Genomic DNA, 57671 nt, shown 5'->3' with positions numbered 1-57671 from the left:
AAATCGCGTTTACCGTCGCCGACGCCTATCAGGGCAGGGGGATCGGCAGCTTTCTGATCGGCGCGCTGTCCGTCGCCGCCCGCGTCGGCGGCGTCGAGAGGTTCTCCGCGCGCATGCTGTCGGACAATCTGCCGATGCGCACCATCATGGACCGCCACGGAGCGATCTGGCAGCGCGAGGACATCGGGGTCATCACCACGGTCATCGACGTGCCCGGCCCGCGAGATCTGGGTTTCGGGCGTGAGATGGCCGAGCAGATCAGGCAGGTGGCCCGCCAGGTGATTGAGGCCGTGAGCTGAGGGCCATGCGGCCGTTGTGGATTGGCGTGACGGCGACGGCGCTGGCGGCTGCATGTGCGCAATCGCCGGCGCCGGTGACCGCGCCGACCCATACCTCGCCGTCGGCTCATCCCACGACCGTCAACCCGGCCAACATCAAAAGAATCAGCCGTGAGCTGCCGCCGGATTACGAGGTGACCAGGGACATTCCCGTGACGGCGTCACCGCGACTGATTTTCGGCCTCGGCGCCGATGCGACCGCCCAGCCCGCACCATGCGCGACCCTCGCCGACCCCGGCGATGGTCGCGACCAGTCCGCGCAGGGCGTCTCCGGGTCGGGGGAGGGCGGCATTGTCGACGCCGTCGTGGTGGCCGTGCGGCCGGGGCCGGTGGTGCCGGGAAGCGACCTGGTAGCCGGCTGTGGCCAGTGGACGATGTCGGTCGGACACACCACCGCCGGCATCCGGCTCATCGACGCGCCGCGGATCGACGGCGCGCAAACCCTCGGAATGGTGGCCGATGTCCGCACATCCGTGGAGTCCGGCACCGAAATCGATTCGCGCACCCATATTTTCGTCGCCTACCTGGGCGACTACTACGCGTTCACCACGCTGACCACCGACCCCGGGTCCATGCTTCCGCCGTTGCCACCGCGGTTCGCCGCCGATCTGCTGGTCAAAACGGTGTCGACGTTACGGGGCTGAGCAACCGCGTTGGGTAGGGTGGCCACGATGTCGAAGGTGGTGCTGGCGCTGGCAGCGGTGTGCCTGCTCGTCGGTTGTTCACCGGGCGCCTCCCAGTCGCCGAAGGCCGACATTGCCAAGGTCATCGACGTGAAGTCCAGCTTCGGACCGGGGTTCACGGTCAACGACGTCCCGCCGAGGGCTATCGATCCACAGTTCTTCGCGGCCCGCAAGCTGCCCGACGGCCTGAGTTTCGATCCGGCGAACTGCGCGAAAGCGGCCCTGGGCCCACAGATGCCGTCCGGTGTGCAGGGCAATATGGCGGCCGTCACCGCCGAGGGCAACGGGAACCGGTTCGTGGTGATCGCGGTGGAGACCTCACAGCAGCTGCCGTTCAACGACCCGGGTAAAGAATGCGGCCGGATCGCCTTCTCCGGCGCACAGGTGCGAGGCGGCATCGAGGTGGTTGCCGCGCCGCACATCGACGGCGCCCAGACGCTGGGCGTGCATCGCGTGCTGCAGGCCCTGGTCGACGGGTCGACCCGCACCGGCGAACTTTACGACTACTCTGCGCAGTTCGGCTACTACCAGGTCAACGTGATCGCCAACCCGCTGGTGATTCCGAATCAGCCGGTTGCGCCGGTCGATGTCCAGCGTGCCCGCGACCTGCTGGTCAAGGCGGTGGCCGCGATCCGGGGTTGACAGCGGCCGCTAGCGCACGTCGCGGGGCCGGAACTGGATGCTGACCCGCGGACCGGTCGGCGCCGACGTCTTGGGCACCGAATGCTCCCAGGTGCGTTGACACGATCCGCCCATCACCAGCAGGTCGCCGTGCGCCAGCGGGAAGCGCAACGAGGTTCCGCCGCCGCGCGGCCGCAGCGCGAAGACCCGGGTCGCGCCGAGGCTGACGATCGCCACCATGGTGTCCTCGGTGCTGCTGCGGCCGATGGTGTCGCCGTGCCAGGCGACGCTGTCGGAGCCGTCCCGGTAGTAGCACAGCCCGACGGTGGTGAACGGCTCACCCAGTTCACCGCCGTAGATGTCGTTGAGGCGCCGGCGAATCCGCGCGAGTTGCGGATGCGGCGGGTTCTCGACCGTCAGGTCGTGAAAACTCACCAGCCGCGGCACGTCGACCACCCGGTCGTACATCTGGCGCCGTTCGGAGCGCCACGGCACCGTGCTCAGCAGCGCCGCGAGCAGGTCGTCGCCACCGTGGAGCCAGCCCGCGCGGATGTCGATGAAGGCGCCGTTGCCGAGTTGTCTTCGCTCGTTGTGCTCGAACAGTGAGCCCTGAACCGCGAACGCCACGACCGCAAGTTTATCGCACACCAGTTCGAGGAGTGGGTATGAGACGCCTGCCGGCTGTCCACGGCTACGGTTTGATGCTGTGGGCGTCGAGTTGGGATCCAATTCCGAGGTGGGCACGCTACGGGTCGCGATCCTGCACCGCCCCGGCACCGAACTGCGCCGGCTCACCCCGCGTAACAGCGACCAGCTTTTGTTCGACGGGCTGCCCTGGGTGTCGCGCGCGCAGGAGGAGCATGACGAGTTCGCCGAACTGCTGCGCGCGCGGGGGGTGGAAGTGTTGCTGCTGTCGCAGCTGCTGACCGAGGCGCTGGACAGTGGGGCGGCCAGGATGCAGGGTGTCGGTGCCGCGGTTGACGCGCGTCGGCTCGGATTGCCACTGGCGCAACAGCTTTCGGCGTATTTGCGTAGTCTGGACCCGGTCCGGCTGGCGCATGTGTTGACCGCCGGGATGACGTTCAACGAGCTGCCGTCCGATATCCGTACCGACGTGTCGCTGGTGGTCCGCATGCACCATGGCGGCGATTTCGTCATCGACCCATTACCGAACCTGGTGTTCACCCGCGACTCGTCGATCTGGATCGGTCCGCGGGTGGTCATCCCGTCGCTGGCGTTGCGGGCGCGGGTTCGTGAGGCATCGTTGACCGACATCATCTATGCCCATCACCCGCGGTTCACCGGGGTGCGGCGGGCCTACGAATCACGCACCGCTCCCGTCGAGGGTGGCGACGTGCTGTTGCTGGCCCCCGGTGTGGTCGCCGTCGGGGTCGGCGAGCGTACCAGCCCGGCCGGCGCGGAAGCCTTGGCGCGCAGCCTGTTCGACGATGACCTTGCGCACACCGTGCTCGCGGTGCCGATTGCCCAGAAGCGCGCGCAAATGCATCTGGATACCGTGTGCACCATGGTGGACGTCGACACCGTGGTGATGTATGCCGCCGTCGTCGACAACCTGTCGGCGTTCACCATCCAGCGTTCGGCCAATGGCGTGGCGATCAGCGATGCGGCCCCATTTGTGCGGGCTGCTTCCGACGCGATGGGCATCGACAAGCTGCGGGTCATCGACACGGGCCTGGATCCCGTCGTCGCCGAACGCGAACAATGGGACGACGGCAACAACACCTTGGCGCTGGCGCCCGGCGTCGTCGTCGCCTACGAACGCAACGCGCAGACCAACGCCCGGTTGGAGGCGGCCGGTATCGAGGTGCTGACCATCGCGGGCTCGGAGCTGGGCACCGGCCGGGGCGGGCCGCGCTGCATGTCCTGTCCGGCCGCGCGCGACCCGCTGTAGCGCATATGTCGAGATTGCCGCCATGGTCGTGGTCGGGGTGTGGCTCACAGCCGTTGCGGCAATCTCGAGGCTCGGCGAGCCAATGCGTCACGAATGCGCTTGACGATAAGTTCGGCGCTGTCCTCATTGATCACCTTGATCACCTGCCAGCCAAGACCATTGAGCACCTCAGCTCGGTGAATGTCTTTCACATACTGTCTGCGTTCGCGTCGGTGTTGGTCGCCGTCGTATTCGAGGGCCACCATCGGCTCTTCCCAGCCCATGTCGAGGTAGCACACGAGCCGGCCGTCGGTCACTCGGATCTGTGTGGCAGGCTTGGGCAGTCCGGCGTCGACGAGCACGAGTCGCAGCCAGGTTTCTTTCGGCGATTGCGCGCCGCTATCCATCAGCGACAATGCTTTTCGGCAGTCGCGGATATTCCTGGCTCCTCGGTATCGGTCCAACAATGGCGTGACATCGGCCGCCTTGAGGCCGGTCACCGCGGCGAGTGCGTCGAGATGAGCAACGGCCATGCCACGCGGCAAGTGCCGGCCCAGATCGAAGGCCGTACGTGCCGCATTCGTTACGCGCAGGCCGGCCACTTCGACGACGTCGTCGGCGCTGAAGCGTTCCCGGCGAACGATGACGCCCGGCGGTGGATGGTTGAGCGGGCCTAACAACTCGACGGGGGTGAAGTCATCGACCCATCGCGCCCCGTGGAGAGCGGCGGCAGCGCGGCCGGCGATCACGCCCCGGCGCCCCGACCACAACCAAGCCGCGCGGATGTCGTCACGCAACGTCCGAGGCGCGTCCTTCGGGACATAGACGCCGCGCTGGATTCGCCGGTAGTTCCACCGCAATTGGCCTCGGGTGAGTGCGCCGTCCGCTAGCGCTTCGCTTGCGAGAAAGACCTTTGCCACGCGCCGATGATGCGCTCACCGGCTGACATTGTCGGCGAGATTGCCGCCAGGGTGGTGGATGGTGGCCCAACCACAGCCGTAGCGGCAATGTGGGCGCTCACCGGCCGACATTGTCGGCGAGATTGCCGCCAGGGTCGTGGATGGTGGCCCAACCACAGCCGTAGCGGCAATTTCGACGCAATCCGAAGCCCTCACCGCCAGCTGGGCAGCCAGATCTCCATGTTCCAGGTCTGCTGTGAGATCGGCAGACCGGTGAGTATTGGGAACAGCCAGGCGAAGTTGGTCACCACCAGAGCCACATAACAGCTCACCACGATCAGCCCCAGGGTGCGCCGCTCCCGGCCCTGACCGGGTTGGTAGAGGACGTCGCCGAGAATCAACGCGATGGCCATCACCAGAAACGGCGCCATGGTCGCCGCGTAGAAGAAGTACATCTGCCGGTCGATGTCGGCGAACCATGGCAGCCAGCCGGCGCTATAGCCCACCAACACCACCGCATAGCGCCAGTCCCGCCGGACAAACATCCGCCAACCGGTATACAACAGCACCGGCACCGCCAGCCACCACATCGCCGGAGTGCCGACCAGCATCTCTGCTTTGACGCACGACTGGCCACCGCAGCCCGACACGTTTTGTTGGTCGATGGCATACAGCACCGGCCGCAACGACATCGGCCAACTCCACGGCTTGGACTCCCACGGGTGGTGGTTGCCGGCCGAATTCGTCAGCGTCGCGTGGAAGTGGAATGCCTTGGCGGTGTAGTACCACAGCGAGCGAACCGCGTCGGGCAGCGGGAGGACGCTGTCCGGGCCGATCGTCTGACCTACCTGGTGGCGGTCGATCGCGGTCTCGGATGCGAACCAGCCGGCATAGCTGGCCAGGTAGACCGCGAACGGAATAAGCGCCAGCGCGTATCCGGTAGGCAACAGATCCCGCCGCAGCGTCCCCAACCAGGGCCGCGGCACCTGGTACTGGCGGCGTGCCGCCACGTCGAACGCCAACGACATCGTGCCGAAGAACGCGATGAAGTACAGGCCGGACCACTTGGTCGCGAAGGCCAAACCGAGCAGCACCCCGGCGCCGAAGCGCCACCAGCGCACCCCCAGCCGTGGTCCCCACACCGTCTCGGCGACCCGGTTCTGTGTCAGGGCGACGTGCATGCGCTGACGAACCTGATCACGGTCGACGATGAGGGCGCCGAAAGCCGCGACCACGAAGAACGTCAGGAAGCCGTCCAGCAGCGCGGTGCGCGCGGCGACAAAGCTGACCCCGTCACAGATCAGCAGCACGCCGGCGATACCCCCGACCAGGGTCGAGCGGGTGATCCGCCGGACGATCCGGGTCACCAGCGCCACCAGGATGACGCCCAGCACCGCGCCGCTGAACCGCCACCCGAACCCGGTGTAACCGAACAGGGCCTCACCGATCGCGATCATCTGCTTGCCGACCGGAGGATGGACGACCAGGCCGAAGCCGGGATTGTCTTCGACACCGTGGTTGTGCAGCACCTGCCAGGCCTGAGGGGCGTAGTGCTTCTCGTCGAAGATCGGAGTGCCGGCATCGGTCGGCGAGCCGAGGTTCAAAAACCGGGTCACCGCGGCGAGCAGCGTGATCACGGCGGTGACAATCCAGCCGCGCATCCGGTCTACCGGTCCGAAATCGGCGATCGGTACCAGCGGCCCGGGGCTGATGACCGGTGCCGCACGCTCCTCGGCGGACGTTTGTTGGGGCGGGGCGGTCATCAGCTCGATCGTAGGCTGTCCGTCATGAGTTCCGGCCGCCTGTTGCTCGGCGCCACTCCGTTGGGCCAGCCCGCGGATGCGTCGCCACGCCTGATCGACGCGTTGGCCGGAGCCGATGTGGTGGCGGCCGAGGACACCCGCCGGGTGAAAACTTTGGCCAGGGCGCTTGACGTCGAGATCAGCGGGCGGGTGGTGAGCCTGTTCGACCGGGTCGAGGCGTTGCGGGTGACGGCGCTGGTTGACGCGATGCGAGCCGGCGCCACGGTGCTGGTGGTCAGCGACGCGGGATTGCCGGTGATCAACGATCCGGGATATCGACTGGTCGCGGCCTGTATCGATGCCGGGATCACGGTGACCTGCCTGCCCGGGCCGTCGGCGGTGACCACCGCGCTGGTGGTCTCCGGTCTGCCGTCGGACAAGTTCTGCTTCGAAGGGTTCGCCCCGCGCAAGGGCGCGGCGCGGCGGGCGTGGCTGGCCTCGCTGGCCGACGAGCAGCGCACCTGTGTGTTCTTCGAATCCCCACGACGGCTGGCCGCATGTCTGCGCGATGCCGTCGAACAGCTCGGGGGGGCGCGTCCGGCCGCGGTCTGCCGGGAGCTGACCAAGGTGCATGAGGAAGTGGTGCGTGGCTCGCTCGACGAGTTGGCGGACTGGGCGACCGGCGGGGGGCTTGGCGAGATCACCGTGGTACTCGCCGGCGCCGGCGCGACCCCGAGCGCGGACCTGCGGTCGCTGGTGGAGGAGGTCGAGAACCTGGTCGCCGCCGGTATTCGCGTCAAGGATGCCTGCAGCGAGGTGGCCGCGGCGCATCAGGGCGTGCGTTCACGCCAGCTCTACGATGCGGTCCTGCTGGCCCGCCGCGCAACCGACGCGGCACCCTAGAACAACGTTGCGACCGGTAAGGCCCGGTCCGGGTCAGGGTGTGCAGGAACTCCCGATGGGACCGATTGTCGGGGTGCACAACTGCGGGTGCGGGGGAATGGGAGGACCCTGGATGGTCGGCAGCTGTGGCGGCGGAGGCAGCGCCGGCAAACCGCCCGGCAGCGCCGGAGCCGGCAGCGCCGGCAGACCGCCCGGCAGCGCCGGCAGACCGCCAGCGGTCAGTGCGGGCAGCGCCGCGACCAGCATCGCCGGATCAACCGCCGGAAGGCCTCCCGGCAGACCTGCCGCCAGCGCCGGCAGCGCCGCGGCGAGCATCGCCGGATCCACGCCCGGCAGTGCCGGCAGACCGGCCTGCAGCCCGGGCAGAGCGGACGCCAGCTGCGGCAACCCACCGGCCGCCAGGGCCACCACATCGGTGGGCGACACTCCGGGCAGACCGGGCAGTCCGGCGGCCGCCAGCCCCAGCAGATTCGTCGGCGACACTCCCGGAAGACTCGGCAGACTCAGGTTTGGCAGACCGCCCACCCCTGCCAGTGCGATCAGGCCCGCCGGCGACACCCCCGACAGAGCCGGCAGGCCCGGCAGACTCAACGTCGGCAAACTGACGGAGGGTAGCCCCGAGGGAAACAGCATGGAGCCGATGGTGTTGGCGGTCGAGTTGAGTTGCGGCAGGATGCCCGAGGACTGCAAGGCGTTGTAGGCGAGCACCACATATGTGACCGCCAGCGCGCTGGACGTTGTGACGCCGGCGATGGTGCCACCGATCCCCAGGATGCCGTTCACCACCGAGGTGGCCGTGCCGACGGCGGCAGGTCCGTTGGCTAGGTTCGGCACCCCGGGCAGGCCGAGGCCGGGGACTCCGAGGTACGGCGTGCCGATGTAAGGCGTGCCGATGTCAGGCAGGCCGGGGCCCGGCGGAAGCGCCGCGTTGGGCAGGGGAGGGGCGGCCGGCAGCGCGGCCGGACCCAGGTCGGTGACACCAGGCAGTCCAGGGCCCACCGGCGAGGCGACCCCGGGTACCGCGCGGGCGGCCTCCGGCGCGGCTCGCGGCGCCAATACGGGAGTCAGCGCATCTGTCGGTAACTGTGCCGGTGCCGGCGCCGCCTGCGCGGGTTTGCCCGGCTGCGCACTGGTCGCGGGCAACAGCACGGAGGCCAGGCGGTCGCATTGCTGGCCGGCGGTACACGTCCCTTGGTTCGGGGTGCGCATCGGCCCGCTCATCGTCAGCGGCGCAACCGCCAGCGTCCCCCCCACCATGGCCGCGGCCGCAACGCCGACGACACCGACTCTCATGACGGACCCCTCTCGCATTCGACCACGCGAAACACGCGGGTCGCCGATTAGGAGCTTAGGCGCACCAGGCCTGCCATGTGGGCGTTACGCGAAATTCCGCCGCGCCGCACGTCGACACAGTTTGCTGACTAGCCGCCCCGGGTGGCGGTCGCCGGGCCCGCCCCCCCGACGATGGGTGCGGCCTTGTGCAGGCATTCCTGCCACTCGGCGTCGGGGTCGGAGTCCGCGGTGATCCCACCGCCAACGCCCAGGACGGCGTTGCCCGCGGTATCGAATTCGACGGTGCGAATCGCGACATTGAGCTCGGAACCGGCGATCGGTGATGCGAAACCAACTGTGCCGCAATATATTCCGCGACGATGCTGCTCCCACTGTGAAATCAGTTGGCGGGCACGCAGTTTGGGTGTGCCAGTAACCGACGCCGGCGGGAAGGCGGCGTCCAGCAGCGCCGACATCGGCAGGTCGGCCGGAACCTGGGCCGCCACGGTAGACACCAGGTGCCAGACGCCCGGCGCGCGGCGCACCACCAATAGCTCGGGCACGGTGACCGTCCCGGTAATGGCCACTCGGCCAAGGTCGTTGCGGACCAAGTCCACGATCATGATGTTCTCGGCCACTTCTTTGGGTGATGCCCGCAGCGCCGACGGCCAGGCCTCCAGCGGCAGCGTGCCCTTGATCGGGCTGGAGGCCACGACGGTGCCGTGGCGCCGCAAGAAAAGTTCCGGGGATAGCGATGCCACCGCGCCCCACCGGCCGCCGACATATGCTGCCCGGGACGGGGAGGTGCGGGCAGCGTCGACGAAGTCGATGAAGAAATCCAGCGCGGACCCGCTGACGGTCCCGGTGAACTGCGTGCACACGCAGGCCTGGTAGACCTCGCCGGCGGAGATCGCCGCTAGGCAGGCCAGCACCCCGCCGCGATGAGCTTCCCGGTCGGCCGCTGCCCAGTCGATCCGGCAGGCCCCCGACGCGGGCCGGCCGGCCGGCGCCGGTGTCGTGGCCAGGGCGCTGGCCAGCCAGTCCGGCATGGGTGCGCCCGACAGGCTCTCGTACCACCAGTGGCCGTCGCGGTCGCGGCGCAGCACGCAATCGGTCCAGCCGCCGGCGGCTTCGGGGATCCGGCTTCCCCGCCCGTCCGCGCCGGGATCGGGGTAGGACAGGTAGCCGACCCAGCCGCCGCCCACCGCGCCCGAGACGTGCGCCACCGGTTCACCGGGGGCCTCCCGGAGCCGAAACGCGTCGCCGCGGTCCACCGGCTGGACCGACACACTCGGTGCGATCACCGCCAGCGCGCCGAACCACTCACCGGTCAACGCGGCGGGCGGCGCCAAGCCCAGTCGGACGGTGGCGCGAGCGACGGCGCGCAGCACCTGCGGTGCCCCGCCAAGGTCGCCGAGCCGATCGATTCGCACCGTCTTAGCTTGACAGAGTGGCGGATCTTTGCACGCCAGGAGATCCGATCAGCCGCGGCTGATCTCACGCGGACTCGCCAACGCCGTCAACTTCTCGGGATTGCGCATCACATAGAAGTTGGTGATCTTGTCGTCGACGATCTCCAGCGTGATCACGCCCTCCAAGTGTTCACCCAGATAGAAGAGCACCGCTGGCGCGCTGTTGCAGGTCACGACCTTCAGCTGCAACTGCGCTGCCGCCTTGCGCATCAGTCCGGTGATCGCCCTGGCCACCCGCTCGGCGCCGACCACCGGTCGGCGTGCCGCAGACACTTTGCCGCCACTATCGGCCATCCAGGTGGCATCTGGAGCGAGCATCGCCATCAGCGCCTCCACGTCGCCGCTGGTGGCCGTCTCCAGGAACTGTGCGGTGATCTGGGCGTGGAGTTGCGGGTCGACCGGCCGCGCGCCGTGCTGGTTGCGCCGCGCCTGCACGTGTTCGCGGGCGCGGTGGGCGATCTGGCGCACCGCCGGCGCGGACTTGCCCACCGCGTCGGCGATCTCGGCGTAGTCGAATGCGAAGACTTCGCGCAACACGAAGACCGCCCGTTCGTCGGGGCTCAGCGTCTCCAGCAGGACCAGCATCGCCATCGACACCGATTCCGCCAGGACCACGTCGGCAGCCGGGTCCTGCTCGTCGAGCAGCAGCGGCTCGGGCAGCCAGGGCCCCACGTATTCCTCCCGGCGGCGGGCGCCGGCCCGCAAGGCGTTGAGTGCCTGGCGAGTGACCAGCTGAGCCAGGTAGGACTTGGTGTCGCGCACCGTCGCCAGATCGACGGCGGCCCACCGCACATAGCTGTCCTGCAGCACGTCCTCGGACTCGGTTGCTGAGCCAAGGATTTCGTAGGCGATGGTGAACAGCATCGGCCGCAGCAGGGTGAACCGCTGGGCGTGCTCGCCGCCGTCGGACGACGTCGTCACCGGACGGGGACCTGATGCTCGGCCGGCAGCTGCGCGTCCCGCTTGCCGCCTTTGAACCAGAAGTACGAGCCGGGTTTGGCGGCTTCGTGCCGGATGGACCACACCGTGCCCTTGCAGATCGCTTCCTTGATCGCGGCGCCGGTACGGCCCCCCACGACCACGTTGACCGGAGTATCGTCGGAGCGCGAGAGCTGCACGGTGCCGTGGGAGCGGCCCAGGCTGATGCACTGCCCGACGAACGCCTGGCTGAGTTCCGCCGGGGTTTCGCCCGCGATCCTGCTGAGCACGGTATTGGCGGCCTGGGCCCCCAGCGGCCCGGCCGCTTGGCAGCTCATCCGCAGCGGCTGGTCCGACGGTGCGGCGCAGTCGCCGGCAGCGACGATTCGTTCGTCGTCGGCGCTGGTCAGTGTTTCGTCGGTGAGCAGCCGGCCCAGAGCGTCGGTGCGAAGCCCGCTGCGCGCGGCCAGATCCGGCACCTCGAATCCGGCGGTCCACACCGTGGCCGCGCTGGGCAGCACGGTGTGGTCATTGAGCACCACCGCATCCCAGCGCACCTGGCTGACCGCGACCGATTCGAGCACCGCGACGCCCAGTCTGCGCAGCTGCTTGGCCACCGAACGCCGGCCGCGCTTGCTTAGCGACGGCCCCAATGGGCCGCCGCAGACCAGCGTCACCGGGCGGCCCTGCTCGGCAAGCTCCGAGGCGGCTTCGATGCCGGTCAACCCGCCGCCCACCACGACGACAGGAGCGGCGGCGGGCAGGTCGATCAGGGTGCGCTGCAGCCGGGTCGCGCCGTCCAGATCGGCGAGCAAGTATGCGAATTCGGCAGCTCCGGGAACCGCCGGCGTGGCTGCGGTGCTGCCCACGGCATAGATGAGGTAGTCGTAGTCCAGTTGGGCACCTGAAGCCAGCAGCAACCTGCGGTCGGCGGAGTCGATGCAGTCGACGGTGTCGACGATCAGCTCGATGCCCTCGCCCAGCAGCGTGCCGTATTCGACGGTGGCGGTGCCGCTGCCCGCCGCCAACTGGTGCAACCGGATCCGTTCGACGAACATCGGGCGTGAGTTCACCACCGTGATGTCGATGTCGGCGTTGAGGCGCAGGTGGTTGGCGGCCACGGTGCCGGCGTAGCCGCCGCCGACGACGACGACATGAGTCCGTGGGCCGGTCAAGGGTGTCGGCTCAAACATTGGGAGTCTCCTGTTCTTCATTGTGGCGAGATCATCACGGATCGCCGATGACTGCTGCACTGGAGACACCACAGACCGGGCTGCTGTGACAGCCGTGATGGAAATTGTGAGCCGGTTCACTTTCCCCGACGCTTACAGAACCGGATGGCGGGCGCTGAATATTGCGCCCTCGACATGTCGAGGGCGCCGGAATCGAGGTCGGCGCTTGCACATTGGAGCGATGCGTGTGCTGAATTCCGGGCGGCTGAAATGGCGCGCCATGCTAGGCTGTCGCAACGAAAATGGACTGAATTCCCAGGTGAACCCGGTAGACAACCAGGCAGACCAGGGCCCCTCCAATGCGCAGCGGCGAGCATTCGACAGGAGCGACCCCTTAGACCGTCCGTCAACCGAGTAGTCGCCCACATTGGACACGTGCACACATCGGAGGCGATCCCTTGCCGCGCAGCTTGGACCTCGTCGTCACCTCCGTAGCCACTCAGCTGATGGAGGCGACCGCATCCACCGCAACGCAGGTGAGCCAGCGGGTGCTCGCTCAACTGGTCGAACAGTTCGATGTGGACGCCAGCTTTTTGCGGCACCACGACCACGAGATTCGCGCCTCGGTCCTGGTGGCGGAGTGGCCGCCGCGGCGCGACGTTGCGGACCCGGACCCGCAGGCCGTCGTCCACTTCACCAGCGCCGACCCGGTGCTCACCCAGTGCGAGCACGGCCGGAAGCCGGTTGTCATCCGGCCGCACCGCCACAACCGGTTCTTTCCACGCTGGCTGGGCGGCTCCACACCGGCGGCTTCGCCATCGGTGGCTGCGGCTCCGCTGGTCTCGGGGGAGGCGACCACCGGCGTGCTCGGCTTCGTGAAGTTCGGCGCCAGGAAGTGGAGGCGTGAAGAGATCAACACGCTGGAGGCCGTCGCCGCGTTGTTGGCACAGCTGCAAGCGCGGATCGCCGCCGAGGAGAAATTGCGCTACCTGGCTGAGCACGACGATCTGACCGGTCTGCATAACCGCCGCGCGCTGCTGGCGCATCTGTCCGAACGGCTGGCGGCGGGTAACCGCGGGCCCGTCGCCGTGCTGTACCTGGACCTCGACCGACTGAAGTCGATCAACGACTATCTGGGCCACAACGCGGGCGACTGGTTCATCCGCGTCTTTGCCCAGCGCCTTCGCGGGTGCGTCGGAAGTCAAAGCATGATTGCCCGACTGGGCGGCGACGAATTCGTCGTGATCCCCGACCAGGCGATGTCCAAAGGAGCCGCCGAATCGTTCGCCCGCCGGTTATCGGCGATGCTGTGCGAGCGGCTGGCAATCGGTGGACATCAGATCACCCGGACGGTGAGCATCGGTCTGGCCGTGGGCATGCCCGGCCGCGACGACGGCACCGATCTGCTGCGCCGGGCCGACGAGGCGGTGCTGACCGCCAAACGCGCCGGCGGCAACCAGGTGGCGCTGTCCACCGACGACATGTCGCTCAAGAGCGCGTTCCGCAACGACATCGAGTTGCATCTGCAAGGCGATATCGACAGCGATGCGCTGCTGCTGCACTACCTGCCCGAGGTCGACCTGTGGACCGGCGCGGTCGTGGCGGCCGAGGCGCTGGTTCGCTGGCGACACCCGATTTGGGGGTTGCTGCTGCCGGATTCGTTCATCGGGGTGGCCGAGTCCACCAACCTTGCCGGCGAACTCGGCCGATGTGTGATGCGCAGCGCGTGTGCCGAATTCAGCCGGTGGCGCAAGAACGGCGTCGGGCAGAGTGCGGTGTTGCGCATCAATGTTTCGCCGGTCCAGCTGATAACCCGCGGCTTTGTCCGCAGTGTGGCCGACACCATCGAGGAGTTCGGCATCGACGGCGGATCGGTGTGCCTGGAAATCACCGAACGTGCGGTCGTGCACGACATCGAGGCGACGCGAAAGACGTTGTCAGAGCTCAAGGACGTCGGTGTGCAGGTGGCCATCGACGACTTCGGCACCGGTTACGCGGTGTTGTCGCATCTGAAGTCGCTTCCCGTCGACATGCTCAAGATCGATACCGGCTTCGTCCGCGATTTGGGCACCAACGCCGGCGACCTGGCGATCGTCCGCGCCATCATCGGCCTCGCCGAAGCGTTCGGACTCCAAGTGGTCGCCGAGGGTGTCGAAACCCCTGCGGCCGCACTGACTTTGATGCAGCACGGTTGCCACCGGGCGCAGGGATTCCTGTTGTCGCGCCCCGTCCCTGGCAACGCCATGGAGGCGTTGCTGTCCGCTCGCTGGATGCCGATGCCGTTCCTCGCCGACCGCGAGGCACTGACGCTCGGCGCAATCTAGCTCAAATGTGAAAATGGTTCGAGCAATTAGAAAATCATCGATCGTTGCCGCGTGCGCCGTCTTGCTGCCGGGCGGGGTGCTCACCGGATGCGGCGGCCACCAACCCGACAACAGCCCACTGACCGCGATGGTCAGTCCGGCCATACCGTCGACGGTCCAGGAGATACCCAACCCGCTGCGTGGCCAATACGAAGACCTCTTGGAACCGCTTTTCCCGCAACGCGATCCGGCCCAGCAGCGGTATCCGGCGTGGCCGGCGTCCTACGATGCCAGCCTGCGGGTCTCGTGGCGTCAGTTGCAGCCCACCGACCCGGCCACGTTGCCGCCCGACGCCCCCGACGAGCGCAAGTACGACTTCAGCGTGATCGACGACGCGCTGAGCCGGCTGGCCGAACGGCGGATGCGGATGACGCTTCGGGTGTACGCCTACAACTCCTGTTGCAATGCGACGTATCCCAACAACACCAACATCGCGATTCCCGACTGGGAACGCGCCCGGCCGGGCACGAGCACGACCTATCCCGGGCCGGCCAGCGGCGCCGCGGCGGGGGTGCTGCAGGTGGTGCCGAACTTCAACGATCCGACCTATCTCAACGACTTCGTACAGCTACTGGCGGCACTGGGTCGCCGCTACGACGGCGACGAACGACTCAGCGTTTTCGAGTTCTCCGGGTATGGGGATTTCAGCGAAAACCACATCGCCTACCTTCGCGACTCGCTCAACGCCGCGGGTCCAGCGCCCCGGGACAGCGTTGCCGCACTCGGGTATTACAGCCAGTTCCGTGATCAGAACATCACCAAGGCGTCCATCCAGCGCCTGGTCGAGGCGAACGTCAGCGCCTTTCCCCGCACCCAACTGGTGACCAGCGCAGCCAACCCGGAGATCATCCGGGAACTGCTCGCCGACGACGTCACCAAGAAGCTGGCCGCGCCGGTGGGAATCCGCTCGGACTGCCTGGGCGTCTATACGCCCATGCCGGCGTGGGCCGACGGCAGCGCCGCCCACTACGTGCAGACCAACGATCCGGTTGTCGCCGCGCTGCGCAAGCGGCTGTCGACGGCTCTGGTGATCACCGAATGGTGCCAGCTGCCCAGCGGAACCACGCGTCAGGCCTACTACGAGAAGGGTCTGCGCGACATCATGAGATATCACGTCTCGATGACCTCGAGCATCAACTTCCCGGACGACAATGCGACCTCGCCGATGGACCCCAAGCTGTATGTGCTGTGGGCGCAGGCCAATGCGACGGCGGGCTACCGGTACTCGGTGGAGGCCAAGCCCGGGTCACAGGGGCTGAGCAAGGACGGCAAAGTCGCGACGATCTCGGTTGTATGGACCAACTACGGCTCCGCGGCCGCGACCGAGAAATGGGTCCCGGGTTACCGATTGGTCGATTTCACCGGGCAGACCGTTCGCACGTTGCCCGCAACGGTGGATCTGAAGTCGCTGGTCCCGGAGGCGCCCGGGGACCGCACCGCTCAGCAGCCCATACCGGCGTCGGCCTCCGAGGCGGTTCGCGTCGAACTGGCCGGCTTGCCGGCGGGGCATTACACGTTGCGGGCGTCGGTAGATTGGCAACAGCACAAGCCGAACGGTTCGCATGTGGTCAATTACCCTCCGATGCAGTTGGCCCGCGATGGCCGCGACGATTCCGGTTTTTATCCCGTCGCGACGCTCGACATTCCGCGCGACGTTCAGACCGCAACGAACGGTGCGTGAGGCGGCTTAGCCAGGCCAAGTCCGGCCTTGGGCATACCACTCGCATGGAAATATCCATTAAACGTACCGGCAGTATTTCGTCTAGCGGATAGTGCTGCCCCGCGCGAAGCGTCGCAGCGAGAAACCGGGCTGATACCCTCGAAATCGGCGTCAATGCAACCTGAGGCACAGCCGGTAAGCCATCACGAGATGACCATCTGGCTTCCCCGCTCGAGGAGGGCATCGCGAAGGTGACGGCGATCGTCCCGGCCGGTGGTTCCGGTTTCGGAACCGCTCAAGACAGCCTGGAAACAGACGCCACCCATGCGCGGCGCGACCGTCAGCGGCGGCCGGCATGAATTCTTCGGCTCAGACCACGACCGACTCGCCGAGCGGACGAGCGGACACCACGCGCCAGCAGATTCTGCACGCCGCCGCGCATCAGTTCGCGCGGCGCGCGTACCACGATGTCGGACTCGACGACATCCTCGCGGCGGCCCAGCTCACCAAGGGTGCGATGTATTTCCACTTCCGGTCCAAGCACGCGCTGGCGGTCGCCATTATCGAGCAACACACCGCCGCCGGCCGGGTTGCTGTCGAGGAGCTGCTGGCCAGGCAGCTTTCCGGCCTGGAGACGCTGGTCGACTTCGTTTACCTGATCGCCGTCCGCGACATCAGCCAGGACATGGCCAGGGCTGCCCTGCACCTGCTCGACTCGGTTGGTCGTACCGAAGGTCTGCAGGCGAAATTACTGGACGGGTGGATCGAAGCCCTGGCGGCCGTGGTACGGCGCGCGATCCTCGAAGGCGACGTCGCCGAAGGCCGCGACCCGCAAGACGTTGGCCGTCTGATCGTGTCGATGTACCTGGGTTTGCGGCAGGCCAGCGACCTGGACGCACCGGAGCGGTTTCTCGGCGATCTCGAGAAAAGCTGGTTGCTGGTGCTGAGCGGAATAGTGCAGCCGGACAGAATCGACTACTTCACGCAGTTCGTCACCCGGCGGACCGCGCTGGCCATCCGCTCGGCAACAGCCCCGGTGGCGCCGGGTTGACCAAGATCGAAGCCATGGCGGCGGCTGTTAGGCTAGCCGGCTGACCAGGAAAGTAAGCGATGCGGAGGTGCGGAGCCTCGTCGGAGCCGCCGCACTGGCGGAGGTACGGGAGCGATGGCACGCCAGGTCCGATCCGAGGTAACCCGGCGAAAGATCCTCGATGCCGCCGTCGACGTTTTCGGCGACGTCGGGTACGCGTCCGCCGGCTGGGGCACGATCATCGAGCGGACCGGCATGACCAAAGGCGCCCTCTATCACCACTTTGATTCCAAGGAAGCGCTGGCGTCAGCGATCATCGAGGAAGGTTCCGACGCGCTTCTCGGCGCGTTTCGCAACGTTTGCGGGTCGGCGTCGCCCGCGCTGGAGAACATGATTCATGGCACCTTCGCCGTCGCACACCTGCTCAATGCCGACAAGACGGCTCGTGCGGCCGAGCAACTAACCGCTGTCCTTGCCGGATTCAACTCCGCTGCCGCGCAGTTTTTCGGGGCCTGCGCGGGGGAGATGGCCGGCCAGGCCCGGCGGGCGATTGCCGAAGGTGATCTGCGAGACGACGTCGATCCCGAATTGGTCGGTGAGTCGATTGTCGGCGCGACGTTCGGAATGCGGTTGCTCGCCAACGCGTTATCCCGATCCGGCGGCAATGGATACCGAGTCGAGAGCGCCGGACAGCGATTGGGTCAGCTATGGGGACTTCTGCTTCCCGGCATGACCGTTGAGACGTCGCTGCCCTATTTCCGGGAATTCCTTGCTCGCGAGGCGATGCGTAGCCGCCATTGATCGCGGCCGTGCCCGGTGAAGTCCGCCTCCAACGTCGTGGCAGCTCAGCGGACGGTCAGCGCTCTTCTTCCCACAGTTGTTCGGTCAGATCCTGAAAAACCGCGAGGGCAAAATTGTCGTCCGCACGTCGTACGGCCGACCTGCTCATCAGCGCTCGCACCACCGAGCCGTCCTTGTGGGCCAACTCGACGACCATGTTGGCCAGCGCATGCAGGAAGGACAGCGTCGACGATTCCGAGTGCGGGCACTGATGGAAGATCTCATGGAACCGCAGCGACAGCACCTCGTCCGGGTCGCGGCCCACCATCTCGGCGAACGCGGTGTTGGTGAACAAGATGCTGCCGTCGTCTCCAGTGGCGAGCACGGGGACCGGAATCCGCTCCAGAACTACCAGCGCGGGCAACTGCTTCAAGGCGATCATCGGCGATTGACTTGCCTGCCGGTTCCGTCGGCGCTCCACAGCCCTTGATTATTGCCTATGACGGCGAGTTGGCCGGGCGGTTTCCGGTAAGTCGGAGTTCGCTGCGGGTTCGCGACAGGGGCCGCCGCATTTCGTTGCGGGGCACCGGACGACAGGTGGTCGTTGACGACGGCACCGCGGCGGCAACCGCACCGAGCGGCAACGAATTTGCTTGTAGCACAAGGCAATTATGACCTCGTGATGACATGTCCGGTTCCCGACGAGGCGCCCCGGATCAGGGTCTCCGGCGTGCGGCTCGTTCCCGCCTGGACTTTGCTGTAGCGCTCGTTCCGCTCACTCGACTTCGGGCGGCGGCTGGTATCGCGGGAATACCCCCACAGGCGGCGGCAGTTGGGTGCCCGGCGCGAGCCGGGTGCCGACGGCGCTGAACGCCCGCTGGTCCTCGGGTTGGCCGAGCAGGTCCAGCATCTTGGCGGCCGACTCCGGCATGACCGGCTGCACCAGTAGCGCCGCGATGCGTACCACCTCGCACGTGGTGTAGAGCGTAGTGCGAAACCTCGCCTGGTCGGCCTCGGACTCGCTCTTGCGCAGCACCCATGGCTGCTGTGTCGAAAAGTACTTGTTGGCGTCGCCGAGCATCAGCCAGATCGCTTCCAGCGCCAGATGCATTGCCTGACGGTCGAAGTGGGCGCGCACCCGATCCAACAATCCGTCGGCCGTCGCCAGCAATTCGGTGTCGGCATCACAGAACTCCCCGGGTTGGGGCACCACCCCGCCCAGGTTCTTGGCAACCATGGACAACGAGCGCTGGGCCAGGTTGCCGAGCTCGTTGGCCAGATCGGTGTTGATCCGGGTGACGATGGCCTCTTCGCTGTAACTGCCGTCCTGGCCGAACGGCACCTCCCGCAACAGGAAGTAGCGGACCTGATCCACGCCATAGGCCTGGATCAGTGACACCGGGTCGATAACGTTGCCCACCGACTTGCTCATCTTCTCGCCGCGATTGTGTAAGAACCCGTGGGCGAACACCTTTCGCGGTAACTCGATGCCCGCCGACATCAGGAAGGCCGGCCAGTAGACGGCATGGAACCTGATGATGTCCTTGCCGATCATGTGCAGGTCGGCGGGCCAGTAGCGGCGGAACGACTCCGAGCCGGTATCCGGGTAGCCGGCGCCGGTCAGGTAGTTGGTCAACGCGTCCACCCAGACGTACATGACATGGTCGGGATGCTCGGGCACCGGCACGCCCCAGTCGAACGACGTTCGCGACACCGACAGGTCTTTGAGGCCACCGGACACGAAACTGATCACCTCGTTACGTCGGACCTCGGGCGCGATGAAGTCGGGGTGGGCCTGGTAGTGAGCCAGCAGCTTGTCGGCGTAGGCCGACAACCGGAAGAAGTAGGTCTGCTCCTCGGTCCAGGTCACCGGTGTGCCGGTCTCGACCGCGATCCGGGTGCCGTCGACAAGTTGGGTCTCCGACTCGACGAAAAACCGCTCATCGCGCACCGAGTACCAGCCCGAATAGTTGTCCAGGTAGAGATCACCGGCGGCCTCCATCCGGCGCCAGATCTCCTGCGACGCCGCGTAGTGGTCGGGGTCGGTGGTGCGGATGAACCGGTCGAAGGAGATGTTCAGCGCCTCCTGCATGCGCTGGAAGACGTCGGAATTGCGCCGGGCAAGCTGGGCGGTCGGCACGCCCGCGGCCGCGGCGGCCTGCGCCACCTTCAGGCCGTGTTCGTCGGTGCCGGTCAGGAAGCGCACGTCGAAGCCGTCGAGTCGCTTGAACCGGGCGATCGCGTCGGTGGCGATGTATTCATATGCGTGACCCACATGCGGCGCCGCGTTGGGATACGCGATCGCGGTGGTGACGTAATAGGGCTGCCATGGCTTCATTGGGATCCCACCCTATTGGGTGGTCCTATTGTGTGCGCGTGAGCACCACCCGGCCCGCCACACGGCAAGCACCGCCCGCCCCGGAGCCGTTGGCCCCACTGGTCGACGCGCACACCCACCTCGACGCGTGCGGCGCCGGCGACGCTCGAGGCGTCGCCGCCATCGTCGACCGCGCCGCGGCCGTCGGTGTGCGCGCGGTGGTCACCATCGCCGACGATCTGGAATCGGCGCGCTGGGTGACCCGGGCGGCCGAGTGGGATCCACGGGTCTACGCGGCGGTGGCGCTGCACCCCACCCGCACCGACGCGCTCACCGACGCCGCACGAGCCGAAATCGAGGCACTGGTGGCCCATCCGCGTGTCGTGGCGGTCGGCGAGACCGGGGTGGATATGTATTGGCCGGGCCGCCTCGACGGGGGCGCGCAGCCCGGCGTGCAGCGCGAGGCCTTCGCGTGGCATATCGACCTGGCCAAGCGCGCCGGAAAACCGTTGATGATCCACAATCGGCAGGCCGACCGCGAGGTGCTCGACGTGCTGCGGGCCGAGGGCGCGCCGGACACCGTGATCTTTCACTGCTTCTCGTCGGGCAGCGCGATGGCCCGCGAGTGTGTGGCCGCCGGATGGTTGCTGAGTCTTTCCGGAACTGTGACCTTCCGCAACGCCCGGGACCTCCGGGAAGCTGTTCCGCTGATACCGCTGGAGCAGGTTCTGGTGGAAACCGACGCGCCGTTTCTCACCCCGCACCCCTACCGCGGCACAGCGAACGAGCCGTATTGCCTGCCCTACACCGTTCGAGAACTGGCTGAGCTGGTCAATCGCCGTCCCGAGGAAGTGGCCCAGATCACCACGGGCAATGCCGTGCGGGCGTATGAACTGGGTCACACAGCTGGCGGGTGGCCCTAACACCCGGCGTGCCGGAGTTGCTCAGCTTTGATCGGTTCGTTACCGTCTTGTGATCGTACGGGTGGGCCTCTGGGGCCCATTTTGGCGTTTTCAGCTGAATTCGGCTGAAATGTCTGGAACTTGCTGCTGGGTCGTTGCTGAGGTTGTTGGTTAGGTCGGGATAGTCGCACATTGAATCTGCTTACGAAACTTCATCAAACCGAATCACCGATGTTGCGCCTTGTGGTTGGCGCCTTACTGCTGGGACTGGCGTTGGCCGGCGGGTATGCCGTTTCGGCGGCCAAGACGGTGACGCTGACCGTCGATGGAACCGCGATGCGGGTCACCACGATGAAGTCGCGGGTGATCGACGTCGTCCAGGAGAACGGCTTCTCCGTCGACTCACGCGACGACCTGTACCCCGCGGCGGACGTGGTGGTCCACGATTCGGAGAACATCGTGTTGCGTCGCAGTCGCCCGCTGGAGATCTCGCTGGACGGCCACGACGTCAAGAAGGTTTGGACGACGGCATCCACGGTGGACGAAGCGCTGGCCCAACTGGCCATGACAGATACCGCCCCAGCGGCCGCCTCCCGCCGCAGTCGGGTCCCGCTGGCGGGGATGGCGCTGCCGGTCGTCAGCGCCAAGACGGTGGAAATCAACGACGGCGGGGTGGTGCGTACCGTGCACCTGGCGGCGCCCAACGTGGCGGGCCTGCTCGACGCCGCTGGCGTGCCGCTGCAGGGCAGCGACCAGGTGGTGCCCGCCGCGACGACGCCGATTACCGACGGCATGCAGATCCAGGTGACCCGGTACCGCATCGAGCGGGTCACCGAGCGGTTGCCGCTGCTGCCCAATGCGCGTCGCGTCGAAGACCCGGAAATGAACATGAGCCGCAAGGTCGTCGAAGACGCGGGAACTCCCGGTGAGCAGGATGTGACGTTCGCGGTGGCTGAGGTCAACGGCGTGGTCACCGGAAAGCTGCCGATCGCCAACGTCGTGCTGACGCCGGCGCGCGACGCGGTGGTGCGGGTGGGCACCAAGCCGGGCACCGACGTACCTGCGGTGAGCGACGGAGACATCTGGGACGCCATCGCTGGTTGTGAGGCGGGCGGCAACTGGGCGATCAACACCGGCAACGGGTACTACGGTGGGGTGCAATTCGACCAGGGCACCTGGGAGGCCAACGGCGGGCTGCGGTATGCGCCCCGCGCCGATATGGCCACCCGCGAAGAGCAGATCGCAGTCGCCGAGGTGACCCGCCAACGCCAGGGCTGGGGCGCGTGGCCGGTGTGCAGTGGACGAGCGGGGACACGCTGACTATCCGGCTGCTGGGACGCACCGAGATCAGGCGGCTGGCCAAAGAGCTCGAGTTCCGGCCACGAAAATCGCTCGGACAGAATTTCGTGCACGACGCCAACACGGTGCGCCGGGTGGTTGCGGCCTCCGGGATCACCAGGGCTGACCAGGTGCTGGAGGTAGGGCCCGGCCTGGGCTCGCTGACGCTGGCGCTGCTCGACCGTGGGGCCACCGTGACGGCCGTCGAGATCGACCCGGTACTGGCGGCCCGGCTGCCGCAGACCGTCGCCGAGCATTCCCACAGCGAGATCCAGCGCCTGACCGTGCTCAACCGCGACATCCTGGGCCTGCACCCGCAGGATCTGGCCGTCGAGCCGACCGCGGTGGTCGCCAACCTGCCCTACAACGTCGCGGTTCCGGCGTTGTTGCATCTGCTGGCCGAGTTCCCGTCGATCCGGGTAGTGACGGTTATGGTGCAGGCCGAGGTCGCCGAACGGCTTGCCGCCGAGCCGGGCGGCAAAGAGTACGGCGTGCCCAGCGTCAAGATGCGCTTCTACGGACGGGTCCGGCGTTGCGGCATGGTGTCGCCGACGGTCTTCTGGCCCATCCCGCGCGTCTACTCCGGACTGGTCCGCATCGATCGATACGAGACGTCACCGTGGCCGACCGACGGCGCGTTTAGGCAGCAGGTGTTCGAACTAGTGGACATCGCCTTCGCGCAGCGCCGCAAGACGTCCCGCAACGCGTTTGCCCAGTGGGCGGGCTCGGGCAACGAGTCGGCGAATAGGTTGCTTGCGGCCAGCATCGACCCCGCCCGACGCGGTGAGACGCTGTCGATCGCGGATTTCGTGCGTTTGCTGCGGCGCTCTGGGCAGGGGTCCGGTGAGGTGGCGCAGACCAGCGGCACCGCCGGCGAGCAGCAGGTCCCGGCGGGTTGATCATGAGCCGCAGGGCGCCGTTGCGTGTGGTTCGCCGGTTACAGCGATAGTCTGCTGCGGTGGTCAGGGCGTCGGACGGCAACACCGCTGAGTTGTGGGTGCCCACCGGGTCGGTCACCGTACGGGTGCCCGGCAAGGTGAACCTGTACCTTGCCGTGGGTGACCGTCGCGGCGACGGCTACCACGAGCTGACGACGGTGTTTCATGCCGTCTCGCTGGTCGACGAGGTGACGGTTCGCAATGCCGACGTGCTGTCGCTGGAGCTCGTCGGCGAGGGGGCGCACGAGCTGCCCGTCGACGAACGCAATCTCGCCTGGCAGGCGGCCGAGCTGATGGCCGAACATGTGGGCCGGGCACCCGATGTGTCGATTCTCATCGAGAAATCCATCCCGGTGGCCGGGGGGATGGCGGGCGGCAGCGCCGACGCGGCTGCCGTGCTGGTCGCGATGAATGCCCTGTGGGAACTCAGCCTGCCTCGCCGCGACCTGCGACTGCTCGCCGAGCGGTTGGGCAGCGATGTGCCGTTTGCGCTGCACGGCGGCACCGCGCTGGGCACCGGCCGCGGTGAGGAGCTGGCAACGGTGTTGTCCCGCAACACCTTCCACTGGGTGCTGACGTTCGCGCACAGCGGGCTGTCCACGCCGGCGGTATTCACCGAGCTTGATCGGCTCCGCGAGGTGGGCGACCCGCCGCGCCTCGGCGAAGCCGGGCCGGTGCTGGCAGCGCTGGCCGCGGGCGATCCGCAGCAGCTGGCGCCGCTGCTGGGTAACGAAATGCAGGCCGCCGCGGTAAGCCTGGACCCGGCGCTGCGTCGGGCGCTGCGGGCGGGTGTGGAGGCCGGTGCGCTGGCCGGCATCGTGTCGGGTTCGGGTCCGACGTGTGCGTTTCTGTGCGCCTCGGCGGAGTCCGCGATCGATGTGGGCGCGCAGCTGTCGGGGGCGGGTGTGTGCCGTACCGTGCGAGTGGCCACCGGACCGGTGCCGGGCGCCCGGGTGGTTCCGGCTCCGGTAATCCCCGAATAACCGGTGTGACTTGGCTGTGAAATCCGCCTCAAACGCCCTAAGAGTTTGGCAGTTACTTAAGAGATGCTTAAGATAATCGGCGGTGACGGCTAGCGGTAAGCAAGGGAATGCGATTTCGTCGTCCGCCGGGCAACGCGCCGGGCGGTCCGCGAACCGCCTTCGGTCCAGGCAGGCCCGGATACGGGCCAGGCTCTTGCGCGTCGTGCGGTCCGGCGTTGGATCGTCAGCTCATCACCGAACCGAAACCTAACCGCTTCCCAATTGTGTGCGCGCGCCTGTCGCAAAGTGCCGTCCAGCAGGCGGAACATGAAACCCGGACCTTGGGGCCGGAACCGAGGAGGATGCTTTGAGCAGGTTTACCGAGAAGATGTTCCGCAATGCCCGCGAGACCACCAAGGGCATGGTGACCGGTGAACCACACACCCCGGTTCGGCACACCTGGAACGAAGTCCACGAGCGAGCGCGGCGGATAGCCGGCGGCTTGGCGGCCGTCGGCGTCGGCCCCGGCGACGCGGTCGGTGTGCTGGCCGGCGCACCGGTCGAAATCGCCCCGACCGCTCAGGGGCTGTGGATGCGCGGCGCCAGCCTGACCATGCTGCACCAGCCCACCCCACGCACCGACCTCGCGTTGTGGGCCGAGGACACCACCACCGTGGTCGACATGATCGAGGCCAAGGCGGTCATCATCTCCGAGCCCTTCCTGGCCGCCGCTCCGGTGCTGCAGGAACGCGGCATCAGGGTGCTCACGGTCGAGCAACTGCTGGCATCGGACCCGGTAGACCCGATCGAGACCGGCGAGGACGATCTGGCATTGATGCAGTTGACCTCCGGGTCGACAGGATCCCCTAAAGCGGTTCAGATCACCCACCGCAACCTGTTCGCCAATCTCGAGGCGATGTACATCAGCGCCGAGTACAACGCAGACACCGACGTGATGATCAGCTGGTTGCCGTTGTTCCACGACATGGGGATGATCGGCTTCTTGACCGTGCCCATGTACTTCGGCGGTGAGCTGGTCAAAGTCACCCCGATGGACTTCATGCGCGACACCCTGCTGTGGGCCAAGCTGATCGACAAGTACCGGGGCACCATGACAGCTGCCCCGAACTTCGCTTATTCTCTGTTCGCCAAGCGGCTGCGCAAGCAGGCCAAGCCCGGCCAGTTCGACCTGTCCACGTTGCGGTTTGCGCTGTCCGGCGCCGAGCCGGTCGAGCCGGCCGACGTCGAGGACCTGTGCGAAGCCGGCGCCCCGTTCGGGCTCAAACCGCAGGCGATCCTGCCCGCCTACGGGATGGCCGAGATCACGCTCGCGGTGGCGTTCTCCGAGTGCGGCGCCGGTCTGGTGGTCGACGAGGTGGACGCCGACCTGTTGGCCGCGCTGCGCCGCGCGGTGCCGGCCACCAAGGGCAACACCCGTCGGCTGGCCTCGCTGGGCCCGCTGCTGCAGGGGATCGAGGCACGCATCGTCGACGAGGACGGCAACATCCTGCCGCCGCGGGGCGTCGGGGTGATCGAGCTGCGGGGCGAGTCGGTGACACCCGGCTACATCACGATGGGCGGATTCATCCCGGCGCAGGACGCGCAGGGGTGGTATGACACCGGTGACCTCGGCTACCGCATGGAGAACGGACACGTCGTCGTCTGCGGCCGGGTGAAGGACGTCATCATCATGGCTGGCCGCAACATCTACCCGACAGACATTGAGCGGGCCGCCGGCCGGGTCGCCGGGGTGCGTCCGGGTTGTGCGGTGGCAGTGCGGCTCGACGCCGGGCATTCGCGCGAGACTTTCGCGGTGGCGGTGGAGTCCAATGCCTTCGAGGATCCCGCCGAGGTGCGCCGCATCGAGCACCAGGTGGCCCACGAGGTGGTCGCCGAGGTCGACGTGCGTCCGCGTAATGTCGTGGTTCTCGGTCCGGGCACCATCCCCAAGACGCCGTCGGGCAAGCTGCGACGGGCCAACTCCGTCACCCTGGTCACCTAGCGTTTCGATCGCGAGCAGACACAAAATCGCCCAATTCCCCAAGGAAATTGGGCGATTTTGCGTCCCCCCGCAAGCGGGAGGTACATCCAGCTCGCGGATGCGGCGGCCGGGTTGCGTCGACAAACCACCTCCCTGGACAGTCAACCAGTGGTGGAATGGTCTGGCCGATCGATACTGGGCGGCCCGAATGATGTGGTGACCGCTGCGGAGTGCCGCTTGCCGAACAGCAGGCCCCATCCGAAACCGAAGGGAGCAGTACCCATGTTGTTCGCCTCCCGAGCAGCGGTGATGCGAGTTGTCGCCGGCCTTTCCGTCGTTGTTCTCATTGCGGCCGCCTGCGGCAGCACCAAAGATAGTGCTTCGCAATCAACGAATGCGCCGGCAACAACAAGTGCGGCAAGCCAGCCGCGGACCGTTTCGACGACCTTCATCAGCTACAGCTCGAACCAGAAGTTCGAAGCTACCGTCGATGCACTGCAGAAGGCGGCCGCCGACAAGGGGATGATGATCGTCGGAGACCTCAACCAGGACGCGGTGCTGGCGGCTACCGGGCTGCAATTGCCGGGGGCGCATAGCTTCTTTATCGGCAATCCGCGGATCGGTAAGACGTTTTTCGACGCCACCCAGGCGATCGGCGCGGTGATCCCGGTACGAGTGCACGTCTGGGTGGACGGCGACGGTCCGGCCCACATCAGCTACTTCGATCCGGCCCCGGAGTTCACCGCCGTCGACCCCGCTCTCGGCGACGCCGGGCAGCAGATCTCCCAATCGATTCGCACCATCGCCGAAGCCGCGGTGGGCGCCGGCGCCGCACCTCAGGCAACCCCTCAGGTGACCAAGGTCGACACGACATTCATCACCGTCGACACTTCAAGTTCGTTCGAGACGACGATTGGCGCGTTGCACACCGCGGCCGACCAGAACGGGATGACCGTCCTGGGCGATGTCAACCAGGCCAGCAGGCTCGAGGCGATCGGACTGCAGTTGCAGCGGTCGCACAGTTTCTTCGTCGGTAATCCGCAGATCGGCAAGACGCTCTTCGGCGCCACGCAAGCGATCGGCGCGGTGGTTCCGGTACGGATGCAGGTCTGGGCGGAGAGCCGCGGTCCGGCGCACATCAGCTACTTCGACCCGGCGCCGCTGCTCAGCGTCGTCGACCCGGCTCGCGCCGACGTCGGGCAGCAGGTGTCGCAGGCGATCCGCACCGTTGCCGACGCCGCGGCGTCGACGCACTAGACGCACCAAAAGCGATTCGGCTGACGCGGGATCACCCCTGCCAGGCGTGGACCCGATTCTGCGCGGGCTCCAGCCCCATTTCGATGAGCAACTCGGTGGCGTCTGCGGCCTGCTCGCAGATGGTCGGGACGTCGGCCCGTTCGGCGGCGGTGAAGTTCTCCAAGACGAACGCCGCCGGGTCCTTGCGTCCGGGCGGACGGCCGATACCGATGCGCACCCGCTGAAAGTCCTTGGTGCCCAATGCAGCCGCCACCGAGCGCAGCCCGTTGTGGCCGCCCTCGCCGCCACCGAGCTTGAGCCGGATGCGACCGAAGTCCAGGTCGAGGTCGTCGTGGATGACCACGACGTCGGCCGGCGCCACCGAGTAGAACGTGGCCAGCGGGCCCACCTGGCGGCCCGACTCGTTCATGTAGCAGCGCGGCTTTGCCAGCACCACCGAGTGTCCCGCCAGCCGGCCAGTAACGACTTCGGCCCCGGAACGCTTGTGCCCCTTGAATTTCGAGCCCAACCGCGTGGCCAACAGGTCGGCAACCATGAAGCCGAGGTTGTGCCGGGTGCGCGCGTAGCTGTCTCCGGGGTTGCCGAGGCCGATGACCAGGAAGGGCTCGGCCACGTCGCGGGCCGCCTACTCGGACTCTTCTGCGGCGGTTTCGGCTTCTGAGGCCTCTTTTCCGGCCTCTTCGGCGGCCGCGGCTTCGGCAACCTCTCCTGCGCCCTCTTCGGCGAGATCTTCGGCCGTCGGCGCATTCACCACGTTGACCACCAGCATGTCCGGGTCGGAGATCAAGTTGACGCCCCGTGGCAGCGCGATCTTCCCGGCGGTGAACTGGGTGCCGGGCTCCGCATCCTCGACCGACACGGTCAGGTGCTCGGGAATCGACAGCGCCTCCGCTTCGATCTCGACGGCGTTGGTTTCCTGGGTCACCAAGGTGCCCGACGCAGCCTCGCCTTCCACCACGACGGCGACCTCGACGACGACCTTCTCACCGCGCCGGACCACCAGCAGGTCGGCGTGCTGAATGGTGCGGCGGATCGGGTGGATGTCCAGCGCTTTGGTCAGCGCCAGCTGCTCCTTCCCGGCGATGTCCAGGGTCAGCACCGCGTTGGTGCCCGAGTGCCGCAGCACCGCGGCGAAGTCGTGCCCGGGCAGCTCCAAGTGCTGGGGTTCGGCGCCGTGGCCGTACAGGACGGCCGGAATCCTGCCGTCGCGGCGGGCTCGCCGCGACGCGCCCTTGCCGGTCTCGGTCCGCACCGTGACCTTCAGTTGGTTGACTGCAGCCTTGGCCATTTGTGTCGCTCCTGTGTGCTCGAAACCCACGTCATAGGGCACGGCAAGGATCGCGACGAAAGTGTCGGTCTCCGTCGATAACGGTGCTGGTCTTTCGCACCCTCGCCGTGACGCCCGGCCAGGTTAGCGCATCGGCACCGCAGAGGGGAAATTCGGCTGCCCTCGCGTCATCGCCGCGTCATCACCGCAACTTCACTGCTACCGCGAAACCGCGGATGATCGCCTCGATGTCGGGCGCATTCGCGGCCGCTTCGGTGGCCAGGCTGGTGATCGTGAGCTGAACCAGATACCGCTGATTGTCCGGCGGTGGCCCGGTGGGAACCACGACCCGGTTCCAGCTGTGCAGCCGGGTTCCGTCGAGGTCGTAGCTGCCTTGCATCATCGACGACGGAAAGCCGTTGAAGTCTGCCGTCGACGCGTCCAGCTGCTTGAAGTTGTCGAACAACTGGGCGTCTTCGTTGCCGCGCCTGGCCACGTCGGCGGGATTGAAGTCTCCGCGGAGCTTGAACACCACCAGCCTGGCCGTCGGATACTTGCCGCCTTTGGAGATGATCACCGTCTCCGGGCTGATCTTCGGACCGGTATACGGTGACCAGCCCGGTGGGGTCGGGATGGACACTGTCAGACCGTTCAGTTTGCTCGGCGCCAGCTGTTCGCCGCTGACCCCGATGCTTTCCAGGTACTTCGACAGCGGAACCGGCCGTGCCGTCGTGGTCGGGGTGCTGGTGGTCGCACCCGTCGTCAAGATGGACTGGAAGTCCGGGGGTTTCGCCGGGGAGCAGGCGACCGATGACGTCGCCACCGCGATGGCGACGACGGCCGCGTTGCGCCGGCGAGCGATCACAGAATCTCGCGAACGGCGTCGACCGGCCGAGCCAGCCGGGTGCCCTTCGAGGTGACCACAAAAGGCCGTTCGATCAGGATGGGGTGCTCGGCCATCGCGTCGAGCAGTTCGTCGTCGGTGGCGTCGGCGAGGTTCAGTTCGGTGTAGAGCGGTTCGCGTTTGCGTATCGCGGTCCGTACCTCGATGCCGGCGTCTCGGATCAGCTGCACCAGCTGGTCCCGGGACGGCGGGGTTTTCAGGTATTCAACGATGACGGGCTCGAGGTTGTTGTCGCGCAGCAACTCCAGCGTCTTGCGCGAGGTGCCGCACCTGGGGTTGTGGTAGATGACGGGTTCTCCTGCGGCCGCGGCCATCTACGCGTCCCCGTCGAAAAGCCCTGTGACTGAGCCGTTTTCGAAAACCGCGCGAATGGTGCTGGCCAGCAGCGGAGCAATAGACAAGACCGTCAGCTGGGGGAAACGCTTCTGCTCGGTGATGGGAAGCGTGTTGGTGACGATCACCTCGCGGGCTCCGCACGCCGCCAGCCGCTCGGCGGCCGGGTCGGACAGCACACCGTGGGTGGCCGCGATGATCACGTCGGCGGCGCCGTCGTTGTGCAACAGCTGCACGGCGCCGGCGATGGTGCCGCCGGTGTCGATCATGTCGTCGATCAGCACACAGGTGCGGCCGGAGACTTCACCGACGACGCGGTTGGACACCACCTGGTTGGAGACGCGCGGGTCGCGGGTCTTGTGAATGAAGGCCAGCGGGACACCGCCCAATGCGTCGGCCCACTTCTCGGCGATGCGCACCCGGCCCGAGTCGGGGGACACCACCACCATGTTGCCGTCGGGGTAGTTGTCCCTGATATAGCCGGTCAGCAGGTTCTGGCCACGCATGTGGTCGACCGGTCCGTCGAAGAAGCCCTGGATCTGGTCGGTGTGCAGGTCGACGGTCACGATGCGGTCGGCGCCGGCGGTCTTGAGCAGGTCGGCGACCAGCCGCGCCGAGATCGGCTCGCGGCCGCGGTGCTTCTTGTCCTGCCGGGCGTACGGGTAGAACGGCATGACCGCGGTGATCCGCTTGGCACTGCCCCGCTTGAGCGCGTCGATCATGATCAGCTGTTCCATCAGCCAGGTGTTCACCGGTGCCGGGCAGGACTGCAGGACGAATGCGTCGCAGCCCCGCACCGATTCGTTGAAGCGCACGAAGATCTCGCCGTTGGCGAACTCCCGCGCGTCCTGCGCGGTGACATGGACGTCGAGTTCCTTGGCGACCTGCTCGGCCAGCTCCGGATGGGCGCGGCCGCTGAAGAGCATCAGGTTTTTTCGATTGTCGGTCCAGTCGTGGCTCAACGCGCTGCCCTCGCCGTATCGGGATCGAAATGGATGACTTATCGTACGGGGCCTGGAGGTGTCGCCGGGTAGCCGGCACCCTTATTCACGCTGTCTGGTTGCCTTCGGAATCCTGCCCGGCCTTTTGGGCGGCTTCTGCCGCCTGAGCCGCCGCTGTTCCGGGCCGTTTGCGTTGCACCCAGTTCTCGATATTGCGTTGCGGACCCGCGGACACCGCCAACGCCCCCGGGGGCACATCCTCGCGGACGACCGTGCCGGCCCCGGTGTAGGCGCCGTCACCGACCGTCACGGGCGCCACGAACATGGTGTCCGAGCCGGTGCGAACATGCGAGCCGATGGTGGTGCGCTGCTTGGCGGTGCCGTCGTAATTGACGAAGACGCTGGACGCGCCGATGTTGCTGTGCTCGCCGATGTCGGCGTCGCCGACATAAGTCAGGTGCGGAACCTTGGTGCCGGTGCCGATGGTGGAGTTCTTGACTTCTACGAACGCGCCCAACTTGCCGTCGGCTCCCAGCACGGTGCCGGGCCGAAGATAGGTGAAGGGGCCGACCGTGGCCCCGTCGCCGATCGACGACGAGGTGCCGTGCGTTCGGATCACCGTGGCGCGCTCGCCCACGGTGACGTCGGTCAAGGTGGTGTCCGGACCGATGACGCAGTGGCCGCCGATCTGGGTCCGGCCCAGCAGCTGGGTGCCGGGGTGGATGACGGTGTCGCGCCCGATCGCGACGTCGACGTCGATCCAGGTGGTGGCCGGGTCGATGACGGTCACGCCGGCCAGTTGGTGGCTGGCCACGATCCGGCGGTTGAGCTCGGCGCCCAGTTGTGCCAGTTGGACGCGGTTGTTGACGCCGGCTACCAGCGCGCTGTCGTCGACGTGGCGGGCACTTACGGTGTGCCCGTCGCGGCGCAGGATGGCGATGACGTCGGTCAGGTACAGCTCCTGCTGAGCATTGTTGGAGCTCAGCCGGCTCAAGGCGGACCGCAGGGCAGCGATGTCGAAGGCGTACACGCCGGTGTTGACCTCGCGGATCTCGCGTTGTGAGGGTGTGGCGTCGGTTTGCTCGACGATCGCCATCACCTCGTTGTCCTGGGTCCGCAGGATTCGGCCGTAGCCGTGCGGGTCGCTCAGGGTCGTGGTCAGCACCGTGACCGCGGCCGGTCCTGAGGGGTGGGTCGCGCCGTGGGTGGCGATCAGATCGGCCAGGGTGTCCGAGTCCAGCAGCGGCGTATCGCCGGAGGCGACGACCACGATGCCGGCGTAATCGTCGGGCAGGGCGGACAGGCCGCACCGCACCGCGTCCCCGGTGCCCAGCGGCCGGTCCTGCAATGCGACGTCGATCGCGCGTCCGAGGGTCTGGGCCAGCTCGGCGACCAGCGGCGAGATGCGCTGGTGATCGTGGCCCAGCACCACGACCAGATGCTGCGGCGCCAGCTTGGTCATCGCGTGCAGCGAGTGCGCCAGCATGCTGCGCCCGCCCAGGGTGTGTAGCACCTTGGGGGTGTCCGACCGCATCCGGGTGCCCGGTCCGGCCGCGAGGACCACGACCGCGGTGTCACCACGAAACGTCATCGACCCTCCTTACGTTTCGGCTCGCGAACGCGCACGCCCGCGGTACCAACCACGCTCCGTCGCCAGGACTCGAACCTGAACTCTCAGAACCAAAATCTGATGTGCTGCCGATTACACCACGACGGATTGCCGGTCGACGGTGAGCATTTTGCCCGCTCACCACCATGGAACTCTAGTCCGACGGCGAGGCGGCCACGTGCAGCCGTGCCCGTGCTCGCACCCGCGGCTGTCAAATTTACCTCGGGCATGTCGATGGACTAGATGGCGCAAGACCCGATATGACGCGGTTGCCCCACACGGCCCATCGAGTGTGCACAGACGGTTTTGAGCGTGCACGTAGGGCGGGAACATCGCGCTTCGCCCGCCCGGACGGCACGCTCGACGCCGTCAACGCACGCTCGACGCCGTCGCGGCTCGCTCGAGACCGCCAACACCCGCATGACCGGATACCCTGATTGACGTGGCTGTGGCCGATAAGGATCCGGAAAGGGAACCGCGGGCGCCGCGCGCCCGGATGACCGGTAGCGAACGCCGGCGCCAGCTCATCGGCATCGCCCGATCGTTGTTCGCCGAGCGCGGCTACGACGGAACCTCGATCGAGGAAATCGCGCAACGCGCCAATGTCTCCAAGCCCGTCGTCTACGAGCATTTCGGCGGCAAGGAGGGTCTGTATGCGGTGGTCGTCGACCGGGAGATGCAGGCGCTGCTGGACGGCATCACCTCGTCGCTGACCAACAACCGGTCGCGGGTGCGGGTGGAGCGGGTGGCGTTGGCGCTGCTGACCTACGTCGAGGAACGCACCGACGGCTTTCGCATCATGATCCGCGACTCGCCGGCGTCGATCAGCTCGGGCACCTATTCCAGCCTGCTCAACGACGCCGTCAGCCAGGTCAGCTCGATTTTGGCCGGCGATTTCGCCCGTAGGGGCCTGGATCCGGATCTGGCGCCGCTCTATGCGCAGGCGTTGGTGGGTTCGGTGTCGATGACCGCGCAGTGGTGGCTCGACGCGCGCGAACCCAAGAAGGAAGTGGTCGCCGCGCACCTGGTCAACCTGGTCTGGAATGGGCTGACCCATCTCGAGGCCGATCCCCAGCTGCAGGGGGAGTAGGCCCGTTACCCGCAGTCGCGCACCAGCAGGTCGGCGACAGTCTCGCGGCGAACCAGTTCGCGAGCCCGGCCGCCACTGACCGCCACCAGCGGTGGCCGCCCGACCATGGTGTAGTTCGACGCCATGCTGTGGTGGTAGGAGCCGGTGCCGGCCACGGCCAGCAGGTCGCCGGCGTGGATATCCGCCGGGAGTTCGACATCGCGGGCGATCTCGTTGCCCGCTTCCCCATGACGGCCGGCCACGGTGACGGCCCGCTTTTCTGTGCGGGCGTGCCGGTTGGCCAGGGCGACCGTGTACCGCGCGCCGTCCAGCGCCACTCGCGGGTTGTCGCTTATTCCGCCGTCCACTGCGACCACGGTGTGGCCGTTCGGTCGTGTCTTCACCGAGCAGACCCGGTACAGCGTGACACCGGCCCGCGCGCTGATGCCGCGACCGGGTTCCACGACGACCGCCGGTCGTGGGAAGTGCTCGGCGGCGCAGGCCTCGTCCAGCGCATCTTCGGTGACGCCGGCCAACTCCGCGAGGTCGAGTTCGGCGTCTGCGCGCAGGTACGGGACGGCATGTCCGCCGCCGATGTTGAGTTCGGTGAGAATGACGCCGTGCTGTGCTCGGATGTCGGCCATCGCGGCGATCATCCGGCGGATCGCTTCGCCGTAGCGGGCCGGCTCGCAGATCTGCGAGCCGAGGTGGCAGTGCAGTCCGATCAGGTCGAGGATCGGATGCGCCAGCACGGCCCTCACCGCCTCGGCGGCATGGCCGCCGGTGAGGGTGAATCCGGGCTTGGGGTCACTGGTCCCGGCCGCCACCGCGGCGTGGCCGTAAGTGTCGGTATCGGGGGTCACTCGGATGAGTACCCGCTGGCGCCGACGTGCCAGGCCGGCCAGGTAGGCGATGTCGAGGCTGGAATCCAGGACCAGGCGCCCGACGCCGACGGCCACCGCGTCGCGCAGCTCGTCGGGCGATGTGGTGTTGCCGTGCATGACGATGCGGGACGGATCCAGGCCACCGGCCAGGGCCACCGCCAGCTCGCCCGGTGAGCAGATGCCGAGGCCGAGTCCCTCCTCGCGGGCCCAACGTGCCACCGCGGTGGTCAGCAGCGCCTTCCCCGCATAGACGATCTCGACATCACGCAACGCGGCGCGGTAGCGGCGGGCGCGGGGGCGGAAGTCGGTTTCGTCGAACACGTAAGCCGGGGTGCCGAATTCGTCGGCGATGTCGGAGAGCGGCACGCCGCCGACGCACAGCCGGCCGTCCTCGTCGGAGCTGGCGGTGGTCGGCCAGATTGCGGGGTCGAACCGCCGCGGTGCCGCGTGGCCGATGGACGGCAGCAGGTCGAGCAGTGTCATGGCTCCACCATGTGCCGCGGCCGGGGCGGGTACCGGTGTCCTTACATTTTCTTGACGGCGGCGGGCTCGATATTGACGAAACAGCTGCGCCCTAGAATGGCCGCATCATGACCGCACCGGGGGCTGCTAGCCCAGATACCCCGATCGCGGGGCTCGTCGAATTGGCGCTGGCCGCGCCAACCTTCCAACAGCTGATTGCGCGCGCCTCCGATCGACCCGACGAATTAACCCTGGTAGGGCCGGCCAGTTCGCGCCTGTTCGTCGCCAGCGCACTGGCGCGGCAGGGTCCGCTGCTGGTGGTCACCGCCACCGGCCGCGAGGCCGACGACTTGACCGCGGAACTACAGGGTGTTTTCGGCGGCACGGTCGCGGTGTTTCCGTCGTGGGAGACGCTGCCGCATGAACGGCTCTCACCGGGCGTCGACACGGTCGGTGCTCGCCTGCTGGTGCTGCGCCGGCTGGCCCATCCCGACGACGCCACGCTGGGCCCGCCGTTGCGGGTGGTGGTGACTGCGGTGCGCTCACTGCTGCAGCCGATGACGCCGCAGCTCGGGCGGCAGGAGCCGGTCACCTTGAGGGTGGGGCAGGAGATCGGCTTCGACGACGTGATCGCCCGGCTGGTCGAATTGGCCTATACCAGGGTGGACATGGTTGGCCGGCGCGGCGAGTTCGCCGTCCGCGGCGGGATACTCGACATCTTCGCCCCGACGGCCGAGCATCCGGTGCGTGTCGAATTCTGGGGCGACGAGATCACCGAAATGCGGATGTTCTCGGTCGCCGACCAGCGCTCCATTCCGGAAATTGAGGTCGACACGCTCGTGGCGGTCGCCTGCCGTGAGCTGCTGCTGACCGACGACGTGCGGGCGCGGGCCGCCGAACTGGCCGCGCAGCATCCGGCCGCCGGAGACGCCGTCGCCGGCAGCGTCTCCGACATGCTGGCCAAGCTGGCCGAGGGCATTCCGGTCGACGGGATGGAGGCGCTGCTGCCGGTGCTGCATCCCACGGAAGGCGCGGCAGAGGGGGCCCATGCGTTGCTGACCGACCAGCTGGCCGAGGGCACCCCGGTGTTGTTGTGCGACCCGGAGAAAATCCGGACCCGGGCGGCCGACCTGATCAAGACCGGGCGGGAATTCCTAGAGGCGGCGTGGTCGGTAGCCGCACTTGGCGCCGGTCCGGAAAATCAGGCACCCGTTGACATCGAGCTACTGGGTGGATCAGGCTTCGCCGAGCTGGACGAGGTGCACAGCGCGGCGACCCGATCGGGTCATCCGTGGTGGACGTTGAGCCAGTTGTCCGACGAGTCGGCGCTCGAGCTGGACGTCCGGCCATCGCCGTCGGCGCGCGGGCATCAGCGGGATATCGACGCCATCTTTGCGATGCTGCGCGGGCACGTCGCGGCCGGCGGGTATGCCCTGATGGTCGCGCCCGGGACCGGCACCGCGCACCGGGTGGTGGAGCGGCTGACCGAAACCGACATCCCCGCGACCATGCTCGAGCCCGGTGCCGCACCCAAACTCGGCCTGGTCGGTGTCTTCAAGGGTCCGCTGCGGGACGGCATCGTGGTACCGGGCGTGGTATCCGGCGCCGACCTGGTTGTGATCACCGAAGCAGATCTGACCGGTAGCCGGGTCAGCGCCGCCGAGGGCAAGCGGTTGGCCGCCAAGCGGCGTAACACCGTGGACCCGCTGGCGCTGACGGCCGGCGATCTGGTGGTGCACGATCAGCATGGCATCGGCCGGTTCGTCGAGATGGTCGAACGCACCGTCGGCGGCGCCCGCCGCGAGTACCTGGTGCTGGAGTACGCCTCGGCGAAACGGGGTGGTGGATCAGACAAGCTCTATGTCCCGATGGATTCGCTGGATCAGCTGTCGCGGTATGTCGGCGGCCAGGCGCCGGCGCTGAGCCGGCTGGGCGGTAGTGACTGGGCCAACACCAAAACCAAGGCACGACGAGCGGTGCGTGAGATCGCCGGCGAGCTGGTCTCGCTGTACGCCAAACGGCAGTCCAGCCCCGGGCATGCGTTCGCGCCGGACACGCCGTGGCAGGCCGAGATGGAGGACGCGTTCGGCTTCACCGAGACCGTCGACCAGCTCACCGCGATCCAAGAGGTCAAGGGCGACATGGAAAAGCCGATCCCGATGGACCGGGTGATCTGCGGCGATGTCGGCTACGGCAAGACCGAGATCGCGGTTCGGGCGGCGTTCAAAGCCGTCCAGGACGGTAAGCAGGTGGCGGTGCTAGTACCCACCACGCTGCTGGCCGACCAGCATCTGCAAACCTTCGCGCAGCGAATGTCCGGATTCCCGGTCACCGTCAAGGGTTTGTCGCGGTTTACCGACGCCGCCGAGTCCCGTGCGGTGATCGAGGGCTTGGCCGACGGGTCGGTGGACATCGTGATCGGCACCCACCGACTGCTGCAGACCGGGGTGCGCTGGAAGGATCTCGGCCTTGTGGTGGTCGACGAGGAGCAGCGGTTCGGCGTCGAGCACAAGGAGCACATCAAGTCGCTGCGCACCCACGTCGACGTGTTGACCATGAGCGCCACCCCGATTCCGCGGACGCTGGAGATGAGTCTGGCCGGGATCCGCGAGATGTCGACGATCCTGACCCCGCCCGAAGAGCGCTATCCGGTGCTGACCTACGTCGGCCCGCACGACGACAAGCAGGTCGCGGCGGCGTTGCGGCGGGAGCTGCTGCGCGACGGGCAGGCGTTCTACGTGCACAACCGGGTCAGCTCCATCGACCGGGCCGCGGCCCATGTCCGCGAGCTGGTGCCCGAGGCCCGGGTGGTGGTCGCGCACGGGCAGATGCCCGAAGACCTGCTGGAACGCACCGTGCAGGGCTTCTGGAACCGCGAACACGACATCCTGGTGTGCACGACGATCGTGGAGACCGGCCTGGATATCTCCAACGCCAACACCCTCATCGTCGAGCGCGCTGACACCTTCGGCCTGTCGCAGCTGCATCAGCTGCGGGGTCGGGTGGGGCGCAGCCGGGAGCGCGGCTATGCCTATTTCCTCTATCCGCCGCAGGCGCCGCTGACCGAGACGGCCTATGACCGGCTGGCCACCATCGCGCAGAACAACGAACTGGGCGCGGGCATGGCGGTGGCCTTGAAGGACCTCGAGATCCGCGGGGCCGGCAACGTGTTGGGCGTCGAGCAGTCCGGGCACGTCGCCGGCGTCGGGTTCGACCTGTACGTGCGGCTGGTCGGCGAGGCCGTTGAAGCCTACCGAGCAGCAGTCGATGGTCAGACGGTAACCACTGCCGAGGAGCCGAAGGACGTGCGCATCGACCTGCCGGTCGATGCGCATCTGCCGCCGGACTACATCGGCAGCGACCGCCTGCGTTTGGAGGCCTACCGGCGGCTGGCCGCCGCCGCATCAGACGGCGAGGTCGCGGCCGTTGTGGAGGAGCTCAACGACCGCTACGGGCCGCTACCCGAACCCGCCCGGCGGCTGGTGGCAGTCGCGCGGCTGCGGCTGCTGTGTCGCGGCTCCGGCATCACCGAAGTGTCGGCGCCGTCGGCGGCGACGGTGCGACTGTCGCCGCTGAACCTGCTGGACTCCGCGCAGGTTCGGCTCAAGCGGATGTACCCGGGGGCGCATTACCGCGCGACCACGGCCACCGTGCAGGTCCCGATTCCGCGCGCCGGCGGGGTCACCAGTTTGGGTAGCGCGCCGCGGATAAGAGACGTGGAATTGGTGCAGATGGTGGCCGACCTGGTGACGGCGTTGGCGGGTAAACCCCAGAAAGATATTGGTATAACGAGTCCGTCCGGCGACGATACGAGGCGCCCCGTGTCGAGTAAGGAGCGACGAGCGCGATGATTGTCGTCCTGGTCGACCCACGCCGCCCGTCGCTGGTGCCGGTCGAAGCCATCGAGTTGCTCAGCGGCGCGGTGCAATACACCGAGGAGATGCCGGTCGCGGTGCCGTGGTCGCTGCCCGACGCGCACCCGGTGCACATGGGAGACGACGCGCCGGTGCTGTTGTCGTCGGACCCCAATCATCCGGCCGTGGTGGCACGACTGGCCGGCGGAGCGCGACTGATTTCGGCACCCGATCGCCAGCGCGGGGAACGACTGCTCGACGCCGTGTCCATCATGGACAGACTTCGCACCGACGGACCGTGGGAAAGCGAGCAGACTCACAACTCGTTGCGCCGCTACCTGTTGGAGGAGACCTACGAGCTGCTCGACGCGGTGCACCGCGGCGATGTGAACCAGCTGCGCGAGGAACTCGGCGACTTACTGCTGCAGGTGCTGTTCCATGCCCGCATCGCCGAAGACGCGGCACTGCTCCCGTTCACCATCGACGACGTCGCCGACACGCTGATCCGCAAGCTGGCCAATCGCGCGCCGGGAGTTCTTGCCGGACAAGAGATTTCGCTTCAGGAACAGATGAGCCAGTGGGAAGAACGCAAGGCGGCCGAAAAGTCCCGGAACTCTGTCTTGGACGATGTCCATACCGGTCAGCCGGCATTAGCGTTGGCGCAGAAGGTTATTCAGCGTGTCAGCAAGGCGGGACTACCTCCGCGACTGATCCCGTCCGGCATCACCTCGATCACTGTTTCGGCGGAGGTCGATGCGGAAAACTCCTTGCGTGCAGCGATTTTGGATTTTGTCGATAAGGTCCGCAGCGCCGAGAAAGCGATTGCGGCCGCGCGCCGTGACGACAGCGTTGCCGAGGAACTCGACGTGACACCCATCGGCACCATCACCGCAGAAGAGTGGTTGGCCCACTGGCCCGGACCGACGGACGACGTGCTGGAAACCAGCCCCCAAGCCGACCCGGCAGCGGGTAAGGAATCCCGCGGCGGCCCGAAGAAACGCAAAGGTAGGCGGTAGCACCCGGGAACGGCAAGCGATCATCCCGAAGTTTGCGACAGATGCGTTTGCTGCCAACAGAAACGGGAACAGCGATAGCCAAACACGCTCACAGCTAACCGATATCTAGGCGATAACAACGCTATGCCGGTGTGCTGAGCCGCAAATCGGAACGGCCACGATCGCAACCCGTGGGACGATGATCATGACTAAATCGACAGCAGACCGGAACAGGACGTAAGGAGAGCGGCAGCCAGGGCCCGAGCGCAGCCCGCAGCGGAGCCCAGGAGGAGCCCGGAGGAGCCACGAAGGAGCAGTGTGACGCCGAGACGGTGGTTGCGCGCGGTCGCCGTGATAGGGGCGACCGCGATGCTGTTGGCGTCCAGTTGCACCTGGCAGCTCAGCTTGTTCATTCCCGACGGTGTGCCGCCGCCGCCGGGCGATCCCGTCCCGCCGGTGGACACCTACGCCAGCGGCCGGCCCGCCGATCAGTTGCGAGAGTGGGCCGAGCAGCGAGCCCCCGCGCTGGAAATGCCGGTCATCGCTCTCGAGGCCTACGCCTACGCCGCGCGCGTCGCGGAGGTCGAGAACCCCAAGTGTCACATCGCGTGGACCACCCTGGCGGGTATCGGGCAGGTGGAAAGTCACAACGGCACCTATCACGGCGCAACCATCGCGCCCAACGGGGACGTGACCCCGCCCATTCGCGGTGTTCGCCTCGACGGCACCGGCGGCACGCTGCGCATCGTGGACAGCGACCACGGCAGCATCGACGGCGCTTCCGACGGAGACGGGGTGCAGCGCGCGATGGGGCCGATGCAGTTCATCGCCGAGACCTGGCGGCTCTACGGGGTCGATGCCAACAACGACGGCATTGTCAGCCCCGACAACATCGACGATGCCGCGCTCTCGGCGGCAGGTTACTTGTGCTGGCGCGGAAAGGATCTCGCGACGCCACGCGGCTGGATCACCGCGTTGCGCGCCTACAACAACTCCGGTGTTTACGCCCGGGCGGTGCGGGACTGGGCGACCGCTTACGCGGCGGGTCACCCGCTGTAGCAGGATAAAGCGCCGAGCCAGGCTTTACGCTAATGGGCGGTCCGGGACCATAAGAGAACCACAGCGCAAAGGAGAATCCAGTGCCGATTATCGAGCAGGTCGGGGCCCGCGAGATTCTGGATTCTCGCGGCAACCCGACGGTCGAGGTCGAGGTGGCTCTGATGGACGGCACCTTCGCCCGCGCCGCGGTGCCCTCGGGCGCATCGACGGGCGAGCACGAGGCCGTCGAACTGCGCGACGGCGGCGACCGCTACGGCGGTAAGGGGGTCAAGAAGGCAGTCCAAGCGGTACTCGATGAAATCGGCCCGGCTGTCATCGGCCTCAACGCCGACGACCAGCGGCTGGTCGACCAGGCGCTGGTCGACCTGGACGGCACGCCCGACAAATCCCGGCTGGGCGGCAATGCGATCCTCGGTGTCTCGCTGGCCGTTGCCAAGGCCGCCGCCGAATCGGCGGAATTGCCGTTGTTCCGCTACATCGGCGGCCCCAACGCCCACATCCTGCCGGTGCCCATGATGAACATCCTCAACGGCGGCGCACACGCCGACACCGCCGTCGACATCCAGGAGTTCATGGTGGCCCCGATCGGCGCGCCGAGCTTCGCCGAGGCGCTGCGGTGGGGCGCCGAGGTGTACCACGCGCTCAAGTCGGTGCTGAAGAAGGAGGGACTGTCCACCGGTCTGGGCGATGAAGGCGGTTTTGCCCCGGACGTGGCCGGCACCACCGCGGCGCTGGACCTGATCAGCCGGGCCATCGAGGCGGCGGGCTTCCATCTCGGCTCGGACGTGGCCCTGGCACTCGACGCCGCGGCCACCGAGTTCTACACCGACGGCACCGGTTACTCCTTCGAGGGTTCGACGCGCACGGCCGAGCAGATGGTCGAGTTCTACGCCGGACTGTTGGCTTCCTACCCCCTGGTGTCCATCGAAGACCCGCTGTCCGAAGACGACTGGGATGGCTGGGCCGCGCTGACGGCATCGATCGGCGAGCGGGTACAGATCGTCGGCGACGACATCTTCGTCACCAACCCCGAGCGACTCGAAGAGGGCATCGAACGCGGCGTGGCAAATGCGTTGCTGGTCAAGGTGAATCAAATCGGCACGCTGACCGAGACACTCGACGCGGTGGCGCTGGCTCACCACAGCGGATACCGCACGATGATGAGCCACCGCAGCGGCGAGACCGAGGACACCATGATCGCGGACCTGGCGGTGGCGGTGGGCAGCGGACAAATCAAGACCGGCGCACCGGCCCGCAGTGAACGCGTCGCCAAGTACAACCAGCTGTTGCGGATCGAAGACACCCTCGGCGACGCCGCCCGGTACGCCGGCGACCTGGCCTTTCCCCGATACCTTGGGGACCAAAAATAGGTTGGCCGCCAACCTCAGGCGCGGCTGAAACGACATGCCCGACGCGAAACGACCCGATTCGAAACGCCGCTCCCCGGCTTCGCGGCCAGGGAAGGCCGGCGACACGTTCCGGGCCCGTCGCTCAGCGTCGCCGTCCCGGCCCGCGCCGTCGCCGGCCACCGGCCAAAGCGCCCGCACCCTGCGTGAGCATGTCGTCGAACCCATCAATCGCTCGTTCACCGAATCGATGGAACAGCGATCCGATCAGCGGCTGGGGTTCACCGCCCGGCGGGCGGCGGTGCTGGCCGCGGTGGTGTGTGTGCTGACGCTGACCATAGCCGGGCCGGTACGCACCTACTTCGCGCAGCGCACCGAGATGGAACAACTGTCCGCGACGGAAGCCGCGCTGCGTCGCCAGATCGCCGACCTGGAACGGCAGAAAAACCAGCTCGCTGACCCGGCCTATATCGCGGCCCAGGCTCGCGAGCGTCTCGGGTTCGTGATGCCCGGCGACATCCCGTTTCAGGTCCAGCTTCCGCCGACGGCGGCGGTGTCGCCGCAGCCTGGCGGTGATGCGCCGACCCCGGCCATGAACGAGCCCTGGTACACCTCGCTGTGGCACACCATCGCCGATGCGCCACACCTGCCGCCGGTCGCCGCCCCGCAGCCCACACCCGAGCCCGGTCCGCCCGGTGCGGTGCCGCCCAACCCGACGGCGCCCGGTGGTTGACCGGGCCGACCTTCAGGTGGTGGCGCGCCAGCTCGGGCGGGAGCCCCGCGGCGTGCTCGAGGTGGCTTACCGCTGCCCCAACGGTGAACCCGGCGTGGTGAAAACTGCCCCGAAACTGCCTGACGGCACGCCGTTTCCGACGTTGTACTACCTGACGCATCCGACGCTGACGGCGGCGGCGAGCAGGCTGGAGACCACCGGGCTCATGCGTGAGATGACCCATCGGCTCCGGCGTGACCCCGACCTGGCTGCGGCGTATCGGCGGGCGCACGAGGCGTATCTGGCCGAGCGTGATGCCATCGAACCGCTGGGGACGGCGGTGTCGGCGGGAGGAATGCCCGACCGGGTGAAGTGCCTGCACGTGCTGATCGCGCATTCACTGGCCAAGGGTCCCGGGGTGAATCCACTCGGCGATGAGGTGGTGGCGCTGTTGGCCGCCGAACCGGCGGCAGCCGATTTGATTGTGGGGGGGCGGTGGCGATGAGCGGATCGAAACGAAGAATCGCGGCGATCGATTGCGGTACCAATTCGATTCGGCTGTTGATCGCCGAGGTGACCGGCGCCCGGCTGCACGAGGTGCATCGCGAAACGCGGATTGTCCGGCTGGGTCAGGGAGTTGACGCGACCGGCGAGTTGGCCCGCGATGCTATCGCGCGGACCCGCGCAGCGTTGATCGACTATGCCGCATTGCTGCGGCTGCACGGTGTCGAGCGGGTGCGAATGGTTGCCACGTCGGCCACCCGCGACGCCGCCAATCGCGACGCTTTTTTCGCGATGACGGCCGAGGTGCTGGGCGCCGTGATCCCTGGCTCGATGGCGGAAGTGATCAGCGGCGCCGAGGAGGCCGAGCTGTCGTTTCGCGGTGCGGTCGGCGAATTAGACAACGCCGGTGCGCCTTTCGTGGTCGTGGACTTGGGGGGTGGCTCCACCGAGATTGTGCTGGGCAAGACCGATGACGAGGTGGTCGCGAGTTACTCGGCTGACATCGGCTGCGTCCGGTTGACGGAGCGCTGTTTGCACTCCGACCCCCCGACGGCGCGGGAGGTCGCCGCGGCCCGAAAGGTGGTGCGGGAGCGGTTGGCAGTCGCGTTGCAAGTGGTGCCCGTCGAGTCGGCTCGGACCTGGGTCGGTCTGGCCGGGACGATGACGACGCTGTCCGCGTTGGCTCACCGCTTGACGGCCTATGACGCTGCGGCCATTCACCTTTCGCGGGTGCCGGGCGATGAGTTGTTGATCGTGTGCGAGCGGCTGGTGAAGATGGCTCGTAAGGAGCGCGCCGCGCTGCCGCCGATGCACGAGGGCCGGGTGGACGTGATCGCCGGCGGGGCGATTGTGGTCGAGGAGTTGGCTCGCGAGTTGCGCGACCGGGCCGGCATCGACGAGCTGACCGTCAGTGAGCACGACATCCTGGACGGTATCGTGCTGTCACTGTCCAGATGAGCCACATCTGTCGCAGAAGTCACTGCGCGACAGGGGGCGCTCTTTGTGGCCACCTCACTCGGAAATTTGTGGTGACCACGAATGCTGCTGGCCCACGATGTCTACTTGCGCAGCCTTGATGTCTGACGCTGTTTTCGGCACGCCTCAACTCTGTTTTCCGCACTTGTGATGGTGGGCTTTCGGGGATATCGCACGTGCTCACCGAATCGGCTGTCATGCCGTCGCATCGAGTGTGCTGTGGCGGCTTTGACTGTGTATGGAGGGCGGTAACCGCCGCGAACGGCCGCCCTGACGGCACGCTCGGCGCCACCAGCACACACTCGGCGCCGCCAGCGCCACCAGCACGCGATTTCCATCTCCCCATACCGGGGCGCAGCCCCACGACCGCTCATAGCGACAACTCCGGTCATACCGGCATGCGACGGTTCGGCAATGAACATCATGTTCGCGGAATCTAGCTTCGCTACGTGCTGACCATGCAGCTGTCCCAACACGGACCGGCGACCATCGCCGAAGTGCTCGATGCGCTTGCCTGGCATGGATTTCCGGTGCGCGGCAGGGCATCCAAGGCCGTCTCGGACGCGTCGGGCTGGGAGATTGCACGCGGCCGGGTTCGCCGACTCGGCCGGGGCCGGCACGGCCCGTCGCACGACGCGTGCTGGCGTTGCGGGCCTCGGCCCGGGCACCGGCGAAGTCGCTATAAGCGTTGAGGGGGCTACGCCCCGGTGTGAAGAGAAAGGTCTTGGGCTACTGCGGTTGGGTCGCCCTGACGGCACAGTCGGCGCCGAGTGCGCGCTGATGGCGCCGACTGTGCAGTCAGGGCGGCCAATCGCAAGTGTTCCCGCCCTACATGCATAGTCAAAGCCGTCAGTGCACACTCGATAAGGCGGCAGGACAGCTGATTCGGTGAGCACGTGTGATATCCCCCGAACACCTTCCATCACAAGCGGTTTGAGCGACGGCAACGGTATCGGTGTGCCGAAAACAGAGCCAGCCATCCGAGGCTGCGCAAGGAGACATCGTTGACCAGCCGCATTCGTGGTCACCTCGAATTTTCGATTAAGCTGGGCAAATAGAGGATCACCCCGGACAGGGGCTCCCTGTGGCGGCTGGGACTCAGGCCTCGAAGCGGTAACCCATTCCGGACTCGGTCAACAGATGCTTGGGATGCGACGGGTCGTCTTCCAGTTTTCGCCGCAGCTGCGCCAGATACACACGCAGGTAATGCGTTTCGGTGGCATACGCGGGTCCCCAGACCTCCTTGAGCAATTCCTCGCGGCCGATCAGCTTGCCCCGGTTGCGGACCAGGACCTCGAGCATGCCCCACTCGGTCGGGGTCAGATGCACTTCGGCACCGTTCTTGGTGACCTTCTTCGCCGCCAAATCGACGGTGAACGCGTCAGTTTCGACAACCGGCTGATCCACCTCCGACGCCGCGGCGTTGCGGCGCACCGCCGCGCGCAACCTGGCCAGAAACTCGTCCATCCCAAAGGGCTTCGTGACGTAGTCGTCGGCACCCGCGTCCAGGGCCTCGACCTTGTCGGAAGAATCGGTGCGCGCCGACAACACGATCACCGGAGCCGACAGCCAGCCGCGGAGACCCGCCAGCACGTCGATGCCCGAGATGTCGGGCAGGCCGAGGTCGAGGATCACCACGTCGGGCGGATGTTCGGCGGCGGCGCGCAGCGCCCCGGCGCCGGTAGAGGCGGTGATCACCTCGTAGCCGCGCACGGTCAGATTGATACGCAGCGCCCGCAGGATGTGCGGCTCGTCGTCGATCACCAGCACGCGGGTCATCGGTCACCGTTTTCCGGCGGGGCGGCCAGGTCGACCACGACGGTCAGACCACCTCCCGGGGTATCTCCGGCGGCGACGGTGCCGCCCATGGCTTCGACGAAACCGCGGGCCACCGACATTCCCAGCCCGACTCCGGTGGTGTTGTCGTTATCACCCAGGCGTTGAAAGGGTTCGAAGATCTGGCTCTGGGTGCCCGGCGGCACCCCGGGTCCCTCGTCGATGACGTTGATCAGCACGCGATCTCCCACCCGGCCGGCGTTGACCCGCACGACGCAGTCCGGCGCATAGCGCAGCGCGTTGTCGATCAAGTTGGCCAAGACCCGTTCCAGCAGGCCCGCGTCGGCCATCACCACGGCGCCGCCGACGTCGACCTTGACGCGGTCGATCGCCGATCGGTAGAAGCCGGTGGCACCCATGCCGATACTCACCAGCGCGCGCTGCACCACTTCCTCCAAATACACCCGCTGTAGGTCCGGGCGCAGCACGCCGGCGGCCAGCCGCGAGGAATCAAGCAGGTTTCCGACCAGCGCGGTGAGCGCGTCGATGGATTCTTCGATGGTGGCCAGCAATTCGGCGGTGTCGGTCGGGGAGAACGCGATATCGTGCGCGCGCAAGCTGGACGCCGCGACCTTGGCCGCCGCCAGCGGGGTGCGCAGGTCATGGCTGACCGCCGACAGCAGCGAGCGCCGCAGCTCGTCGGCGCGCACGATCGCCTCGGTCCGGCTGGCCTCTTCGGCCATCTCCCGCTGTCTGACCAGACCCGCGGCTTGTCGCGCCACCGCGTTGAGTACCCGGCGATCCCGCGCCGACAGCTTTTTCCCGGCCATCAGCATCCAGAACTCGTCGTCTCCGACCTCGATCGCGGTGTCGGCGGAATCGACTGTGGTGCAGGGGTCTTTGCCGACGGAGGCCACCACCTCACTGAAGGTACGGTCCTCCTCGGCGCGTTCGCGTAACATGCTGACCGCGCGTTGGGAATAGGTCTCCCGCACTCGTTCCAGCAGTGTGTCCAGGTCCGCGCCGCGCAGCACCGATCCGGCGAACAAGGTCAGCAGCTCGGCCTCCTGGGCGGCGCGGCGGGCTTCCCGGGCCCGGTTGGCCGCACCGTCGACCAGCACCGCGACCGCGACCGCGACCAGCAGCAGGACCGCCTCGGTGACGGCCGCGGAAGGTTCGGCGATGGTGAACGTGTGCCGCGGATCGGTCAGGTAATAGTTCAGCAGCAGGCTGGACAACACCGCCGAAAGCACCGCCGGGGCAACGCCTCCCAGCAGCGCCACCACGAGGACTCCGACGAAGAACAGCGCGCTTTCGCCGCTGGTATCCAGATAGCGGTCCAGCACGGCCACGGTGATCGCGCAGATCATGGAGGGAACGATGACGGCCGCCAGCCAGGACGCCACCCGTCGTCCGCGGGGCGCGACCGGGGCGGTTCGCAGGCCGCGCTTGGATTCCTCATGGGTGACCAGGTGCACGTCGATCTTGCCGGACCGCTCGACGATGGCCTGGCCGATACCGTCCTCCAACAGACGCGCCCATCGAGTCCGGCGCGAGGTCCCGATCACCAGCTGGGTGGCGTTGATTTCGCGGGCGAAATCCAGCAGGGCGTCGGCGACGTCGTCACCGACCACGGTATGCAGCGAGGCGTCAAGGCTGCCGGCGAGTTCGCGGATCTTGCTCATCCGCGCCTCCGACAGACCCGCCAGCCCGTCACCGCGGATGACGTGTACCACCATCAGCTCGGCACTGGATTTCGACGCGATCCGCGACGCGCGCCGCACCAACGTCTCCGACTCCGGACCGCCGGTAACGGCCACGACGACGCGTTCGCGCGCTTCCCACAGGTCGGTGATCTTGTTCTCCGCGCGGTACTTGGCCAGCGCGGTGTCCACCTGGTCGGCCAGCCACAGCAGCGCCAGTTCTCTTAGCGCGGTGAGGTTTCCGCGGCGGAAGTAGTTGGACAACGCCGCGTCGATCTTGTCGGAAGCATAGACATTGCCGTGGGACAGCCTGCGGCGCAACGCCTCCGGTGTGATGTCGATGAGCTCCACCTGTGCTGCCTGCCGCACGACGGAATCCGGCACGGTCTCCTGCTGTTGGATGCCGGTAATCTGGGCGACGACGTCGTTGAGGCTTTCCAGATGCTGAATGTTCACCGTGGAGATGACGGTGATCCCGGCATCGAGCAACTCCTCGACATCCTGCCAGCGTTTGTGGTTTTTGCTGCCCGGGGTATTGGTGTGAGCCAGTTCGTCGACCAGGACCACCTGGGGATGGCGCGCCAGCACGGCGGGCACGTCGAGTTCGGGGAACATGGTGCCGCGGTACTCGACGTAGTGCGGTGGAATGATTTCGATGCCGTCAAGCAGCACAGCGGTTTTCGTGCGTCCGTGGGTTTCGACCACGGCCGCCACCAGGTCGGTGCCGCGTTCCAGCCGGCGGTGCGCTTCGCCGAGCATCGCGTAGGTCTTGCCGACTCCCGGCGCCGCCCCCAGATAGATGCGGAGTTCTCCGCGTTTGCGAGGAGGTTCGACGGCGCTCACCCAACCATCATCCACCCGCAACGCTAGACCGGGTATCTGCGGTCGAGTTCCAGGTTCAGCCGCAGCACATTGACGCACGCCTGGCCGAAGATGCCGAGGGCGGGGCCGCTTTCCGTCTGCTCCACCACCGCCCGTATCTGATCCTGGCTGGCATGGCGCGCCCTGGCCACCCGGGGAATCTGCAGTTCGGCGTAGACGGGAGAGATATCCGGATCCAGCCCGCTACCGCTGGCCGTCACGGCATCGGGCGGAACCTGCGGGTCCTCGGGAGCCGCGCCGCGGATCGGCACGATCTGGCCGAGCGAGTAGTTCTCACCGAACGTCGCGCAGTGGACCGGCACGCCCTCATAGCGGTCCAAAAACGGCCGCCTGCCGGCGGCGCACGGCTCGTTGACGCTGACGACTCGGACTGGGCGCGAGACATTGCCGCGCGCGTCGCGCGGACCGATCACCGACAGCACGGCTCCGACACTCCCCGGCGTGCAGAACGGCCGTGATCCCCCCGCCGGGTCGAGGCCCTCGAGTCGCGACACCGCCGCACTGCGCGAACACACCTGGGTCAGCAGACTGGGCCGGAAACCGGCCTCGGCCGGACTGGCGCCGGCCGCCAGCTTCGCCGGGTCGGCGGGAATATCCACGATGCTCTCCGGCCCCAGATTGCTGGCGCCGCTGGACAACGGGTCATATCCGGCGCCTGCCGCCGAGGGCCGTCCCTGGAAGTACTGCGGCAACGGGCGCCCGGCGGCATCGAGGTACAACTGTCCGATCAGGCTGCTGCCGACCGGTTTACCGCCGGCATCGACGAGGGAACCCTGCGCCTTGTCGTGCAGCCCGGGAAGCCACGCCACCAACCAGACGAGTAGCGGGTAGCCGAAGCCGAGGATGACCGTGAAAACCAGCAGGGCCCGCAGTGCGGCCCAATATTGGCGAACCATTTACGACATCCCGGGCAGTAGTTGGACGACCAGGTCGATGACCTTGATCCCGATGAACGGCGCGACCAGCCCGCCTACTCCATAGCGGTAGAGGTTGCGGCTGAGCAGTTTCGAGGCACGACTGGGCGTATAGCGCACCCCGCGCAATGCCAGCGGAATCAGCGCGACGATGACGACGGCGTTGAAGATGACCGCGGACAGGATGGCCGATTGCGGGCTGTGTAGCCGCATCACGTTGAGCAGATCCAAGCCGGGAAACAGCGCCACGAACATCGCCGGGATGATCGCGAAATACTTGGCGATGTCGTTGGCGATCGAAAATGTGGTCAATGCGCCGCGGGTGATCAGCAGTTGCTTACCGATTTCCACGATCTCGATGAGCTTGGTGGGATCGGAGTCCAGGTCCACCATGTTGCCGGCCTCCTTGGCGGCGGCGGTGCCGGTGTTCATCGCCACCCCCACATCAGCCTGCGCCAGCGCCGGCGCGTCGTTGGTGCCGTCGCCGGTCATCGCGACCAGGCGGCCGCCGTGCTGCTCCCTTTTGATCAGCATCAGCTTGTCCTCGGGTGTGGCCTCGGCCAGAAAGTCGTCGACCCCGGCTTCGTCCGCGATTGCCTTGGCGGTCAACGGGTTGTCGCCGGTGATCATCACGGTGCGAATTCCCATCTGGCGCATCGCGTCGAACCGGGTCCGCATTCCCTGCTTGACCACGTCCTTGAGGTGGATGACGCCGAGCACCTGCGCCTTTCGGTGATCCACCCGGCCCACCACCAGCGGGGTCCCCCCGGCAGCGGAGATGCCGTCGACAATGTGCCCCAGTTCGGCCGGAACCTCGCCGCCGTTGCCGCGTACCCATTCGGCGACCGAGCTGGCCGCTCCCTTACGCAGCTTGCGCCCGTCCAGGTCCACACCCGACATCCGGGTCACCGCAGTGAATTCCACCCAGCAGGCGTCGTCAAGATCCCCCGGTGTGTGGGCGCGCAATCCGTAGGCCTGTTTGGCGTAGACGACGATGGAGCGGCCCTCCGGCGTTTCGTCGGCCAGGCTGGCCAGCTGTGCGGCGTCGGCGAGCTCGGCGGCGCTGATCCCATGCACCGGAATGAATTCCGATGCCTCCCGATTGCCGAGGGTGATGGTTCCGGTCTTGTCCAGCAGCAGCGTGTTGACGTCACCGGCGGCTTCGACGGCTCGCCCGGACATCGCCAGCACGTTGCGTTGCACCAGCCGGTCCATGCCCGCGATGCCGATCGCCGACAGCAGCGCCCCAATTGTGGTGGGAATCAAGCACACCAGCAGCGCGACCAGCACGATGCCGCTGATCCCGTCGGCGCCGAGCGCCGAGGTGTCGGGCACACCCGGGTTGTTGGCCTTGGAGTAGATCGCCAGCGGCTGCAGCGTGGCGACCGCGAACACGAAGATGATGGTCAACGCCGCGAGCAGGATGTTGAGCGCTATCTCGTTGGGAGTCTTCTGCCGGTTGGCGCCCTCGACGAGCGCGATCATCCGGTCCACGAAGCTCTCGCCGGGCTTTTGGGTGATTTTGATGACGATGCGATCTGACAGCACGGTCGTCCCGCCGGTCACCGAGGAGCGGTCGCCGCCGGATTCCCGGATCACCGGTGCGGATTCGCCGGTGATCGCCGATTCGTCCACTGAGGCAATGCCTTCCACGACCTCGCCGTCGCCGGGAATGACTTCCCCCGCTGCGACAACCACGATGTCGCCGGGCCGCAGCAGTGGCGCGGCGACGTCTTCCGGGATGGCGACACACCTGTCCAGCGCGCCCGGTGACCAATCCCTGAGCCGGTGTGCGACGGTGTCGGCCTTCGCCCGGCGCAAAGTGTCGGCCTGCGCTTTGCCGCGCCCCTCGGCGACCGCTTCGGCGAGGTTGGCGAAAATGACTGTCAGCCAAAGCCAGAACACCACGAGCCAGCTGAACCAGGTGTTGTCGCCGAATGCCAGAATCGTCGCCCACCCGGCGCCGATCTCCACGATGAACATCACCGGATTGCGCCACAGGGTGCGCGGGTCGAGCTTGCGCACGGCGTCCGGCAGCGACTTCACCAGCAGCGCCGGATCGAGCAGGTGTTTGGCCGAAGTGGTTGTGCGCGTCACTGTTTCAGTGGATCCCTTCGGCGAGCGGCCCGAGTGCCAGCGCGGGCAGGAAGGTGAGTGCCACCAAGACGACCGTCACCCCGACCACCAGGCTGACGAACTGCGGCCGGTGGGTGGGCAAGGTGCCGGCCGACTCCGGGGTGGTCCCCTGTCGGGCCAGCGAACCGGCCAGCGCCAGCACCAGAATCATCGGCAGGAATCGACCGAAGACCATCGCCAGGCCCAAGGCGGTGTTGTACCAGGCCGTATTGGCCGCCAGACCCGCGAACGCCGAGCCGTTGTTGTTGGCCGCGGAGGTAAACGCATAGAGCACCTCCGACAACCCGTGCGGCCCGGTGTTGGCCATGCCGGCCCGCTCGCCGGGCAGCGCCATTGCGGCGGCGGTCCCGACGAGCACGATCAGCGGAGTCACCAGGAAGTATCCGGCCGCCAGTTTCATTTCCCGCGGCGTGATCTTCTTGCCCAGATATTCCGGGGTCCGCCCGACCATCAACCCGGCGACGAACACGGTGATGACGGCCAGGATCAGGATGCCGTACAGGCCCGAGCCGGTGCCGCCGGGTGCGACCTCACCGAGTTGCATGTTGAACATGGTCATCATGCCGCCCAGGCTGGTGTAGGAGTCGTGGGCCGAGTCGACGGCGCCGGTGGACGTCAGCGTGGTGGCGTCGGCAAAGACCGCCGAGTCGGCAACGCCGAAGCGCTGTTCGACGCCTTCGGTCGACGCACCCACCGCCGTGGGCACGGTGCCGTGGTGCTGCACCTGGAACGCCAGCATGGTGGTGAGGCTGACGGCGGCGATCACCGCGACGATCGCCGCGATCGCATAGCCCTGCCTTTTGCTGCCGACCAGTCGGCCGAAGGTGCGGGGCAGCGCGGAACTGATGACCAGCAGCAGGAAGATCTCTACCCAGTTGGTCCAGGCGGTCGGGTTCTCGAAGGGGTGTGCGGAGTTGGCGTTGTAGAAGCCGCCGCCGTTGGTGCCGAGCTCCTTGATCACCTCCTGGCTGGCGACCGGGCCGCCCGGGATGGTCTGCGGGGCCCCGGACAGCGTGGTAACGACCTGATCGTTGAGATGGAAGTTCTGCACGACGCCGCCCACGACGAGCACGACCGCGCCGACGACGGCTATCGGCAGCAGGATGCGCAGCGTGCCGCGCACCAGGTCCACCCAGAAGTTGCCGAGTTCGCCGGTGCGGTTGCGGGCGAACCCGCGGACGAAGGCCACGGCGACGGCCATGCCGACCGCGGCGGACACGAAATTCTGCACCGCCAAACCGGCCATCTGCACCAGATGTCCCTGAGTCGATTCGCCGGAATACGCCTGCCAGTTGGTGTTGGTGACGAAGCTGACCGCGGTGTTCCAGGCCAGTGCGGGTGTCATCGGGGTGGCCGGATGCCCAAGGTGCAGCGGCAGCTTGTCCTGCAGTAGCTGCAGGGCGAACAGGAAGACAATGCTCACCGCCGAAAACGCCAGCACGCTACGGGCATATGCGGCCCAGGTCTGTTCGGCGTCGGGGTCGGCCCCGACCAATCGGTAAATGAATCGCTCTGCGCGCCAGTGCTTTTCAGCGCTGTATACGCGGTACATGTAGTCACCGAGCGGGACGTGTGCCGCCGCCAGAGCGGCGACCAGCAGCGCGAGGAACAGCACCGCCGCTGTGCCGTCGCTCATCAGAACTTCTCCGGATACACCAGGGCCGCAACCAGCAACAGCGCGACAAGCGCCGCAAGCGCCAGACCGACGGCGTTGGCGGTGCTCACAAATCCAACTTCAGCAGTGCGCTGAGCGCGGCGAAGACGGCCAGGGTCAGCGCCAGGTAAACCACCACGGACATATCTGTCTTTCTCGACACGCAACGACAACCGCTCTCCGGTAGAGGCCAGACAGAGGCTAGGCGCGACCGAAGCCGGGCGGGAGCGGCCTTAACGGTTTCTTTACGGCGTCAGCCGCGAGTTTTACGGCCGCTGCGGCGGTGCGGCTATCCGGTGCCGGTGCCCGGCCGGTCCATCATCGGTAGTCGGACCCGAAAGACGGTGCGGCCGTGCGCGGATTCGGCGGTCACCGAACCGTCGTGCGCCTTGACGATCGAGTTGACAATGGCCAGGCCCAATCCATGGCCGGACTCACCCGAACGCGTCGTGTTGGCGCGGACGAACCGCTCGAATAGATGGGGTACGACGTGGGGGTCGATGCCGGGTCCGTCATCGGTCACCGTCAGCTCGGCGTAGGACCCGTCGGTCGCGTCGGTATGACAGGTGATCGCCGTGGTGACGGTGACACCGGGCGGGGTATGCACCCAGGCGTTGGTGAGCAGATTGCTGACGAGCTGATGCAGCCGGGCATGATCGCCGTTGACCCACACCGGCTCGTCGGGCAGCTCTTTGACCCAACAATGGCTCGGCGCTGCCACCGTCACATCGTTCACGGCGTTCATGACCAGATCGGTCAAGTCGAGCTCTTCGGTCTGCAGGTCTTCGCCTTCACCCAACCGGGACAGCAGCAGCAGTTCGTCAACCAGTGATGCCATCCGCCGGGCTTCCGACTCGATGCGGGCCAACGCGTATTCGGTGGTGGGGGGCAGGGCCGAACTGTCTTGACGGGTCAGTTCCGCGTAGCCCTGGATGGCGGCCAGCGGGGTCCGCAGCTCGTGGCTGGCGTCGGTGATGAATTGCCGCATCCGCAGGTCGGATTCGACACGGTGCTGCAGTGCGCTATCGACGTTGTCCAGCAATCGATTCAGGGTGTGGCCCACGATCCCGACTTCGTTGTCCGGATCGGTGTCTTCGGGCCGGACTCGCACGCCGATCCGGTGGTCATCGCCGGCGAGCGGCAATGCCGCGACTTCGGCGGCGGTCGCGGCGAGCCGACGCAGCGGCCGAAGGGCATATCCGACCACCCAGGCCGTGAGTACCGCCGTGATCACCAGCGCCGTGGCGACCAGCACGGTGGTGGTGATGTTCTTGCGGGAAATGATCTGTTCGGCGAGGTTGAGCGAGACGCCGACGATGAGTCGGTCGGACCCGGCGGCGCGGCTGGCAACCTGGTAGGAACCCAGGCTGCCCAGCGTTTCGACACGGGCGGGGCCGTCGTCCCAGGATTGGGCTTCGATGGCGCGGATGACGTCGGCCGGCGCGGGCTGTGGCTCGTCCTCGGAGAAGACGGCCGAGCCGATGACCACCCCGTCGCGCAGCACCGCGATGAGGTTGCCCGGGGTTTGCCCGGTGAACTCCAGTAGCGCCTGGGACACCGGGGGAGTACCGGTATGTATCGACGTGTGCTCGCCGTTGCGGTATCTGGCGTACGCGTGACTGAGCGCATGTAAGGACTCCGCGACCTCGGCGTCGTTCATCGCGGTGACGTAACCGCGCAGGCTGAGTACGGATACGGCGCCCACGGCCACCAGCACTACGGTGACGACAGCGAGCACGCCGAGCAGCAACTGCCCGCGTAACGAACGGGGAAACCAGCGAGGGGTGTTGCGGGCCCCGGTCACTGCCGGCTCATTCCGCTGGTCGCAGCATGTATCCAATCCCGCGGACGGTGTGGATCATCGGCTCGCGGTCAGCGTCGATCTTCTTCCTCAGGTAGGAGATATACAGGTCCACAATGCTGGTGCGTCCGGCGAAGTCGTAGTTCCAGACCCGGTCGAGGATCTCGGTGCGGCTCAGCGCGCGGCGCGGATTGCGCATCAGGAACCGCAGCAATTCGAACTCGGTCGACGACAGCGATATCGGCGTCCCGCCGCGGGTGACTTCCCGGCTGGCCGCGTCGAGCTTGAGGTCGCCCACTTTGAGGGATTCGTCGGCCGGGGGCGCCAGATGGCTGGAACGGCGCAGCAGTCCGCGCAGCCGGGCGACCAGTTCCTCGAGGCTGAACGGTTTGGTCATGTAGTCGTCGGCGCCCGCGGTCAGACCGGTGACCCGATCCATTACCGAATCCCGGGCGGTCAGGAACAGTGTGGGCGTGTAGTCGTCGGATTCGCGGACCCGCTGCAGAATCTGCAGCCCGTCCACATCGGGCAGCATGATGTCCAGTACCAGAACGTCCGGGCTGATTCTTTCGAACTTTGCGATGGCTTCCCGGCCGTTGTGGGCTATCTCGACGTCCCAGCCTTCGTAATGCAGCGCCATCTTGACCAGATTGGTCAGCGCCGGCTCGTCGTCGACCAGCAAAACCCGGATCGGTGAACCGTCGGCACGGTGAATGCGGGGCAGCTGCCCCAGGATGGCTTGGCGCGGACGTTGACTGCGCGGTTGTCCGGTCATTGCGGTCATGGTTCCTCATACTGTCAAGCTCACATGGGATCGTCACGGAGCTCATAACAACCTCAAATGTAGCCATCCCCGGCCACGTCCGGCGCTTCCAACATGGATCCCGGCGTATATGTCGTATATGTGTTGTAGGCAAGTGTTTGATATGCATTTTGTCGGTATGGGCTGTTGGTGTGCCGACCTGCCCACTTGAGATGTTTCACGATTCGGCGGTTGCCGGGGCTATCGAATGCCGAGCTCGATACCGACGGCCGTCGTTGAGCTGGCACCGCGGCGCGGGTCACGCCGGCGATACCCAAACCACACCGGCTGAGCGAGGACAGATAACACGAAGAGGAAGGGATACCCGATGGATTTTGGGGGACTGCCACCGGAAGTCAATTCCGGTCGCATGTATGCGGGGCCGGGGCCCGGGACGATGCTGGCCGCAGCCGCCGGATGGGAGGATCTGGCAATCGAATTGCACTCGGCGGCAAGCGGTTACGAGTCGGTGGTGTCGAGCGTAACGGCGCAGTCGTGGGCGGGGCCCGCGTCGATGTCCATGGCTTCCGCCGCCGCGCCGTACCTGGCATGGATGAGGGCGACCGCCACCGGCTGCGAACAAGCGGCCACTCAGGCCGTGGCCGCGGCGACCGCCTATGATTCGGCGTTCGTCATGACGGTGCCGCCGCCGGTGATCGCGGCGAACCGGGCGGAGCTGGCGGCCCTGGTGGCGACCAATATCTTCGGGCAGAACACACCGGCGATCGCGGCCACCGAGGCGCACTACAGCGAGATGTGGGCTCAGGATGCCGCCGCGATGTACGCCTACGCCGACAGCTCCGCGGCGGTCACGAGACTGGCGCCGTTCGCTTCACCGCCGCAGACCACCAATGCGGGCGGGCTGACAAGTCAAACGGCCGCGGTAAGCAACACCGTTGGTGGCTCGGCCGGCGCCGATGCGCAGACCATGACGTCGTCGTTGTCCACGGTCCCGCAGGTGCTGCAAGGGATGGCCACCCCGGGCCCGTCCGCCGGGGCGCTGTCGTCGGCGACCACGGGAAGCGCGGCGACGGTGGCGTCGTCCGGGGCCGGCGCGCCGATCACCGCCCTGTCGAGTCTGACCGGCATATCCGGCAAGGGCGCGCTCAAGGGCGCCGGCAACAGCGTCGACGCTCTGGAGGGGGCGGCGACGGGCCTGACCGGACTGAGTGGGAGCCAGCTGGGACTGGCCGAGGATACGACCGGTTTGGGGATGGACGCGGTCGGTCTGGTCGGTTTGGACGGCGGCGGTGTCGGGCTGGACTTCTTCGGCGTCGGACTCGACTACCTGGGGGCCGACGAGTTGACCCAGTCAGGAGGCTTAGGCCCGTTAGGTGCGGCGGGCGTGCCGGCGATAAGTGGTCCGGCCGCATCGGCGAGCGTCGGCCAAGCGGCGTCGCTGGGGACATTGTCGGTGCCGCCGAGCTGGGCCGAAACGCTGTCGGCGGCACCGGTGACCCCGGCCGGCGCAGTGGCGGTGCCGGAAGCCCAGGCTGGCGCGGTCCCCGCCGCGGCAAACGGCGCCACCCTATCCAGGCTGCCGCTTGGAGGCATGGTCGGGCGCGAGGCCGACGGCGCGGTTCAGCGCGTCGGGGTCCGTTCGTCGGTGATTCCCCATTCGCCGATGGGCGGCTAGGTCTGAGTGCACAC

At 67.1% G+C, this 57671-nt stretch carries 48 protein-coding genes, 1 tRNA gene and 1 pseudogene (1 of these 50 only partly in view); 25 read left to right on the top strand and 25 right to left on the bottom strand.

Going from position 1 to position 57671, the window contains the following annotated elements; genetic code table 11:
• The 3 genes in view from B4U45_RS08475 to B4U45_RS08465 are tightly spaced (at most 27 nt apart) and all read left to right on the top strand, a layout consistent with a single transcriptional unit that may run on beyond the window.
• Positions 1-299, top strand: the 3' portion of a protein-coding gene (locus tag B4U45_RS08475; RefSeq protein ID WP_089025064.1) for a GNAT family N-acetyltransferase. 703 nt of this gene lie to the left of the window's left edge; 299 of the gene's 1002 nt are visible here — the last part of the coding sequence; its start codon lies off the left edge, out of view; it ends in the stop codon at positions 297-299.
• Positions 300-304: 5 nt separating this feature from the next.
• Positions 305-982 (top strand): DUF5642 family protein, encoded by a 678-nt coding sequence (locus B4U45_RS08470; protein ID WP_075549229.1) that lies wholly within the window; start codon positions 305-307, stop codon positions 980-982.
• Positions 983-1009: 27 nt separating this feature from the next.
• On the top strand, positions 1010-1663 hold the full coding sequence (locus B4U45_RS08465; protein ID WP_075549286.1) for a DUF5642 family protein: 654 nt from the start codon (positions 1010-1012) through the stop codon (positions 1661-1663).
• Positions 1664-1672: 9 nt separating this feature from the next.
• On the opposite strand, the gene B4U45_RS08460 is transcribed toward B4U45_RS08465, so the two are convergent.
• Positions 1673-2269, bottom strand: coding sequence for an alpha-ketoglutarate-dependent dioxygenase AlkB family protein (locus B4U45_RS08460; protein WP_180276483.1), 597 nt, complete (start codon positions 2267-2269; stop codon positions 1673-1675).
• A gap of 79 nt (positions 2270-2348) precedes the next feature.
• Between B4U45_RS08460 and arcA the strand changes: the two genes are divergently transcribed.
• Positions 2349-3554: an arginine deiminase gene (gene arcA, locus B4U45_RS08455; RefSeq protein WP_075549231.1), complete on the top strand. Its 1206-nt coding sequence runs from the start codon at positions 2349-2351 to the stop codon at positions 3552-3554.
• 44 nt (positions 3555-3598) lie between these two features.
• Here arcA and B4U45_RS08450 read toward each other — a convergent pair whose 3' ends face one another.
• Positions 3599-4453, bottom strand: coding sequence for a DUF559 domain-containing protein (locus tag B4U45_RS08450; protein WP_075549232.1), 855 nt, complete (start codon positions 4451-4453; stop codon positions 3599-3601).
• A 191-nt stretch (positions 4454-4644) separates the two neighbouring features.
• Positions 4645-6195, bottom strand: coding sequence for a dolichyl-phosphate-mannose--protein mannosyltransferase (locus tag B4U45_RS08445; RefSeq protein ID WP_075549233.1), 1551 nt, complete (start codon positions 6193-6195; stop codon positions 4645-4647).
• Positions 6196-6219: 24 nt separating this feature from the next.
• On the opposite strand from B4U45_RS08445, the gene rsmI reads away from it, so the two are divergent.
• Positions 6220-7077 carry a 16S rRNA (cytidine(1402)-2'-O)-methyltransferase gene (gene rsmI / locus B4U45_RS08440; RefSeq protein ID WP_099184275.1) on the top strand — a complete coding sequence of 286 codons (858 nt, stop codon included), beginning with the start codon at positions 6220-6222 and terminating at the stop codon, positions 7075-7077.
• A gap of 33 nt (positions 7078-7110) precedes the next feature.
• On the opposite strand, the gene B4U45_RS08435 is transcribed toward rsmI, so the two are convergent.
• From B4U45_RS08435 to B4U45_RS08420, 4 genes are all read right to left on the bottom strand, one after another.
• Complete coding sequence (locus tag B4U45_RS08435) at positions 7111-8370, bottom strand: hypothetical protein (RefSeq protein ID WP_075549235.1); 1260 nt, start codon at positions 8368-8370, stop codon at positions 7111-7113.
• A 128-nt stretch (positions 8371-8498) separates the two neighbouring features.
• Positions 8499-9782, bottom strand: a complete 1284-nt coding sequence (locus B4U45_RS08430) for an aminodeoxychorismate synthase component I (RefSeq protein ID WP_219859376.1) — start codon at positions 9780-9782, stop codon at positions 8499-8501.
• A 48-nt stretch (positions 9783-9830) separates the two neighbouring features.
• On the bottom strand, positions 9831-10742 hold the full coding sequence (locus B4U45_RS08425) for an RNA polymerase sigma-70 factor (protein WP_075549237.1): 912 nt from the start codon (positions 10740-10742) through the stop codon (positions 9831-9833).
• Positions 10739-11932: an NAD(P)/FAD-dependent oxidoreductase gene (locus B4U45_RS08420; RefSeq protein WP_075549238.1), complete on the bottom strand. Its 1194-nt coding sequence runs from the start codon at positions 11930-11932 to the stop codon at positions 10739-10741. The genes B4U45_RS08425 and B4U45_RS08420 overlap by 4 nt, the downstream gene beginning before the upstream one ends.
• A gap of 437 nt (positions 11933-12369) precedes the next feature.
• Here B4U45_RS08420 and B4U45_RS08415 point away from each other — a divergent pair, with 437 nt between their 5' ends.
• The 4 genes from B4U45_RS08415 (at position 12370) to B4U45_RS08400 (ending at position 17765) form a co-directional block, all read left to right on the top strand.
• Positions 12370-14235, top strand: coding sequence for a putative bifunctional diguanylate cyclase/phosphodiesterase (locus B4U45_RS08415; protein WP_075549239.1), 1866 nt, complete (start codon positions 12370-12372; stop codon positions 14233-14235).
• A 13-nt stretch (positions 14236-14248) separates the two neighbouring features.
• Complete coding sequence (locus B4U45_RS08410) at positions 14249-15955, top strand: hypothetical protein (RefSeq protein WP_075549240.1); 1707 nt, start codon at positions 14249-14251, stop codon at positions 15953-15955.
• A 334-nt stretch (positions 15956-16289) separates the two neighbouring features.
• Positions 16290-16985, top strand: a complete 696-nt coding sequence (locus B4U45_RS08405; RefSeq protein WP_075549241.1) for a TetR/AcrR family transcriptional regulator — start codon at positions 16290-16292, stop codon at positions 16983-16985.
• Between the two features lie 114 nt (positions 16986-17099).
• Positions 17100-17765, top strand: a complete 666-nt coding sequence (locus B4U45_RS08400; RefSeq protein WP_075549242.1) for a TetR/AcrR family transcriptional regulator — start codon at positions 17100-17102, stop codon at positions 17763-17765.
• Between the two features lie 55 nt (positions 17766-17820).
• Here the strand turns inward: B4U45_RS08400 and B4U45_RS08395 are convergent, their stop codons facing one another.
• Positions 17821-18186, bottom strand: coding sequence for a PAS domain-containing protein (locus B4U45_RS08395; RefSeq protein ID WP_075549243.1), 366 nt, complete (start codon positions 18184-18186; stop codon positions 17821-17823).
• A 333-nt stretch (positions 18187-18519) separates the two neighbouring features.
• The gene (metG, locus tag B4U45_RS08390; RefSeq protein WP_075549244.1) at positions 18520-20082 is read right to left on the bottom strand and encodes a methionine--tRNA ligase; all 1563 of its coding nucleotides are present in this window, start codon (positions 20080-20082) and stop codon (positions 18520-18522) included.
• Positions 20083-20114: 32 nt separating this feature from the next.
• On the opposite strand from metG, the gene B4U45_RS08385 reads away from it, so the two are divergent.
• The 6 genes from B4U45_RS08385 to B4U45_RS08360 all read left to right on the top strand — a co-directional run bounded on the left by B4U45_RS08385 (position 20115) and on the right by B4U45_RS08360 (position 27439).
• Positions 20115-20984: a TatD family hydrolase gene (locus B4U45_RS08385; RefSeq protein ID WP_219859375.1), complete on the top strand. Its 870-nt coding sequence runs from the start codon at positions 20115-20117 to the stop codon at positions 20982-20984.
• A gap of 171 nt (positions 20985-21155) precedes the next feature.
• Positions 21156-22283: a resuscitation-promoting factor gene (locus tag B4U45_RS08380; RefSeq protein ID WP_198929552.1), complete on the top strand. Its 1128-nt coding sequence runs from the start codon at positions 21156-21158 to the stop codon at positions 22281-22283.
• Positions 22247-23200: a 16S rRNA (adenine(1518)-N(6)/adenine(1519)-N(6))-dimethyltransferase RsmA gene (gene rsmA / locus B4U45_RS08375; protein WP_075549247.1), complete on the top strand. Its 954-nt coding sequence runs from the start codon at positions 22247-22249 to the stop codon at positions 23198-23200. The genes B4U45_RS08380 and rsmA overlap by 37 nt, the downstream gene beginning before the upstream one ends.
• 59 nt (positions 23201-23259) lie before the next feature.
• Positions 23260-24222 (top strand): 4-(cytidine 5'-diphospho)-2-C-methyl-D-erythritol kinase, encoded by a 963-nt coding sequence (locus tag B4U45_RS08370; RefSeq protein ID WP_180276481.1) that lies wholly within the window; start codon positions 23260-23262, stop codon positions 24220-24222.
• A gap of 346 nt (positions 24223-24568) precedes the next feature.
• Entirely contained in the window at positions 24569-26203 is a 1635-nt protein-coding gene (locus B4U45_RS08365; RefSeq protein ID WP_075549248.1) for a fatty acyl-AMP ligase, read from the top strand.
• A gap of 261 nt (positions 26204-26464) precedes the next feature.
• Entirely contained in the window at positions 26465-27439 is a 975-nt protein-coding gene (locus tag B4U45_RS08360; protein WP_075549249.1) for a DUF302 domain-containing protein, read from the top strand.
• A 31-nt stretch (positions 27440-27470) separates the two neighbouring features.
• On the opposite strand, the gene pth is transcribed toward B4U45_RS08360, so the two are convergent.
• The 7 genes from pth to B4U45_RS08325 form a co-directional block, all read right to left on the bottom strand.
• The gene (gene pth / locus B4U45_RS08355; protein ID WP_075549250.1) at positions 27471-28052 is read right to left on the bottom strand and encodes an aminoacyl-tRNA hydrolase; all 582 of its coding nucleotides are present in this window, start codon (positions 28050-28052) and stop codon (positions 27471-27473) included.
• Positions 28053-28064: 12 nt separating this feature from the next.
• Positions 28065-28727, bottom strand: coding sequence for a 50S ribosomal protein L25/general stress protein Ctc (locus B4U45_RS08350; protein WP_075549288.1), 663 nt, complete (start codon positions 28725-28727; stop codon positions 28065-28067).
• Between the two features lie 181 nt (positions 28728-28908).
• Entirely contained in the window at positions 28909-29568 is a 660-nt protein-coding gene (locus B4U45_RS08345) for an LpqN/LpqT family lipoprotein (protein WP_371687257.1), read from the bottom strand.
• The gene (arsC, locus tag B4U45_RS08340) at positions 29568-29924 is read right to left on the bottom strand and encodes an arsenate reductase (glutaredoxin) (RefSeq protein ID WP_075549252.1); all 357 of its coding nucleotides are present in this window, start codon (positions 29922-29924) and stop codon (positions 29568-29570) included. The genes B4U45_RS08345 and arsC overlap by 1 nt, the downstream gene beginning before the upstream one ends.
• On the bottom strand, positions 29925-30905 hold the full coding sequence (locus tag B4U45_RS08335; protein WP_023367092.1) for a ribose-phosphate diphosphokinase: 981 nt from the start codon (positions 30903-30905) through the stop codon (positions 29925-29927).
• A gap of 85 nt (positions 30906-30990) precedes the next feature.
• Positions 30991-32475: a bifunctional UDP-N-acetylglucosamine diphosphorylase/glucosamine-1-phosphate N-acetyltransferase GlmU gene (glmU, locus tag B4U45_RS08330; RefSeq protein ID WP_075549253.1), complete on the bottom strand. Its 1485-nt coding sequence runs from the start codon at positions 32473-32475 to the stop codon at positions 30991-30993.
• A gap of 54 nt (positions 32476-32529) precedes the next feature.
• Positions 32530-32601, bottom strand: a tRNA-Gln gene (locus tag B4U45_RS08325).
• A gap of 388 nt (positions 32602-32989) precedes the next feature.
• Between B4U45_RS08325 and B4U45_RS08320 the strand changes: the two genes are divergently transcribed.
• On the top strand, positions 32990-33583 hold the full coding sequence (locus tag B4U45_RS08320; RefSeq protein ID WP_075549289.1) for a TetR/AcrR family transcriptional regulator: 594 nt from the start codon (positions 32990-32992) through the stop codon (positions 33581-33583).
• Between the two features lie 5 nt (positions 33584-33588).
• On the opposite strand, the gene lysA is transcribed toward B4U45_RS08320, so the two are convergent.
• The gene (gene lysA, locus B4U45_RS08315; protein ID WP_219859374.1) at positions 33589-34929 is read right to left on the bottom strand and encodes a diaminopimelate decarboxylase; all 1341 of its coding nucleotides are present in this window, start codon (positions 34927-34929) and stop codon (positions 33589-33591) included.
• 107 nt (positions 34930-35036) lie between these two features.
• Between lysA and mfd the strand changes: the two genes are divergently transcribed.
• The 8 genes and pseudogenes from mfd to B4U45_RS30330 all read left to right on the top strand — a co-directional run bounded on the left by mfd (position 35037) and on the right by B4U45_RS30330 (position 45038).
• Positions 35037-38759, top strand: a complete 3723-nt coding sequence (mfd, locus tag B4U45_RS08310; RefSeq protein WP_075549255.1) for a transcription-repair coupling factor — start codon at positions 35037-35039, stop codon at positions 38757-38759.
• Positions 38756-39778: a nucleoside triphosphate pyrophosphohydrolase gene (locus B4U45_RS08305; protein ID WP_075549256.1), complete on the top strand. Its 1023-nt coding sequence runs from the start codon at positions 38756-38758 to the stop codon at positions 39776-39778. Before mfd ends, B4U45_RS08305 begins: the two co-directional genes overlap by 4 nt.
• 297 nt (positions 39779-40075) lie before the next feature.
• The gene (locus tag B4U45_RS08300; protein ID WP_075549257.1) at positions 40076-40816 is read left to right on the top strand and encodes a lytic transglycosylase domain-containing protein; all 741 of its coding nucleotides are present in this window, start codon (positions 40076-40078) and stop codon (positions 40814-40816) included.
• Positions 40817-40896: 80 nt separating this feature from the next.
• Positions 40897-42186, top strand: a complete 1290-nt coding sequence (gene eno / locus B4U45_RS08295) for a phosphopyruvate hydratase (RefSeq protein ID WP_075549258.1) — start codon at positions 40897-40899, stop codon at positions 42184-42186.
• 34 nt (positions 42187-42220) lie between these two features.
• Positions 42221-42895: an FtsB family cell division protein gene (locus tag B4U45_RS08290; RefSeq protein ID WP_075549259.1), complete on the top strand. Its 675-nt coding sequence runs from the start codon at positions 42221-42223 to the stop codon at positions 42893-42895.
• Positions 42888-43379, top strand: coding sequence for a DUF501 domain-containing protein (locus B4U45_RS08285; protein WP_075549260.1), 492 nt, complete (start codon positions 42888-42890; stop codon positions 43377-43379). The genes B4U45_RS08290 and B4U45_RS08285 overlap by 8 nt, the downstream gene beginning before the upstream one ends.
• A complete protein-coding gene (locus B4U45_RS08280; protein ID WP_075549261.1) occupies positions 43376-44335 on the top strand; it encodes a Ppx/GppA phosphatase family protein in 960 nt (319 codons plus the stop codon). Before B4U45_RS08285 ends, B4U45_RS08280 begins: the two co-directional genes overlap by 4 nt.
• Positions 44336-44811: 476 nt before the next feature.
• A pseudogene (locus B4U45_RS30330) lies at positions 44812-45038 on the top strand (hypothetical protein).
• A gap of 413 nt (positions 45039-45451) precedes the next feature.
• On the opposite strand, the gene B4U45_RS08275 reads toward B4U45_RS30330, so the two are convergent.
• From B4U45_RS08275 to B4U45_RS08240, 8 genes are all read right to left on the bottom strand, one after another.
• Positions 45452-46132 carry a response regulator gene (locus B4U45_RS08275; protein WP_083155080.1) on the bottom strand — a complete coding sequence of 227 codons (681 nt, stop codon included), beginning with the start codon at positions 46130-46132 and terminating at the stop codon, positions 45452-45454.
• Positions 46129-48711: a sensor histidine kinase gene (locus B4U45_RS08270; protein ID WP_240316684.1), complete on the bottom strand. Its 2583-nt coding sequence runs from the start codon at positions 48709-48711 to the stop codon at positions 46129-46131. The genes B4U45_RS08275 and B4U45_RS08270 overlap by 4 nt, the downstream gene beginning before the upstream one ends.
• Entirely contained in the window at positions 48699-49610 is a 912-nt protein-coding gene (locus B4U45_RS08265; protein ID WP_122526504.1) for a potassium-transporting ATPase subunit C, read from the bottom strand. Before B4U45_RS08265 ends, B4U45_RS08270 begins: the two co-directional genes overlap by 13 nt.
• Positions 49611-51725 carry a potassium-transporting ATPase subunit KdpB gene (gene kdpB, locus B4U45_RS08260; RefSeq protein WP_075549264.1) on the bottom strand — a complete coding sequence of 705 codons (2115 nt, stop codon included), beginning with the start codon at positions 51723-51725 and terminating at the stop codon, positions 49611-49613.
• A 4-nt stretch (positions 51726-51729) separates the two neighbouring features.
• Complete coding sequence (kdpA, locus tag B4U45_RS08255) at positions 51730-53400, bottom strand: potassium-transporting ATPase subunit KdpA (RefSeq protein WP_075549265.1); 1671 nt, start codon at positions 53398-53400, stop codon at positions 51730-51732.
• Entirely contained in the window at positions 53400-53489 is a 90-nt protein-coding gene (locus tag B4U45_RS08250) for a K+-transporting ATPase subunit F (RefSeq protein ID WP_075549266.1), read from the bottom strand. Before B4U45_RS08250 ends, kdpA begins: the two co-directional genes overlap by 1 nt.
• A gap of 218 nt (positions 53490-53707) precedes the next feature.
• Positions 53708-55222, bottom strand: coding sequence for a sensor histidine kinase (locus B4U45_RS08245; RefSeq protein WP_075549267.1), 1515 nt, complete (start codon positions 55220-55222; stop codon positions 53708-53710).
• A 7-nt stretch (positions 55223-55229) separates the two neighbouring features.
• Complete coding sequence (locus B4U45_RS08240; RefSeq protein ID WP_036401838.1) at positions 55230-56003, bottom strand: response regulator transcription factor; 774 nt, start codon at positions 56001-56003, stop codon at positions 55230-55232.
• Positions 56004-56349: 346 nt separating this feature from the next.
• Between B4U45_RS08240 and B4U45_RS08235 the strand changes: the two genes are divergently transcribed.
• Positions 56350-57657 (top strand): PPE family protein, encoded by a 1308-nt coding sequence (locus tag B4U45_RS08235; protein WP_075549268.1) that lies wholly within the window; start codon positions 56350-56352, stop codon positions 57655-57657.
• Positions 57658-57671: the final 14 nt, after the last annotated feature.

Origin of the sequence: Mycobacterium persicum, from assembly GCF_002086915.1 — a bacterium.
GTDB lineage: Bacteria > Actinomycetota > Actinomycetes > Mycobacteriales > Mycobacteriaceae > Mycobacterium > Mycobacterium persicum.
Note: the sequence above shows the minus strand (reverse complement) of the source record. Positions and strands in the feature narration are given on the sequence as shown.

Excerpts from the sequence above, each read along its gene's own strand:
- B4U45_RS08470 (WP_075549229.1), top strand. The coding sequence starts at position 305 with ATGCGGCCGTTGTGGATTGGCGTGACGGCGACGGCGCTGGCGGCTGCA.
- kdpA (WP_075549265.1), bottom strand. The coding sequence starts at position 53,400 with ATGAGCGACGGCACAGCGGCGGTGCTGTTCCTCGCGCTGCTGGTCGCC.
- B4U45_RS08290 (WP_075549259.1), top strand. The coding sequence starts at position 42,221 with ATGCCCGACGCGAAACGACCCGATTCGAAACGCCGCTCCCCGGCTTCG.
- rsmI (WP_099184275.1), top strand. The coding sequence starts at position 6,220 with ATGAGTTCCGGCCGCCTGTTGCTCGGCGCCACTCCGTTGGGCCAGCCC.
- B4U45_RS08275 (WP_083155080.1), bottom strand. The coding sequence starts at position 46,132 with ATGACCCGCGTGCTGGTGATCGACGACGAGCCGCACATCCTGCGGGCG.
- B4U45_RS08465 (WP_075549286.1), top strand. The coding sequence starts at position 1,010 with ATGTCGAAGGTGGTGCTGGCGCTGGCAGCGGTGTGCCTGCTCGTCGGT.
- B4U45_RS08235 (WP_075549268.1), top strand. The coding sequence starts at position 56,350 with ATGGATTTTGGGGGACTGCCACCGGAAGTCAATTCCGGTCGCATGTAT.
- glmU (WP_075549253.1), bottom strand. The coding sequence starts at position 32,475 with ATGACGTTTCGTGGTGACACCGCGGTCGTGGTCCTCGCGGCCGGACCG.
- B4U45_RS08360 (WP_075549249.1), top strand. The coding sequence starts at position 26,465 with ATGTTGTTCGCCTCCCGAGCAGCGGTGATGCGAGTTGTCGCCGGCCTT.
- B4U45_RS08405 (WP_075549241.1), top strand. The coding sequence starts at position 16,290 with ATGAATTCTTCGGCTCAGACCACGACCGACTCGCCGAGCGGACGAGCG.
- metG (WP_075549244.1), bottom strand. The coding sequence starts at position 20,082 with ATGAAGCCATGGCAGCCCTATTACGTCACCACCGCGATCGCGTATCCC.
- lysA (WP_219859374.1), bottom strand. The coding sequence starts at position 34,929 with ATGACACTGCTCGACCTGCTGCCGTCCATCGGCCACGCGGCACCGCGG.
- B4U45_RS08265 (WP_122526504.1), bottom strand. The coding sequence starts at position 49,610 with ATGGTTCGCCAATATTGGGCCGCACTGCGGGCCCTGCTGGTTTTCACG.
- arsC (WP_075549252.1), bottom strand. The coding sequence starts at position 29,924 with ATGGCCGCGGCCGCAGGAGAACCCGTCATCTACCACAACCCCAGGTGC.
- B4U45_RS08420 (WP_075549238.1), bottom strand. The coding sequence starts at position 11,932 with ATGTTTGAGCCGACACCCTTGACCGGCCCACGGACTCATGTCGTCGTC.
- B4U45_RS08240 (WP_036401838.1), bottom strand. The coding sequence starts at position 56,003 with ATGACCGCAATGACCGGACAACCGCGCAGTCAACGTCCGCGCCAAGCC.
- B4U45_RS08305 (WP_075549256.1), top strand. The coding sequence starts at position 38,756 with ATGATTGTCGTCCTGGTCGACCCACGCCGCCCGTCGCTGGTGCCGGTC.
- B4U45_RS08410 (WP_075549240.1), top strand. The coding sequence starts at position 14,249 with ATGGTTCGAGCAATTAGAAAATCATCGATCGTTGCCGCGTGCGCCGTC.
- B4U45_RS08435 (WP_075549235.1), bottom strand. The coding sequence starts at position 8,370 with ATGAGAGTCGGTGTCGTCGGCGTTGCGGCCGCGGCCATGGTGGGGGGG.
- B4U45_RS08350 (WP_075549288.1), bottom strand. The coding sequence starts at position 28,727 with ATGGCCAAGGCTGCAGTCAACCAACTGAAGGTCACGGTGCGGACCGAG.
- B4U45_RS08400 (WP_075549242.1), top strand. The coding sequence starts at position 17,100 with ATGGCACGCCAGGTCCGATCCGAGGTAACCCGGCGAAAGATCCTCGAT.
- mfd (WP_075549255.1), top strand. The coding sequence starts at position 35,037 with ATGACCGCACCGGGGGCTGCTAGCCCAGATACCCCGATCGCGGGGCTC.
- B4U45_RS08395 (WP_075549243.1), bottom strand. The coding sequence starts at position 18,186 with ATGATCGCCTTGAAGCAGTTGCCCGCGCTGGTAGTTCTGGAGCGGATT.
- B4U45_RS08320 (WP_075549289.1), top strand. The coding sequence starts at position 32,990 with ATGACCGGTAGCGAACGCCGGCGCCAGCTCATCGGCATCGCCCGATCG.
- B4U45_RS08280 (WP_075549261.1), top strand. The coding sequence starts at position 43,376 with ATGAGCGGATCGAAACGAAGAATCGCGGCGATCGATTGCGGTACCAAT.
- B4U45_RS08445 (WP_075549233.1), bottom strand. The coding sequence starts at position 6,195 with ATGACCGCCCCGCCCCAACAAACGTCCGCCGAGGAGCGTGCGGCACCG.